Origin of the sequence: Streptococcus minor DSM 17118 (genome assembly GCF_000377005.1) — a bacterium.
Lineage (GTDB): Bacteria > Bacillota > Bacilli > Lactobacillales > Streptococcaceae > Streptococcus > Streptococcus minor.
Genome location: NZ_AQYB01000031.1, coordinates 115,343 through 171,411, shown reverse-complemented (window position 1 = coordinate 171,411; position 56,069 = coordinate 115,343). Strand labels below are relative to the sequence as shown.

Here is a 56,069-nt window from a genome sequence, read left to right as displayed (position 1 = left end):
CTGGGGTTCCCAATAAACGTCCCTTATAAGCTCAACCGATATCCAGTAGGATGTCGGTTCTTTTTATTTCTTTGGAAGAATAGCAAAAACAGCTTTTTCAAATTGAACTGATTATTTGAGTTTAGATAACTTTGGTTAGGGTTGACTATTCCAAGCTAGTCCTTCTTGAAGCCAGCCACGAGTTGCCAAAATATTATATTCATTTACATCCTTCGTATAGAGATGCTTTTTCAGCCCTGAATGGTAGAGACGATAGACTGGTACAGTCCCAAAGGAATGATAAGAAACTCCTTCTTGATTCCAACCACGAGTTGCAAGCACCTTGTACTCATGGCTATCTTTCGTATAAAGATGAACTTTGAGACCTGAATGGTACAGTCGATAGACTGCCTCACCTTCATCTCTTTCTGATTTCCAAGCAATGCCTTCATACAGCCATCCGCGACCTTGAAGAATTTTCGCTTCATGAGTATCCGTCGTATAAAGGTGGGTCTTGAGATGTGGATGGTAGAGACGATAGACATTGATATGACGAACAGAGTTTTGTCCGGGGATAGGTTTTATCCTGGCAATGGCCTCATCAGCTGCTGCGATAATGTCCCAAGAAAGTGTTTCAACATCAAATCGACTGGAGCCTGAATGATATTTGTTAAAATCTACGCGTATCTTGATAATGTAAGTCGTATCTGATGTACTAGGATTCACTGGAAGCAAATCTCCCTGATAGGTTTGTTGGCTCAGCATGTCTTCCATAGGTCCATCAAAAAATGATTTGGCTACCTCAAAGGTTGGAAACTCATTGGTTACAAACTCTATTTTTCCGTTGGACTCGTCTCCACTGATTTGTTTGACCGAACTGGCAAAAACCTTAGAATGAAGCAGCGTGCCCAAGATAATACACAAAGCTACCAATAAAAACTGTCTCTTTGAAGCCCTGATGAACATAATTTTTACTTTCCTTTCAATCTATTATCTATTTTTTTATCCAATCGAGGCTGTTGTGAAACCTCTTTCACTAGTCTTAGTTTATCAAAGTTTTTCTAAAAAAACTAGAATTTTGACCTTTTTTATTAGGTAAAAAAACAAATCAGTTGGTACTGATTTGTTTAGAAATCTATTTAGGCAAGAACCGCTTCCGGCAAGTGCTCGCCAATAGCTTCAAGGCGAGCTGCCCATTCTTCTCGGGTAAGGTTATTTTCAGATACATAGCGGTTGCGCTCATGTGCACGACAGTCTGCAGAACAGCCACGTACATAGTTCTTCTCAGTTTCTTCTGTCATGAAGATTTGTTTGTTACAGAAAGGATTGGCACAATTGACATAGCGCTCGCAAGGTTCGCCTGTAATCATGTCCTTACTGATAATGGTCGGGTTCACACGATTTACCGGGACAGAAATGCGCTCATCAAACACATACATAGCTCCATCCCAAAGCTCACCCATCACTTCAGGATCTTTTCCATAAGTTACGATACCACCATGTAGCTGACCGACATCCTTGAAACCTTCACGAACCATCCAGCCAGAGAATTTTTCGCAGCGAACACCACCAGTACAGTAAACTACCACGCGCTTCTCCATGAATTTTTCCTTGTTGTCACGAACCCATTGAGGCAACTCACGGAAATTACGGATGTCTGGACGGATAGCACCGCGGAAATGACCCAAGTCATATTCATAATCATTTCGGGTATCTAGTACAACTGTATTCTCATCCAAGAGTGCTTCTTTGAACTGTTTTGGACTAAGGTAAGCACCAGTTGTGACCAAAGGATCAATGTCATTGTCAAAGCCGTTATCCTCTAATCCAAGGTGAACAATTTCTTTTTTATATCGAACAAACATTTTCTTGAATGCGTCTTTCGGCTCATCATCAATCTTGAACCAAAGATCGCTAAGGAGAGGATTGGCATGGACATAATCCATGTATTTTTGGGTGGTCTCGTAGTCACCTGAAACCGTACCATTGATACCCTCATCGGCAATCAAAATCCGACCTTTTAGACCAATGGATTTACAGAAGGCTAAATGCTCCTTGGCATAGCTTTCCGCATTTTCGATAGGGACATATTTGTAATACAGCAACACACGAATATCATTTGACATAGCTTCTCTCATCCTTTATAAAATTTTAAGTTATTCCAATACTCTCTATTTTATCTTTTTCAAGAAAAGAATGGAAATGATTTGGCTGAAAAATGCTATGGTACCTATCATGTCAACTGTGTTACAGTTTCTTTAAATTTCAATTGAGTGTCTAGTAAGGAGCTGATTTCCATGGTAGAATATTGGTACTATATAATGATAATGAGAAATTAGGAAGAAGGATATGATAAATTTTAGGAAGTCACTTTGTTCGGCTTTGTTACTAGCTCTACTTTTGGAAACAAGCGCTTCTACACAGGTTTTAGCAACGACGGAAGCGACAACTAGTGAGCCTGTCCTTGTGACGGAAGCAACTACCACAGTTTCTGAAACCACAACCATAGCTGAAACCATTTTACCCAGCACCGAAGCCCTTCCCTCAAGTGAAGCAACAACAACGGAAGAAATTACTGAAACTAGAAAACCGATGGAAGATAGCGGCCTTCCTATTTTAGAGAGTAGCATCAGTATTGCACGTGGTGATGACTATCCAGTTGAACTAAAGAAGATCCCTTATACCCACTATACTGTTGACCCATGGAGTTACTTCCACCGCCAATGTACCTCCTTTGTAGCCTTTCGCCTGATGCATGCAAATGGTTTTAAGGATGTCAGAGGCTATGGAAATGCCCATGAGTGGGGAAGTCGTGCTAGGGCAAGGGGCTATACAGTCAATAAAACACCTGCACTTGGAAGCGTTGCTTGGTGGGATTCGAATGTAGCTGATGCTTCTAGTAGTGGACATGTCGCCTGGGTATCTGGCATCAGTGGGGATTACGTCGAAATCGAAGATTATAACTCATGGAGAGGTGGTCCTGGCTTATACAATAGACGTCTGGTTCATGTTAGCCGGGTGAGTGGATTTATCCATTTTAAGGATATCCAAAAGACTATCAGCTCCCAGAGTGTCAGCCTGAATAAAACAGCTCACACCCTAACAGTTGGAGATTCCTTTGCTCTACATGCGACTGTCCTCCCAAGCAATGCTAGTAATAAGTCAGTAAAATGGCACTCAACCAATCCTAAGGTAGCAACCGTCTCTAATGGAAAAGTCACAGCTTTGGCAGCTGGGCAGACCGACATTGTCGTAACAACCTTAGCAGGAGGAAAAACCGCTAGCGCTCGTATCACTGTCAAAAATAAACAAACTGCTAGTTCCACAGCTGTATACAGGCTCTATAATCCCTCTATCAAGCGTCATCTCTACACAAAAAATCTCAATGAAGCCAATGTTTTAAAGACTCGTGGTTGGAATTTCGAGGGACAGACCTTTGTTACTGCAACAACAGGGACACCTGTTTACCGGCTCTACAGCCCTATACTAAAAGAGCATCTTTACACAACAAACAAAAAAGAAAATGATATATTGGCTACCAGAGGCTGGCATGCTGAAGGAATCGCTTGGTATTCGTCCGGTAAAAAATCTGTCTACCGCTTATACCATCCTGGACTAAATGTTCATCTCTACTCCCCTGACAAATATGAGATGATCGTCCTAGTAACCCGAGGCTGGGTCAATGAGAATGTATCTTTTTATACCAATCAGTGACAACTATATTGTTTCACAGCAAAAACACCCCTTCCTCTGAAGTTAACATAGAGGAAGGGGTATTTCTTTTTATGCCACAATCGCCTTGGCTACTTCTTCTGTAGTCATACGCGAGAAGTAATGGGTTGTATCAACCATTTTGAGTTTTTCAAGGACATCTAAATACTCATAGCGAGTGCCAATAAGGAGTTGCTCGATGTCAGATACATCTCCAATACCAAAGAAATCTCCGTAAATCTTGATAGACTCGATAACTGATTTTTCAGTTTTGATGTAGGATGTAATCTTACCAGCTGGGTATCGGACGCTGCGCTCAACAGTATACTCAGGGGTCGCTCCAAATGTCCAATCCCAAGTCGCAAATTGGCTATCACGAATTTCCTGAATACGGGCCAATTCGTCTTCTGAAAGGACATACTCATCCATATCTGGGTATTCTTTTTTCATCTGGTTGAGTATCGCTTCCTTAAAGTCCAAGACGGTCATCTTCTCAGGCAATTCATTGTTAATATTGGTGACACGGGCCCGGACAGACTTGACGCCTTTTGATTCAATCTTGTCCTTAGAAACCTTCAGCGCTTGACCAAGGACTGTCATATCTACATCAAACAATAGACAACCATGGTGCATCATACGACCTTTGGCATAGGCTTGAGCATTGCCACAAATCTTCTTACCATCGATTTCTAGGTCGTTTCGGCCAGTAAAGTTGGCTTCAACTCCCAAAGTTGACAAGGTATCAATCACAGGCTTGGAGAAGGTTTTAAAATCAAAAGCACCTTCTTCTGATTTGTTGGAGATAATGGTGTAATTGAGGTTATTGAGGTCATGATACACTGCCCCTCCACCTGAAAGACGACGAACCACATGGATGCCATGCTCATCTGTGTATTCTTTGTTGATTTCTTGGATAGCATTTTGGTGTTTACCAATGATGATAGCTGGTTCATTGATCCAGAGGATAAAAATTTCATCAATATCCGTTAATTCTTTGAAGGCGTAAGCTTCAAGAGCGATATTATAGGCTGGATCGTTGGAATTGTTGACGATGTATTTCATCTTTTTCTACCTTGCGCGCCAAAAACTAGCTGCACATGATTCCTTTCTTATTTGACAGATACTCTTATTATAATGAAAAGGAAGATAATTGACAACGGGAAGAGCTCGCAAACGAACTTTTTCACAATAAAATTTTTGATATCCTAGTATACAAAACAAAAAACAGGTCTATTATGACCTGTTTTTTGTTTATTCAATATCACTGCCGTTTGTAGCGATGACTTTTTTATACCAATCAAAGGATTTTTTCTTTGAGCGTTTCAGTGTGCCATTGCCATCATTGTCACGGTCTACATAGATAAAGCCATAGCGTTTTTTCATCTCACCAGTACCGGCTGAAACGAGATCAATACAACCCCAAGTCGTGTAACCCCACAATACCACACCGTCTTCATTAACGGCGTCGTTCATAGTCTTGATGTGCTCCCGTAAGTAAGCGATACGGTAGTCATCTGCTACATAGCCATTTTCATCTGGTGTATCCACAGCACCTAGTCCATTTTCTACGACAAAGAGTGGTTTTTGGTAGCGATCCCAGATGGAATTGAGAGTAATACGGAAACCGAGTGGGTCAATCTGCCAGCCCCATTCTGAAGCATCCAGGTATGGATTTTTGATGGAGGCAAAGATATTTCCGGCTGTTTTTTCCTTGACAGTTGGGTCACCTGAAGCGACACGGCTAGAATAATAAGAGAAGGATATAAAGTCAACCGTATGCTCTTTGAGGAGTTCCAAATCTTCCTCATGGATATCTAATTCAATACCTTCACGTTCCCATTTTTTCTTGGCATAGTTTGGATAGTAACCGCGAGCCTGTACATCGATAAAGAAATAATTTTCACGGTCTTCCTGTAAGCCTTCCCAGACATCGCGTGGATGGCAGGTATGTGGGTAATATTGGCCTGCAGCTAGCATACAACCTACTTTGTTTTCTGGATCTACTTCATGAGCAATCTTAGTGGCAATAGCAGACGCAACTAATTCATGATGAGCTGCTTGGTATTTGACCTGCTCTACATCTTCTCCTTCTTCAAAGCAGAGACCTGCTCCCATAAACGGTGCATGGAGAATCATGTTGATTTCATTGAAAGTGAGCCAATACTTCACCAGTCCCTTATAACGATTAAAGAGGACCCGGCAAAGATTTTCATAAAAGCCTAGCATCTTACGATTACGCCAACCACCGTATTTTTCAATCAAATGCATCGGACAATCAAAGTGGGTAATAGTCACCAAAGGCTCGATACCATATTTATGGCACTCCTTAAAGAGATCTTCATAGAACTTTAGACCCGCTTCATTTGGTTGCTCTTCATCCCCCTTAGGGAAGATACGAGTCCAGGCAATGGAGAGACGGTAGGTCTTGAAGCCCATTTCGCCAAAAAGAGCAATATCCTCCTTGAAACGGTGGTACATGTCGATAGACTCCTTGGCTGGATAAAAATAACCATCCTCAAAATCGAACATCTTCTTGCGACCTGTGATGATGGCTTCGCGATCCTCACCGATAGGCACAACATCGACATTGGCTAGGCCACGACCATCGGCATCGTAGGCTCCTTCACATTGGTTGGCAGCTGTCGCACCGCCCCATAAAAATCCTTCTGGAAATGGTTTTAATTGTGTCATTTCTTTCTCCTTTTGTTATTGGTTTCTTTTTGATAGAGGACTTCCCTATTCACTGGGTCCATAATGGATAGAAGGTCGTATTGGCCATCTTGGTAATCAAATTCCAGAATGCTACAATTTCTCATCCGAACCCTTGGATAATCTGTCAAGACATGTCTAAAAAATTGGGCAATGGCAGCACCATGACTGACAACAAGCACCGTTTGATTGTCAGGGTTGTTCAAAATATCCCGCATGGTTGCTTCCATCCGCAGGCGAACCATCATATAATCTTCGCCCCCGTAGGTCACAAAATAATCTCCATAACCAATATCACCTTGCAGGGGCGGATTGAGATACTCCTGCTGGCCCTCAAAGGCACCGAAATCCTGCTCTTTCAAGCCTTTCAAGCGGATATAATCCGTTCGGCCGCTGACAAGCTCTGCTGTATCACAGGCTCTTTCCTGAGTTGAGGAGTAAATACGGTCAAACTGAACTCCCTGTTCCTTGAAATAATCATGAGCTGCCTGGGTCTGAGCAATGCCTTCATCTGTCAATGGAGAATCACAGGCGCCTTGAATTCGTTTTTGCAGATTGAAACGAGTCTGTCCATGGCGCATAAGATACAATTTCTTCATTGTTACCCCCTTTTTTTAGAAATCATAAGTGATGAAATCTTGATTTGGGTCAATCAATTGGTCAAATCTGATCTGACCATCTAGGTAAGTTAGCTTTAAAATAGCGCAATTGGGGAGAAACACTCCCGGTGGAAAATGAATGTCCAGAACTTGTACCAAGCCCCACATAGCTGCTCCATGACTGACCATAAGAATGGTCTCATCAAAGACAGTCTCCATAACGGAGATAATGGTCTCACGGACACGTTGACCAACCTCTCGGATATCTTCCCCACCAAACGGGACCAATAAGTCTTCAAAGGAACGAGAACCTGGTCTGTGCTTAGGCAGAAGTTCTTCTTCTCTGGCCTCAAAAATACCAAAATTCATTTCCTTGAGTCCCTTAAGCTGTTGATGAGGTGCAGTGGTAACTAACTTCAAGGTATCTGTAGCCCTCTCCTGAGTAGAGGAATAAGCTCTATCAAACTTCACACCCTGCTCAGTAAAATAGTGGCCCACTTTCCGAGCGAGTTCGATACCATTTTCTGTCAAGGGCGAATCGCACCAACCCTGAACCCGTTTTTGAGTGTTGAAAAGTGTTTCTCCGTGCCGCATTAAATAAAATGTTTTGCCCATTAGCGCTCCTTAATCATTCAAAATATTTGCCGCATTAGAGGCAATCAAGTCCTTGTAGTAGAAGAAAGAATCCTTACGAGAACGATCAAAGCTTCCTTGTCCATAATCATCAGCATCCACATAAACAAAGCCATAGCGTTTGGACATTTCAGAGGTAGAGGCTGATACAAGGTCCGTACAACCCCACCAAGTATACCCCATCAGCTCAACTCCATCTTGAATGGCTTCGTACATCTGCTCAACGTGCTTCTCCAAGTAATCAATGCGGTAGCTATCATGAATCGAACCGTCTGCTTCAACAGTATCCAGAGCCCCTAAACCATTTTCTACAATAAAGAGGGGAATCTGATAGCGGTCATAGAGTTTATTGAGAGTGGTGCGCAGACCAACAGGATCAATCTGCCAGCCCCAGTCTGAGGCTTCTAGATATGGATTGGATTCTCCCAAAAGCAGATTTCCTGCTGTCTCTTTTTGCTCTGGTGTTTGGTTGTTGGGATGACGTGTCACAGATGTCATGTAGTACGAAAAACTCATGAAGTCAACAGGGTACTGCTTGAGAATAGCTTCATCACCTGGCTCAAACTGAATCTGGATCCCATTTTCTTTGAAGAAGCGGTTCATGTAGCGTGGATACTCCCCACGAATCTGGACGTCTGAGTAGAAAAGATTGGATTGATCCTTTTGTAGTGCATGAAAGATATCATCCGGATGGCAAGTTGCTGGATAAGCTTCCATGCGGGCTAGCATACAGCCGACTTGATTGTTTGGGTCAATCTCATGAGCAGTCTTCGTTGCTAAACTGGACGCAATAAATTGGTGGTGCACCGCCTGATACATTTCATCCAAATGAAGCTTACCATCTTCAAACAGGAGACCACCAGACAAGTAGCCTGTCAGTCCAAGAATATTGATTTCATTGAAGGTCAACCAATACCTGACCTTTCCCTTGTAACGTTTGAAAACAGTCTTGGCATAGTGAACAAAGAAGTCTATCACTTTGCGATTTTTCCAGCCACCATATTCTGTTACTAGATAAATCGGAAATTCATAGTGAGACAAGGTCACTAGAGGCTCAATGCCATATTTATTGAGTTCATCAAATACCTTGTCATAAAAAGCTAAGCCCTCTTCATTTGGCTCCAATTCATCACCCTTGGGGAAAATCCTTGGCCAAGCAATGGAGAGACGGAAGGTCTTAAAGCCCATCTCTGCATAAAGGGCAATATCTTCCTTGTAGCGGTGATAAAAATCTGAACCCCAACGTTTCGGATAAAGACCCTCCGTATCTTGGAGAGCAAAATCTAATTTTTCACGATTCATAGGTGTCGTAAACTCACCAGTCATGAGTTTACGCTCTTCTGGACTAACTGCTCGGGCTGTATCAGAGGTTGCAAAACCACGACCTCCCTCACCAAATCCTCCCTCAAACTGATTTGCTGCAGTTGCCCCACCCCATAGGAAACCTTCTGGAAATTGTTTTATTGTTGACATATTTTACCTCATTTTTAAAGAAAGTTAAGTATGTGTAGAAAGTTAGTCCGCTACACTGTAGTCCTCTTGAGTTTATCAAAATATGTAAGCCTTTTCCTATCCTATATTATGAAAAACTGATACTATCCTCTGTTCTGCCAAATAGCATCTCTCTAGCAAAAAAGCCAGCTAAAGCTGACAAAGCATATCTTTATACAAAAATGACCACCAGAACTGTGTAAACCAGAATCGTAATAGCCATATAAAGAGAAATAAAGGTCGCCACATAGGTACGGTCTCCTTCATCCTTAAACGAATCCTGAATCAAGAGAGGCATAGCAAAACCAGTTGGGCACATAAAATACAATAGCACAGCAATAAGGAAAAACTTGTCTGCCATAAAACTTGGGAAAAGCAGGAAAAAACCTGCGATGACGAAAATATAGTAAACCAACCTCACCATCATCAAACGAAGCATGGACTTGAGCGTATGGAAGTCAAGATGAAAATCGTAGCCTAAGACAAAGAGAATCATACCCAAAATCGGTCCTGTTGCCTTATCTATAATCCCCGTATAAAGGGATGCGAAGGATGATTGCAATATCCATGATTGGAGTCCAGTAAGATTGAAGAAAAGTCCTAGCAAAATGGCGATTACAAAGGGATGAAAGAAGACTTCTTTAGCCAATTGACTCCATGATTTCTGCCCCTCAGATGTCTTTGCAATCATTATAGGAATAACCAAAAAAGCAATAATGGAGCCTGCCAAATCAAAGATGACTGTATTACTGGATTGCCCAACGATAGAGAGATAAAGAGGTAATGCTACTGCTCCACCTTCGACTGTTGTTAAAAGATAAGGTGAAAAATGAGCCTGCTTTATCCCGGTAAAAGTCCCTAATATCTTACCTAGTATCATGGCTAAAAAGAAGGCTACTGTCACATAGACTATTATCCCTGCTGTTTCCAGGCGCAACTGGGCAGACCCCAACAAACTAAAAATCATAATCGGAAATAATACTGTAAAGACAATCGTATTGGCACCAGCCTTTTGCTCTGGGCTAATCCATTTCTTAACACGAGATAGATAACCTAGACCCAGCATAAAAAATACAGGAACCAATGTCTGAAGTGCTGCCATAAAAACCTCTTTCTTTAAGTGATAATACATAGTATCTTACCATATTGTCTAGCAAGGAACTAGTCCTATCCACTGTTATGATGATACTTTCCTCTGCTATTGCATCTTTTGACTGCGGATAAAACTATATCAAACCTGCTCTGCTTTGAAACAACTATTTCGTCAATCATTCAAACAGCTATATCTTTCCTATCGTTATCGATTACTTGCCAGTCTTCGTTTCTCCTAAAAAAGAATGGCTACTAAATGCAGACCATTCTAAATAAATAAGAGGTGAGCCTTACTCCAAATCTTCACCGTTGCTAGCAATCACTTTTTTATACCAATAGAAGGAATCCTTTGGTGTCCTCTCCAGAGTACCATTTCCAGCATCGTCCATATCAACATAGATGAAGCCATAACGCTTGCGTATCTCACCTGTCATGGCTGACAATAGCGCAGTGGTAGTCCATACAGTCATCATGAGGAAACCTTTTGGAAATTATACCGTTGAAAAACTCCTTTTGGGTTTACTGGTATGTAATCTAATGATGAGTCCGCTAAATTGTCAATTCAATCGTATTTCCTTCAAAGCCAAGAAGACAGGATTCGTAATAACCGTCACCAGTTGTTCTGGGGCCAGAAACTACCTCGTAACCATCTTCTTTCAGACGCTCTGTTAGCTGGTCAACCTTTTCCTTAGAGCCCAAGGAAAAAGCTAGGTGAATAAAGCCCAGACGCTCGACAGGGAGCATGTCCTGACTAATGGTAGATTTCTGCATGATTTCCAACCTTGCTCCATCCATAAAACTCAGGAAGTAGGAGGAAAAATGAGTTTTTGGATTGTGATAAAGGTCATTGGATTGTGCTGCAAAATACTTTTCAAAAAAAGCCCTTGCTCCTTCTAAGTCCCTAACGTAAAGTGCCACATGTTCAATCTTCATAGCAGCATTTCCCCTTAACTTGAATTTTTTGTATAAATATAGTATAAATGGATTGTAACCCCTTTTCTAAGCTAATAATATGGCATACTGATATTATCATCCGATAAAGAGGCCCTTATGAAGCAACATTTAACAGATCAGTTTTTCCAGCATCAGATTGATTATGATAACCACTTGATGCCACTCAAATATTACCATACCCATGTCCAAAACGGGATTCCCGATGTGCTTTTTCATTGGCACAATGAATTTGAAATCAATTATGTCTATGAAGGTTCTGCCCGTTACCATATTGACTATCATTATTTTGATAGTCAGACTGGTGACATCATCCTGATTCGACCAAATGCCATGCACTCTATTCACCCTATCCAAGATTTGGAGCATGTAACTGACAGTCTGGTATACCACTTGGACTTCTTGGGAACGTCCAACCTGGATCAAACCTCCATGCTCTACCTACAGCCTTTGCAACATGACATTTTAAAAACTGTCCTTCGCATTCAGCCTCATCAGGAAGGTTATTCTGCTATCAAAGAAGTTCTCTTTACTATCTTTGACATCATCAAAAGGCAGGAACCTTATTATGAGCTTCTGCTCAAAAGTCAGCTTTTTCAATTTCTACATCTCCTCTATCAGCATGATTATATTATCAAGAAGAATACAGATAATCTTTACCGTAAGAATGAAAAACTACGGGGGTTGATTGATCATATCCATCACCACTATCAGGAAAATCTGACCATCGAGGAGATGGCCGATTACATGGGGTATAGCAAGACTCACTTTATGTCTGTTTTCAAGCAGCAGACAGGCACCTCCTGTATGGAGTTTGTCATCCAAGTCCGTCTTCGTGAAGCCTGTAGTCTACTGACATCCAGTCTCAAAACTGTATTGGAGATTTCCAATCAGGTTGGCTTCAATAACCTTTCCAACTTTAATCGTCAGTTCAAACGCTACTACCATATGACACCTAGCCGCTACCGGAAGCAATTCCGCAAGAAGCATAGTTATATTGGCACTCGACCTGAAAAATTGTAAACAGTCCAAAAATGGAAGGAAAAATCTATGACTATCACCATGCAACTCTACTATAGTGGACAAAATGGCTCCGCTAGTCTCTTTGTAACAGAAATGGAAGAAACCGGCATCGCGACAAAAATTCGCCAAGAGCCAGGCAATCTCGCCTATAACTACTACCAGTCCCTATCTGATCCCGAAACTATCCTCTTGGTGGATACTTGGAAAGACCAAGAAGCCCTAGATATTCACCATGCTTCTCCTATGATGCAAGACATCCTGGACCTCAGAGAAAAATATAGTTTAACTGTTCGGGCCGAGCGCTACCGCTCTGATCAAGAAAATATCCCTGAAAGAGATAAAAAGTACCATAATGAATAAAAAAAGCTGGGCTTTAGCTCAGCTGACAAAAAGCAGTTTAGTTATTATAGGCAATATCAGCGAGTCAGTCCGCCTGACTCGCTTTTTCGTTGTTTAGTTTTCCGATAAAGTTGTAGTGAATATCAACCTGAATGATTCGATTGCGCTTGGTGCCTGTTGGCTTGTGAATTACAATCTTGTCAATCAGTTCGTTCACTATTTCAACGGTTAATTCTGGTAGTTCTGTATATTTGGAAATTCTTGCCATAAACTTGGAGATGTTTTGGCTATCTTCTTGTTGTTTGGCGAGTTTTTCTGTTAAATCTAAGATTGAAGTTTGAAGCTGTTTCTGTTCGTCTTCATAGCTATGACTTAACTTTACGAAACGGTCATCAGAAATTTTCCCAAGTAGATTATCTTCATAGAGCTTTTGAATAATCGTGTCAATCTCTTTCGAACGAAGTTCATCTTTTTGGAGTTGTTGGCGCTGGCGTTGGTTATCTTTCGAAAATTTAACTTGACTTTGTTGCTCTAGCTTTTTCAAGAACTTATCTTTGTCTAGTTGAATTTCCTGAATGGTTTGCCGAAGTTTTACGCCTACAATCTCAATCAAAGCAGATTTTTGAATATAGTGCGGATTTTCACAACCGTCAATCGGCTTGCGATAGCCAGAACATTTGTAGTGGTCGTGATTCAGCCCGTTTTTCTCCTGTGGACAAAAATAGTGCTTGCGCCCACAAGTTCCACAAAAGACCAGCCCCGCAAACAGATTTTCATGACCAACACGGTTTTTGTAGCGCTGATTAGACCGCTTGTGATTGCGCATTTTCTGAACAATATCGAAAGTTTCTTGGTCTATAATTGCCTCGTGTGTATCTTTGAAAATTAGCCAATCTTCTTTGGGCTTATCGATTGACCGCTTGTCCTTGTAAGATTTGGTCTGCGTTCGAAGATTGACCGTATGCCCCAGATATTCTTCACGAGACAAAATTGCGCTTAAAGTCTCCCTAGTCCAATAATATGGCAAAGTTTCGACATTTGAACTAGAAGAAATCGGCTTCAATCCAATCTCTAAGCGATAACGGTCTGGTTTGAAGATTTTTTCGCTCTCTAAAAGTTTCGCAATCTCGGTCAGGCTTTTACCGTTTTTAGCTTCTTGAAAAATCCGCTTCACAACCTCGCTAGCTACGGGGTCAGCTATCCAGTTCTTGGGGTTTTCGGGGTCTTTTAGATAGCCATAAGGCGGATTTGTTGTCACTCGTTCGCCTGCTTTAGCTTTGGCTTGAATAACCGCCCGAATCTTCTTGCTGGTGTCCGCCGCATACATTTCATCCATGAGGCTCTTGATTGGTAAGAAAATCGAATTGGTTTCGTTGGGCTTGTTCGAATCAACACCGTCATTTAGGGCGATAAATCGAACATCAAAACTAGGAAAAGTAATTTCCGTTAGTTGTCCAACCTTGATATAAGACCGCCCTAAACGGCTTAAATCCTTAACAATGAAGTTTGAAACCTGTCCATTTTCCACCAACCGTAACGCTTCTGAAATAGCTGGTCGGTCAAAATTCGTTCCGCTATATCCGTCATCAACAAACAGAATCGGATTTTCTAAACGCTCACGCTGAACGGCTTCAGACAAAATCTTCTTCTGATTGATGATTGAATTGCTGTCTCCGTTTAGTCCGTCATCTTGACTCAAGCGACAATAAACGACCGTAATGCTCGAAAGTCTAGAAGTATCTACTTGGTTATAATATGGAATTGTCAAAGTTCTGTTCATGTGTTTTCTCCTTTTTGGAGTTCACACACCTATACTACTATTATACCATTTTTACTACTGTTAAAACAGTGATTTATCGCTTAAAATCAACCTTTCTAGCACTTTTTCAAGCGGTCTTTTTCCAGTAAAAGAATGGTAAATGTAGTAAGTCGTTCGACCAATTCGACGGTGTTCTGCTAAGGTGTGCGGGGCTTGGCTTGAATCTCGGTCTTTATTCTTCTGATTCATTTTCCAAACCTCCTTTGATATAACTTTGATATTCATCTAGCGTTATCACGGTAAACAATTCCCAAAAGTTATATAGTTCATTTTGAATTGCTTTGGAAATTGCCGTCTTGCGCTTGTCGTCTGGCACAATCCAAAGAACATACGGAAAAACTTCTTTTTGGCGCTGTTCGATTCCAGAACGATAGTATTCGATATACTTCTTGCACGTATTGACCACACGAGCGAGGCTTTCGGTGCTTCGGTCTATCTCTAAGAAGTAATGGTCTTCATATTCGCCATTTAATAACTCCAGATAAGCGTCGGGTTTGAGTGTCAAGCCAACACCAGAAAGTTTTTGATAATCACGCCATGAAGTCGGCTCAAAGGAAAAATCTTCAAGAGAAATCGCACCGGAATTTCTAGCAACTTCAATCGTTTCGACAAAAATTTCAGTTATTGCCAGAGTGTGTTCGACATGGTGTTGGGTTGGTTCGTAGCGATTTTTGTATCTGAGCGCAATCGTGTTATCTTTGCCTTTTAAGACTTTCAAGCCTTGAAAAGTTATTTGCCAAACATAAGACGCAGAGCCTTTTCGCGCGCCGCCAATTCGGCGGTCTAGGTGTGAGATTAAGCCTTCTTGCTTTAGTCTTTTCGTGGTAAAATTGGCGCGACGAATAGCAGTTTCTGGGCTGGGACTGTCTGAATAAAATAAGCGGGCGAGTTGGTGAGTGGTGGCAAGGCGTGCTTGATTCAGAAAATGCAGAATTGCTATATCGTTAGCCGTTAGTTGATTCCATTTCATCTGTTTTGTTCTCCTTAAAAAGTTGAGTTTGTGTTGCCGTAAAAATAGCCTAATTACGGAGTAAGTCGTGTGAAAACTTCTAGCTTTTAGCCCGATTTGTCGCTGTCGGCTGGGGTTTCTTCACCTACACGATTCGAAGACCGATTGGAACGCTTTTTTCGACCCAAATCCGCTAAATCGATATGACATTCACTAGGCTTCGAAGTTACTTTTTCTGTATTCCACTGCCGAAATTCTTGCTCTAATTCTGCTATATTTTGCCCGTATTTGGTCAAGTTATTCAGATATGGCGCTCGGCTATCTCGTATTTTTGGACTAGGCAGAAAAGTCTTGCCAATAATCCAGCGATAAGTGTTAGGTGAGACCTCGGTTCGAATATACGCCCAAAATGGTGGCAAGGAATAAAAGTCTTCTTTTTCGAGTTCGAGCGTGGATTTTGCCATTTCTTTGGCTTCGTTCAAGTTCAGGCCAAAGACAATTTTGTTGGCGACGTTGGATTCGATGCCTGCTTTGAGCTGAGGAGAAAGTTGCGCCAAATGTTGGAAACCGATATTCCAGCCAACATTAAACTGGCGAGATTGTGAAAGAGCTTCGTCCAGATTGGCGTTAGGAAGCCCCAAAAAGCTAGGCGTTTCATCAATATAAACAAAGACCGATTGGCGTTTGCTTGGTTCAACCGCAGATTGGCGCAAAATCAACATCCAGAGCATAGAAGTGATAAGGCTACCAATGAGTTTGGCAGATTCCGAGCCGATAACCGCCTTATTGAGCGGTATCAGAACAATTTTTCGAGATTTGAAAATTTCCGCCAGGCTGATTTTGGGCTGAGCTTGTCCAAGCATCGCCCTGAGTTGTGGGCGAAGCAAGAACTGACGAAATTTATTCAAAATTGGGTTTAACATCTGGTGGCGTTGAGCATCGCTTAATAGTTCAAACCAGTTCCAGAAACTTTCTAAGCCAATCGGGTCTTTCAAGTCTTTGAGGATTTTTTGCCTGAAGTGTTTGTTAGTCAATAAACTCGGCAACATGGCAAGTGTAGCGTTTGGCGTTCTGGCGAGCGTTAAAAAGCTATGCGACAGAATATCCAAAGAATAGATTCCGAAATGGTCTGGATACAACCCTTTGAACAATTCCAAGAGATAGTCGGCGATAACTTCTGGTTCAATACCTTGTTTGGTTAGTTCGAACGGGTTGATTCCGACCAGCCTTTTTGAGGTTGGCGAGATAACGACAATATCTTGGTCATGTTCTGGTGGCGTTCGCTCTAGAATTTCGTGTGTGAGTTGACCTTTGGCATCAATCACCACAATGCTATGATTTCTTGACCGAATATCCGACAGAATCAAGTGGCTCATTGCTGTAGTTTTTCCGCAACCCGTTGAACCCAACCACATACAATGTTTTTTGGCGGATTGGCTAGTGATTTGAATTGGTCTTGGTTGACTTTCTATGGTTTGGGCTAAACTTCTGGCAGTATTTTTCCCAAGATTGTAGCCAAGCGGTGGCGTTGTCAGTTTTGGGTGGATAGCAGGAACGCCAGATATTTTTTCTTCACCAATTGGCAAGAGTAAGAATGAAGCAAGGTCAGAAATTGCCAAACTATATGGATAAGACCACGGCGCTTGGGCGGTTTGAATCTTGCTCGCAGGTATTGACTTCAAATCAATCCGAGCAGTCGTCTCTAACATTCGAAAGCTACTTGTTAGGCTGGAGAAAAATTCTTTACTTCGTAAGATACTCCGAGACGATATACCAACATGAATCTCGCACCTGAAGGTAGCTTGCCTTAACTTTTGGCGCATGAGCTTTTTGGAGTTTTCCGATAGCTCTGGAATATTGTTAGTAATAACCTGATACCAACGCGCCGACAGATTGGGTAGTTGTTTCGGTTCTGGTTTTGGTGGCAACCCTTGACCAAGAATGAGCTGAATGACAATTTCTTCATTTGTTTGAACCGCTTTTGATAACGCTAAAACAGAACGAATCATGTCTTCCATTGACTGCGTTTGAAGAGCGTAGTGCGATTGCTTGATTTCGACCATGCGAGCAATTGAGACGGCTTCACGCTTGGGAGCTTTCGAAAATTGAATTTTTCGATGCAATTTAATCAGATTTTGAATGTGGATTTTGTCTGCTTCTTCTGTTCCGAGTAGATAGCGAACTTTGTTCTGCTTGATTCTGACTTCAAAAACAATTGCTTTGCGCCGGCTCAATCCAACCAACTGACCGAGAAGCGACCGAACATCTTCTTCTGAAAAAGGTCTTTGCCAAGTCCATTCACTCCACGACAAGGCTTCAAATTGACGCTTCATCTTTACCTCCAATCTTTATGTTTGATAATTCGAAAGGCGAACCAGCCAACTAGCATAGCAACTATTCCGAAGATTAACACTTGCCATACTTCTAGAATTAGCTTGACGGCGTAATTGACAAGCCAAGCGCAAGCGACAAATGCCAGAATGTAGGCGATGAGTTTCTTCATAGCTGGTCTCCTTTCTTGCTTTCAGTTATACACCAAGTTTGGGAAAATTCGAAATTGAGTTTTGGCAACTTTTCGAGCGATTGGAATAAATTTTGAATAGATAAACAGTAGTTTATTAGAACATATTTTGTCCTTTTGTCTAATCCAAGTTGGGCATTTTATCGCTTGTAAGACTTCAAGAGTTCGGCGTGTGCTTTGAGGTAAATCTCGTTAATCGCTTGTTTCTTTTCGAGATATTCCGCCAAGGCTTGTTCTTCTGGAGAATAATAGTTTGAAGAACGGTCGGAAGAATCTTCTTCTAAACAGTCCCACAAGAACAACAAGACGGCAAGAACTCCCCACGCCAAGGAAAACCAGAAATAGATATTCATAAGAGCCTCCTTATTTCAAATGTTGGGTCGTGTAATGTGTGAAAGCACGCAAGATATAATCGGTATAGTCACGGGCTTCGGGGTTGTTTTTCAAGATTTCAGCTTGAATCAGCGCCAGATTTCCTACCTTATACAGAATATCTGTCGCCAGAAGCTCTCGCGCCTGATTATCCGCCATAGACTGACTGAGCTTGCGAGCGACTTCCAATTGATATGGGCTGGCAACTTGCGCCAAGGGCTGAGAAGATTGTGAGCGTTTTGAGAGTGAATGAGTCATGTGATTTTCTCCTTTTGAAGTGATATAATTGAGATAAGTTAGCTAACTTATGGTTTTATTATAGCCATATCCGTTATCTCAATCATCATTCAAAAAATCTCAAAAATCTCAAGGAGTTTCTATGTCACGATTTAGACTTGGTTGGTTTTGTTATATACTACAAAAAAGCGAAAAGAAAAAACGAAACCAAGAAAGTTTCGTAAATTCAATATTGAGCAGACTAATTAGTGAGAATAACCCAAAAACTTTATTTATCCCAGAAATAAACAGAGTTTCTAGTAACCGCCTTTTTACTGGCGAGGAGAATGTGCCAGAGTTTTATATTGAAGCTCTCCCATTGAGCGATTATGATTTTCAGGTCAAAAGAATTTCTTCTGTTCTTGAGTCAATAAACGATAATGAAGATTTCAATTATAAGCAAGCAGTAGCCAAGGCGAAAAATGAACTTTCTTCATACAACAAAGAGGCTCTTGCGGTTTTTGGTTCTACTAAACTTGAAACTTTGAACAACGCTCAGACAGATGAGCTATTTATTGCAAGTCTACTTATATATTTAGTCAATGCGCCTAACATTCCGCAAAAAGATACCGATGAATTGAGGCACTTTAAAATCATTCAAGACAATATCTTGAAGTTTTTAGAGAACGAAATTTTGCTAACCCCCTTCTCACATAGAACTACATTTGAAAATATACTGACCAACCCTAAAATCAACCAAGGATATTTTATAGAATGTTACACGACAGAAGCGTTGAATAATCCAGAACTAACCAACACCCTAACAACTTCTTCTTCTCTTCGCCTGCTTGTCAGGGATTCAATCCTAAAAATGCCAATTATTCAAAATAGCTTTGTTATCCAAAACGGAAGCATCAATGAACGCACCCAGGAGTTTATCTCTGAAAAATTCCAAACAGCCTCAAAAGTTATTTTACTCATGGGGTTATATCAAAGTAAGGATGAAGCATTCAAGGCGATAGACCGCTATTTTCCTAAAGAAGCAATCGGAAAGATATTCATGATAGAAAGCATGGCGGTATCTATAAAATCTAGTTACGACTATACCACCCAAAAGATGAAAGATATGATACATCTGACAAATGACACAGTGGAATATCTTGAAGAGCGGAGTTTTGCGGATAAGGATAATATCGAGTTAACGGTTGGAGGTGCTAAGCAGTTGAATGATAGTGAAGTGTTGTTGTTTACTATATTGAACCTGAGAAAGAATTGAACCTATATTTTCTGTAAAAAAACAGAAAAGCCTAACAATTCTTTCTGAAATAAAACAAAACGGTTTCATCTCAGGTTATTTTTGACTACTTTTCGAAATATGTGATATAATTGAAGAGTAGAAGACGAACAATTGTCAACTACAAATTTAACAATCTTATTACACTTTCGAAAAATACAAAATACGTTTTCGATATTGCAATTATTTTCGAACTGTGATATAATGTTGCAAGTGTTTTATTTCGAGAGATATAGAATACGAAAAACGAGAAACATTTGTTCTTTATAGATAATAGTGAGACTGTGGTTATATCCACAGTTGTCTGAATATTCTCTATATTAAAAAATGTTTTAGTACATAATAAAAATCATCAAATCCCGCCAGATTTGATGATTGGGTAGATAGATGAAGTTATGTCGTCTATTTATATATTTTAAGTTTTAGTGCTATCTTCAATATGATAGCGCTAATTTTTTTCTCTTTTTTATTTGTTGTATCGTCAGGGCTCGCCTTGTTTGAATATTTCAGTATTGTAATAATCGCAAAAAGTATAAGTGCTACTATTGCGATAAGGGCAGTTAAGTAAAAGTGTTCGACTAACGCACTAGTTATCGGCTGTATAGTCTGCGCAAGATTTTCGCCAATTTCAATGAAGAATAGGTTGCTCTCAGCGCTTTGCTCTAGTCCGCCATCTCCAAAAAAGAGTAGCGTTTTTAAAGTTACCGCACAAAATAAGAACTTGATAATTCTTCTCATAGGTCTTTTCCTCCTTTAAAGTTCTAGTTTAAAGACGACCTATCCGCTTCATCTATCTATACAAGTTTAACACTCCAGACATCACCCCTTTTTTAATGAAAAAACGCGCTATATAAGATTAGTCTCCAGCCGTTTGAGTAGCCCTGAATATCCTATAAGTTGAATTGATTAGATTTTCATAACCCCGCAGAGCCATGAAGAAAGTAGTCATTTCAGCCTATAGAGACATTAGTACTCCTCAAACCTGCTGATTAACTAATCTTATACGCGCGCCCTCGATATTTTTATTCTTGAGTATATTCTAAACGAAATCTCAGCCAAAGTCAAGATACAATTTTCAATCAATATATCAAACGAAAATATAGTAATGTTTTTATTTAACAAGGTTTCTCTTTACCGCCTCTCGCACTACTTAACCAATCTCCATCCCCCTGCTACAATATCAAAGTTAAGCAAAGGAGAAATCGTGACAAAATACTATATCAATAAATTCAAAAACAAGACTTCGGTTCAGATTGGCTACGCTCGTGTTAGCTCTAGTGACAATAGACAAGAATTAGGCTTGGAAGTTCAAAAAGAAGCGCTCAAAGATTGCGATATTATCTTCATCGAGAAAGACTCTGGCGGAAAAACAGACAGGCCAAGACTTAATAAAGCGATGAAGGTAGCTAAAGCTCTTGCGGGTAATAATACTCAAGTAACATTTGTAGTATATAAACTAGACCGCTTAACTCGGAAAATGTTTCAGTTATCTGACATCATCCAAGAATTAACCACTCACTCAATTCAGTTAAAAAGCCTACAAGAAAATATTGAAACCAACTCTCTAACTGGAAAATTCTTCTGTCTCATTCTCGGCTATGTCGCTGAATGGGAATTGGAGTCAATCCGCAACAGAACTAAAGACGGGCTCAGAAAAGCACGAGAAAGAGGCGTGAAACTTGGCAATAAAGGAATCTCAAAAGAACTAGAGAATCAGATAATCCAAGATTACCTACTAACTGATATACCCATTCGCCAATTATCCAAACAATTCCACGTTTCCACCGCTACAATTTATAGCGTTCTCAATCGTAATAATATCCGAACGAACAGGATAAAAATTATAAAAAACAGTTGACGAATATATTGGAAAATGGTAAAGTAAGCATGTAAACGTTTTAGTAGACGGTCGTTTGTTAAAACAATCAAAGTTATCAATAAAAAATATTCAAAATGTTGATTTGACGGGGTTTCAAGGTATTCGTCAAGTTGGCATTTTTTGATTTTTCATTGTTTTAGTTAACGACCGTTAACTAAAACACGCTCAACCCTCTATTGTAGCAGGGGTTTTGGGGTGAAAATAAATAAGAAAGGCAGACTTCATGAAATATAAAAAACGTTTACACATACTGTTTTACCAAAAATTGTGAGGAGGAAAATATGGGAGCATTTATATTTTGGTTGGTAGTAATTGGCGGTGTATTTTGGTGGGTTAAAAGCAGTATGAATCAATCTGCGACCACTAAATATAATGAGATAGTGTCGTTAGCTAATGATATATTATCCAGAGCTAAGACATCTAGATTAGAATTATTAGCCGACCTAAATGAATTAGGAGAAAGATTTAATGGAGCTGACCGTGCTGAATACATGAACTTAGTTCAGGAAAAGGAAACTATTGAAGGGTTAGTTCAATTACTAACCAATAAAGTAATACCAAATTTGGAAGAAGTTACTCGCTGGAGAACAGACACGGCTGACGCACGAACCCTAATAGATTTAGCATTGTTAGAACTAAAATCACAAAGTGGTTACACATTAGAAGAACTGAACTCAATAGTTCCGAAATAAAATGGAGGTTTTTATTATGGGTAATCTTAACGAATGGTATTGTGCCTGTGAGAAAACTCGCGGCACTGGAAATAAATGCATAGAATGTAAAAATGCTATTTTATATAACCTTTCAAGTCATAGATGCACTTATGAATATAATCAATGCCGAAAGAAAAGCGGATGGTGATAAGTCATGATACACTCAAAAGAAATAATAACTAAAGCAACTATCGAATGTCCTATTTGCGGTAAAAAAACAAGCGACAGAGCGGAACGTTGCGGTAATTGCAATAATAAGATTTAGACAGGAGAATTTATATGACTCCAAAATGTTCCAAATGTGGCACTGTGCTTTCCTTTTATCGCGAAATATCAGAACGAGGAAAAGTAATAAAAGTTTGTAGAAACTCTAGTTGCACAATGTATAACTACGAAATCTCCTTTAGTGAAAGATAGTAAAAGGCAGTCAACTTGACTGCCTTTTTGTATAGATGCATGAACTCCGATTATTTAGACTGCTGAGTGTAATATTGTTATTGGCCCAGCTTTTTTGGGTACTATCACCAGTTATTGATGCTATTTCCCATACTTATCATCAATGACCGAACTAAACCAACGCCCCTTTAATACCGTTTTGTTGAGTTCATCCTTGATTTCTGTAAAAAGAGAAGCTACTGTGGACTTCCCTTTCTTCTGTAAAATATTAGTTTGACCAGACTGCTAATCCAACAATCCTAATTTTTCAAAAGCATTGTAAAGGCCATCGTGTTCCACATCATCTGTCACCATGTCGGCCATTGCCAAAATCTCAGGTCCACCATTCCCCATTGCAACTCCAATCGCACAGTATTCCAACATCGGAATGTCAATCTTGGCATCCCCAAATGCAATGGTAGCCTCTCGTTTGTCTCCAAGATGCTGTAAGAGCACATCCACTGCATGAGCCTTGTCAATATCCTTCACCCCTAAATCTCCAAAAAGAGCTGTTTCTCCACGACCACCCCAAGTATTTGCTTCTAGCTGAGGAAAGGCATCTTTTGAGTCTAAATGATCTTGGTAGGAATTAAGAACAAAGCTGATTTTATTGAGATCATTGCGGTATAGTTCTCCACCGTAGACGATACCATGTAAAACATCTTCTGTTTCCTGATGAGCTACCTCTTCTGCTGACTTGCCCTTGTTCATCGCATATATCTTCATGGTTTCACGAGCTCGATCTCGAAAACCTTCACTGGCAAAGAGTCCGTTATTACTTTCTAGGTAAAATTCCAAACCACGCTCATGAAGCCAATCAACAACTGCCTTGGCATCTTCCAAAGAAATAAGTTGGTGCATGATGACCTGATTTTGGTGTTCTACATAGGAGCCATTTCCTCCAATCATGCCATCTAGACCAATCTCACAAAGCTCTGGTTGCATCTCTGCCCTGCTACGGCCAGTACAGGCATAGACTAGATGACCATTTTTTCTCGCCTTTCGAATAGCCCTAATAGCTGATTCTGGTATTCTGTTGTGATAGTCCACTAGCGTTCCGTCTACATCCAAAAAAATAATGTTGCGCATGAGTTTACCTCGTTTCATTGATAATTCCATTATATACTATTCTTGATTTGCTTCCTAGCTAAAAAACGTGAAAAACTGATACTATACTCTGTGTTTTGTTAAATCTCACTCAGAACAAAAACCATAAAAAAACAGACACTATTCCAGAGAAATAGTGTCTGCGTGTTCAAGTAAGAGTTGCTAGGTAAACGATAGTAGTTGAGCTACTCGAGCCTAGATGTTAAGACATGATGCTTACTACTCTTATTTTCTTTTTGGTGGGTTGTGGATAGCCACTCCGAGTACATCCAGAAAGGCTTCATACATTACTTCTGAGAAGGTTGGGTGACCGTGGATAGATGCTGCTACATCGTCAACTGTCAATTCGGATTCCATAATTGTTGCCGCTTCATTAATCATTTCAGCCGCAACTGGACCGATAATATGAACACCAAGGATCTCATGGTATTTCTTATCTGCGATGACTTTTACGAAACCATGCGCTTCATTGGAGGCAATCGCACGACCGTTACCGGTAAAGCTGTTGCGACCAATCAGAATATTTTCCTTGCCATATTTCTCAATAGCTTGGTCTTCTGTCAAACCAACCATAGCAATTTCTGGATGGGTGTAAACTGCTGCTGGTGTGAAGTCCAATTTTGCCTTGTGGTGATTTCCATGGATAGCATTTTCAGCAGCCACTTCACCCATGCGGTAAGCAGCATGAGCCAACATCTTAGTACCATTGACATCACCCGGTGCATAGATACCTGGAATAGATGTTTCTTGGTACTCATTAACCTTGATACGACCGCGATCCAACTCAAGGTTCAGATTTTCAAGACCAGCCAACTGCGGTACACGTCCAATAGAAAGCAAAGCTTTTTCAGAAATGATTTCAGAACCATCATTGAGTTTGATAGTCAACTGGTTGTTGGCTTCAACGATTTCAGATACACCGACAGAGGTCAAGAATTTCATGCCTTTCTTAGAAAGGACTTTTTGTAGCTCGATAGACACTTCACGGTCCATACCTGGAATGATGCGATCAGCCATTTCGACAACTGTTACTTCCGTACCGTATGACGCATAGACTAGACCAAGTTCAACACCAACAACACCACCACCCATAACAGTAAGCGATTTTGGAATTTCACGAAGGTCTAGGATATCATCTGATGTCAAGACCAACTTAGAGTCAATACCTGGAATGTTGATACGAGACACCTTAGAACCAGTCGCAAGGATAATAGCACGACCTTTGATAACCTTATCACCAATCACAACTGTCTTGTCAGGATTTACTTGACCAAGACCGTTGAAAATTTCAACTTTGTTAGCCTTTAAGAGGCCTTGTACACCACCAGTCAAGGTCTTCACAACTGAGTTCTTGAAGTCAACTGTCTTATCCATATCAATAGTGTAATTAGTTGAAGCCAAGTTGATACCACGACCAGCCGCAATTTTCAAACCGTCAAGAATTTCAGCATTTTTAAGATAAGTCTTCGTTGGGATACAACCCTTGTTTAAGCAGGTACCACCAAATTCAGACTTCTCAACAATCGCAATTTTACCGCCTAATTGCGCACCACGGATAGCCGCATAATAACCAGCAGGACCACCGCCGACAACGACCATATCGTACTCATCAGCAGCCAGTTCAGCCTTAGGCGCTTGAGAAGCCGCTACCGTTGGAGCAGGAACTTCCAAACCAGCTGCCTTCAAATCAGCTGTTGCTTGTGCCACATCTGCTGAAGCAGCACCCACTTCAACCGTTTCACCTTCTGCACCAAGATAAGCGATAACTTCTGTTACAGGAACAGTTGCCCCGTTGCCATGAACAATTTTCAGGAGCACACCTGAGTCTTCTGCTTCTAGCTCCATGCTAGTCTTATCAGACATCATTTCTAGAATTACATCGCCTTCATTGACAAAATCACCTTCTTGTTTTTTCCACTCAATGATTTCACCCTCTTGCATATCCACACCGAGTTTCGGCATAATAATTTCTACAGCCATATTTAAGATACCAAGATCGAAGAGAGCAACTAAAAAGAAGCAATACAATCATAGAAAACTCTGATTTTCTACGTGATGTATCTTTTCTCCGGGCTTTGCGCGCGGCTTCAGTTGCATTGTCTCTCTTCGTTCTTATTCCCTTTCTTTTTTATGATTAAGCGAGTAAACTCACTTCACTTTACACTATATTTCTTATCAAATCAACAATTCCAATGGGTTTTCCAATAGATTTTTAAGGTCCACCATGAATTTAGCACCATTCATACCGTCAACGATACGGTGGTCAATCGTTAAGCATAGAGCCATGATTGGACGAATCTTAATTTCACCATCGATCACAACTGGTGTTTGAACAGTTGCTGATACACCAAGAATCGCTGAATTAGGTTGATTGATGATTGGGTTGAAACTTTTAGTACCAAACATACCCAGGTTGGTGATAGAGAAGGTTGAACCAGACATTTCCGCACCTTTGAGCTTCCCTGTCTGAGCCTTCTTGATGACATCTTTTGACGCCACGACAAAGTCTGACAAACTCATCTTGTCTACACCGTGCACAACAGGCACGACCAAACCTTCATCTAGACCGACTGCAATACCAATATTCACAAATTTATGCAATTCAATTTCTTGTGCATCGTTGATCAGAGAAGCATTGAGATAACGATGCTCTTCTTTCATCAAGGTACGCGCCACAGCCAAACCAATCAAATCTGTAAAGGTGACTTTAAGACCTGTCTTATTCATGATTGGCTCAAGCACTTGCTTACGGAGTGCCATGAGGTTGGTCATATCAATGTCATAGTTGAGCGTGAAGGTCGGTGCTGTCAGATAAGAGTTCACCATACCTTTGGAGATAGCTTTACGCATCGGGCTCATCTTGATGATTTCGACACCTTCTGGCAATTCCTTAACTGGCTTCACTTCAGCTTTTGGTGCTGTTTCTTCTGCAACTACGGCAGGAGCAATATGGGCCAGAACATCTTCTTTGACAATTTTGCCATTGACACCTGTACCAGTAACCGTTGCAAGGTCAACTCCCTTATCTGCTGCAATACGTGCTGCCAGTGGAGTGGCTTTTGGTGCTGCATCCTTGAAGTCCTCAACATCGGACTTATGAATGCGACCATTTGCTCCTGTACCTGGAACAACTCCAAGATCAATATGCAATTCACGCGCCAACTTACGTGCTGCTGGTGTAGCACGAATCTTATCACCTTCTTGAGGCTGTACAGGTGTGGATGGAGCAACAATCACTGGTTGACGTCCAGCTGGCACTTCTTCTATAGCTGCTGCCGGCTCAACTGTCGGAGTTGCACCTACTTCTACTGTTTCACCTTCTTCACCAAGATAAGCAATAATTTCTGTTACAGGAACAGTTGCTCCATTTCCATGAACGATTTTCAAGAGATAGCCTGACTCTTCCGCTTCCAATTCCATGCTGGTTTTGTCAGACATCATTTCCAAGATGACATCGCCTTCATTGACGAAATCGCCCTCTTGTTTTTTCCACTCGATGATTTCACCTTCTTGCATGTCCACACCGAGCTTAGGCATGATAATTTCTACTGCCATATTTAAGATACCTAGTCCAAACAGAAAAGAACTAGAAAAGGGGAGCAAGACTAGAATCTGTTATTTCGTAGATACACTTTTGTCGTGATGACAGAACTACGATAAGCAGAAATCTTTAAACTTTACTTCCTCATTTTCTAATATTTCTGAACGGACTCCATTCCTTTCTTCAGTTTTCTTACTGAAAGGAGAACTATCTGATTTTTTCAGATATACTTCATTCCTTTCTTACATTCTTTATCATACAAGATGATAGCCTGCTTACTTTTTAGAGGTAGTATGATATAGGCATTAGCCGATCCTGTCACAGTTCATAGTACGGAGTTAAAACAGTCCAAAGGACTGTTTTAATCAGGTAAATCAAACTAACAAAGTTATAAAAGTAGCAGGTAGCTATCAGCTTAACCCTTGTTTACTTGCTTATAGATTGCCGCTTTGATTTTTTCTACATTTGGCAATACAGCATTTTCAAGAATGTTTGCGTAAGGTACTGGTACATCATCTGATGCGATACGGATAATTGGGGCATCCAAGTAATCAAAGGCTTCGCTCTCTGTCACCATTGTTGCGATTTCACCAATGAAGCCACCTGTCTTATAAGCATCGTTGACCAAAATCAACTTACCAGTTTTCTTAACAGATTCGATAATCAATTCTTTATCCAACGGGATAAGAGTACGTGGGTCAACAACTTCTACGCTGATACCCTCTTCAGCTACTTCTTCAGCTGCTTTCAAAACACGTTCCAACATACGACCATAAGACACAATGGTCACATCTGTACCTTCGCGCTTGATATCCCCTTTACCAAGTGGGATATAGAAATCTGGATCTTGGCTGACTTCTTCTTTTTTACCATAAAGAGCTTTTGGCTCTAAGAAGATAACTGGGTTGTTGTCGAGGATAGAAGATTTCAAGAGTCCTTTTGCGTCGTTAGCAGTACCTGGAGCAACTACTTTAATCCCTGGAATGTGGGTCACCCATGCTTCAAGAGATTGGGAGTGTTGCGCAGCAGACCCGATACCAGAACCAGATGCCACACGGAAAGTGACAGGTGTTTTCAAGCCACCACCAAACATGTAGTTGGTTTTTGCTGCTTGGTTGACAATAGCATCCAGAGCGATGGTAATAAAGTCCATGAAGGTCAAATCAACGATAGGACGAAGGCCCGTTTGGGCTGCACCGACCGCTGAACCAGCAATCGCTGCTTCTGAAATAGGGGTATCGCGAACGCGTTTTGGTCCAAACTCGTCCAACATCCCAACAGAAGTACCAAAGTCTCCACCGTAGATACCTACATCTTCACCCATGAGAAAGACTTTGTCATCTTTGCGCATTTCCTCGCTTTGAGCCAAGTTAATCGCTTCACGCAAGGCCATTAATTTTGTTTCAGCCATGTATATGAATTCTCCTAGTTTATATCAATATTGTGTTACTATGTCATGCTTTTTGTATTCAGACTAAAACTGATTGATCAGTCTATCGTAGCTGTCTGAATTCTTTTTTGCTGTGTCCTTTGGACGCCCTCGTAGCGTGTATTAATCTACAAATACATCTTCATAGGCTACTGAGATGTCTGGATCTGGACTTTCTTGTGCAAATTTCACAGCTGCTTCTACTTGTTCTGCAACCTGTGCTTCAATGGCATCTAGTTCTTCATCCGTAGCAATCTTATTCTCTGTCAAATAAGTACGGTACTTCTTCAGTGGATCTTTGGCTTTCCACTCTGCTACTTCTTCTTTTGTACGGTACACACCAGCATCTGCTGTCGAATGACCAAACCAACGGTAAGATTCTACCTCTACTAATGCTGGACCATTTCCTGCACGTACATATTCAATGACTTCTTGCATTTTTTCGTAGACGGCAATGACATCATTTCCGTCTTCTACATAGTGACCTGGCATACCGTAAGCATCTGCACGAAGGTAAAGATGAGGAATCTTCGTAGAGTATGTGATATCTGTTGAAATACCATAACGGTTGTTGGTGATAAAGAAGATAACTGGCAAGTTCCAAACTGCTGCCAAGTTCATAGACTCATGGAAAGACCCTTCGTTAGTTGCAGAATCACCTGAGAAGGCAATAACAATATTATCTGTCCCAAGGTATTGCTGAGTCAATGCTGCTCCGACTGCTAGGGCATAGCCACCACCTACGATACCGTTTGAACCAAAGTTTCCTTTTTCGACATTGGCCAAGTGCATAGAGCCACCACGACCTTTTGAAGTACCAGTCGCTTTACCAGCAAGCTCCGCCATCATACCGTTGATGTCAATTCCCTTAGCAATAACATGTCCGTGTCCACGGTGATGTGAGAAGATAATATCTTGTTCAGTCAGACCAGCAATTGGTCCAACAGCGGCAGCCTCTTCTCCAACTGAGAAGTGGGTCATCCCTTGTACGAAACCACGACGCACCAATTTATTCAACTTCATGTCCACATCACGGATTTGTTGCATTTTCAAGAACATATCCAAATGCTGTTCTTTTGAGATAGATACCATAAGTCCTCCAAAAAAATAATTCTAATTCTCTACAATAATAGACCATAATTTCACAAATAGCAAATATTTGAACCGGTTTCTTAGTAGAAAAAACGCTAAAAAACCTATATTTCGTGCGTTTTTTCACAATCTACCCAAAAAAGAAAATTCGTGCTTATTTATTATTTCACAAAATAACGAAAACGTTGTCATCTCTTCTCTTTTATGCTAAGATGACATGGGAGGATATTATGGATTTTGATTTGTTCCTATTGATTTGTAACTATATCGGCACCATTGCTTTTTCAGTATCGGGTGTTGTAAAAGGATTCAAAAAGAATCTGGATATTTTCGGGATTACCCTACTAGGAATTTTAACTGCTGTAGGAGGAGGAATTATCCGCGATACTATGATTGGTCAAGTACCGACTGCGCTGACAGACCCAACTTCTATTTACCTATCTACAACAGTTGCTCTTATCATGTACACGATTGTTCGAATCAAGAAGAGTGATATGCCATTAGAAAAACAAATGTTACGCTTTTTGACAACTACGAACCTAGTCTTTGATTCTATAGGTTTGGCTATCTTCGCCTTGATTGGAGCCAGTGCTGGAACTGATTTGGAATTAAACGCAATGACTTCAGGCATACTCGCCACCCTAACCGGGGTCGGCGGAGGTATTTTACGAGATATCTTAGTGAATGAAACACCTATCGTTCTAAAAGAAGATGTCTATGCTGTCCTCGCCCTAGGTGCAGGTATTTCCTATCATCTCTTAGTTGTCAATCTACACCTACCCAAGGTTCCCGTTTATACGACCCTCTTTATCCTTTTCTTACTGATTCGCTTGACCGTGATTAAATACCACCTACGGTTGCCCAACATGGATAATATGGACAAAAAAATATCCCAGCATTGATTTATGCTGGGATATTTTATTACTCACAAGCTACACCATCTCCATCTCTATCGAGTTTTCGGCTATAGCCTGGCTGACCTACATATAGAGGAGCCGCACCAGCCGCCCGAACCGCTGAGCAGTTTGGATAATACGCACTCTGTCCTGGAACTTGTGCAAATTGTTGTGGCTGTTGCTGTTCAGCCTCTCTGACGTTGATAGCATGATTCACAGCATCTATCCGTTTTTGGTAGTGTTCCTTTTTCTCACTGTTAGGTAATTGCCCCAGTTTATCTGCAGCTGCTTGACTATTTTCCCTAGTCTGTTCCGCTTCCATTTTAGTAACCGCTGCTTCAATTTCCGTTAATAATCGTTCTTCTGCCTCTAACTTCTCTTTCTCCTGTAATTTGGTTTCAATCGTACTAATGCGAGCAGTCAACTTCTCCTTTTGTTCTTTATCATCTAGTAGTTCAACTGCTTTTTTAGCTTCATTGAGACTCTCACGAGAAACTGTCTTTTCCATTTTCCCAACAGCTTCTTCTGCATCTCTACTTAGTTTTTTACGCTTCTCAATAATGGCTTTTCCTTCTTCTATATACTCCTTGTTTTCCTTTTGATACATATCAAAGTCTTCTTGCAAAGAAGCTAGTTCCTCTTTGAGAAGGACATGTTCATTCTGCGAATTCGTCAGTTTTTTATTTAATTCTTTAATCTCACTTGACTGCCCTAGATTAGCCACCAGCAAACAGATAGTGGATAAGGTAGGAATAAGAATAAGAAACTTACTCTTGCCAGATATTCTTTCTAACTTTTGACGAAAAACTTTCATAATCAAACCTCAAAAAACTATGATTTTAAAATAGATATATTAACTTATTATATCACCTTTTACACCATTTATTCAATGTGTATAGATAAAATTTTATTACAAAAAACCACTGTACAACTAAATGCACAGTGGTGTATTTTTTATTTCATATCCAAATTCCGCAGCATTTCATCGATTTTATTTCCGTACTCGATGGACTGGTCCTTTTCAAAGACCAAATCAGGAATTTTATACATGGTCAGCTTGCGAGCTAGTTCACGTTTGATGGTTCCTGTCGCTTTTTCAAGACCAGTTTGGGCCTTCTGGTTGTCAGAAGCTAGGGTGCTATGAATGGTGTAGTAAATTTTTGCTAGGGAAAGATCACCTGTCATGTGAACATCTGTAATCGTCACATCTTGAACACGAGGGTCACGCACTTTTAACTTCAGGATTTCATTGACTTCGCGCTTGATTTCCATCCCTACACGATCACTACGAAAATGATTGGCCATATTCTCTTCCTTTCATTCTTTCAATACAATTCAAGCTGAGAATACTCTCAGCCTGACAATAGATGTTGTTTTTCCAAACGAGGACTTGTAGACACAAACACCTCAACGAAAACTGAAAGCCGTTTAGACAATGAAAGCACAGGGCAGATAGAACCTTCTGAGTTTCAAACAGTCTAACTGAACTTGGTCTTCGCAGAGATTATTTTTTGATTTCTTCCATGATGTAAGCTTCAATGTTGTCATCCACTTGGAGATCATTGTAGTTTTCAATCATGAGACCACCCTCTTGGGCATTTCCAACTTCCTTGACATCATCTTTGTAATGCTTCAAGCTGACCAACTTGCCATCATGAACAACAACTCCGTCACGAATGACACGGACACTTGAATCACGGGTAACTTTACCATTGATGACCATAAATCCACCAATCGTTCCGACCTTGGATACTTTGAAGGTTTCGCGGATAATAGCTTCCCCGATAACTTTCTCTTGGTATTCTGGATCCAATAGTCCCTTCATGGCATCTTCCATCTCTTCGATGACCTTGTAGATAATGCTATGAAGACGGATTTCAACATCGTCAGCATCTGCTTGCTGACGGGCAATAGGTGTCGGACGAACGTTGAAACCGATGATAAAGGCATTGGATGCTTCGGCTAGAGTCACATCTGATTCGTTAATGGCACCAACTGCAGCATGGACAATTGTCACTTTCACACCTTCCACTTCAATTTTTTGAAGAGAGGAGGCAAGAGCTTCAACAGATCCTTGTACATCGGCTTTGATGATAACGTTGACAGACTTAACTTCGCCAGCTTTAAGGGTATCAAAGAGGTTCTCTAGGCTAACACGTTGAGTGGCTTGACGTTGCTTCAGGAGGGCTCGTTTGGCACGCTCTTCACCTGCTGCGCGAGCAGATTTTTCATCTTCGTAGACTGCGAAATGATCTCCTGCCATTGGCGCTTCATTCAGACCTGTAATGGAAACTGGTGTAGATGGCCCCGCTACTTTTACACGGCGACCAAGATCATTGGTCATAGCGCGGACACGTCCAAAGGTATTTCCGACAACGATTGGGTCTTGTACATTCAGAGTTCCCTGCTGTACCAGAAGGGTTGCAACCGCTCCTTTTCCTTTATCCAAGTGCGCCTCAATAACCGTACCGATAGCACGAACCGTCGGATCTGCTTTGAGTTCTTGAATTTCAGCAACAAGTAGAACTGTTTCCAATAGTTCATCGATATTTTGGTTGAATTTAGCTGAGATTTCAACAAATTCGGAATCTCCGCCCCAAGCAGTTGAGATAACTCCGTGTTCTGCCAACTCACCAATCACACGCTCAGGGTTGGCACCTGGTTTATCAATCTTGTTTATAGCAACGATGATTGGTACTTCGGCAGCTTTTGAGTGATTAATGGCCTCAATCGTTTGTGGCATCACTCCATCATCGGCTGCTACGACAAGAATAGTCAAATCTGTGACGGAAGCCCCCCGCGCCCGCATGGAGGTGAAGGCCGCATGTCCAGGTGTATCCAGAAATGTGATTTTCTTGCCCTTTTCCTCGATTTGGTAGGCTCCAATATGCTGGGTAATTCCACCAGCTTCTCCTGTTGCTACACGAGAGTTCCGTAGTGTATCCAAGAGAGTTGTTTTACCATGGTCAACGTGGCCCATGATGGTCACAACTGGTGGACGCTCAATCATTTCATTCTCATTGAGATAATCTTCTGCGACAAAGAAACGCTCAATGTCAGCACTGTCCACTTCAACCTTCTCTTTGGCTTCGATGCCATAATCTACTAACAGCAGCTCGATAGTGTCCCCGTCCAAGGATTGGTTTTGGGTAACCATGACACCCATCATGAAAAGCTTTTTAATGATTTCGGCTGGTTCGCGTTTAATGCGTTTTGCAATTTCTGCCACACTCATGCCCGCTGTGTATTCAAACTCTGTTGGCAATTCATGGAATTTACGCTCCGTTACTGGTTTGGTAGCCTGATGATTCTTGCCTTTTTTATTTTTCTTACTGTTCCAGTTACTATTTCTTTGATTTCTCACTTGATTTTGGTTACTTCGATTCTTTTGTTGTTTGCGTGGACCATCTTCCACATCACTGCTAAAGTCGCGTTTTTTCTCAATCTTAGCAGCTTTCTTCCGACGAGTATCAACAGCCACTGGTGCAGGGGCTGGGGTAGGAGTGGGACCCAGAGGTTTTGTTTCAATAACTGGTTCCTCAAACTTGATCTCTTTGGCTTTTGGCGGATGCTTCTTTTTGGCTTCTTGTGCTTGACGGAAGCGTTCTTCACTGCTACGCGCATATTCAGCATTTTGCTCTGCCTTCAGGGCTGCAGCGCGCGCCTTAAAGTCAATCTTTGGTGCTGACGCTTGGGTGCGCTGTTGTTGGCGGTTGTCCTGTTGGTCAAAGCGACGGTTGTCATTGCGACGATTATTGCGGTTTTGCCCTTGGAAGTTGCGATCACGGTCACGGTTACCGCCAGAATGGCGATTGTCTGGACGGTTCTGACCACGATCCGGACGACCTTGATTGCGATCGTTGCGCTGGCGATTTTGATTCCCTTGTCCGCTAGCCTGAGCACGGCGCTCCGCTTCTGCTTTTGCACGAGCTTCGCGTTCTGCCTTAAAGTTTCGACTTTGTGGTCTAGACGGCATGGCTGGTTTAGTTGGAGTTGCTGGCTTGTCCCCAGTTCCTGCTTCAGACTTGGTTTTCTCCTTTGCAACTGCAGTAGTTTCAGTTGTGGCATCAGCCTTAGATGCTGGCGCTGTTGATAATTTTGCTTCTACTGGTTTAGTAGCTACTGAAAAGCTCTCTACAATGCGTTTGGCACTGGCATCATCAACACTTGAGGCATGACTTTTGACGTCAAAGCCGAGTTCTTGAGCTTTGGCTACTACTTCCTTACTTGTTTTACCCAATTCGCGGGCAATTTCATTCAATCTCATCTTAGACAATTCCTTGTCCTCCTGTTCTATTCCATAATAGACCTCATTTTCTTAGTAAATCCAGCATCCATAACAGCTAGAACCTTGCGACTCTTTCCCACTGCGATGCTTAATTCCAGCGTTGAAAACGCGGTAATAACTTCTACTTGATAGGTTTTGCTCTTGTCTGTGATTTTCTTGGTTAGGTTGGGACCAGCATCCTCTGCTAAGAAGACCATTGTAGCCTGACCTTTCCGAATGGCTTCTACTACCAGTTCTTCACCTGAAATCAGCCGACCAGCTCTTTGAGCTAAGCCGAGCAGACTCAAAACCTTTTGTTTTTTATTCGAGTCCAAGTTCTCTCCTTTTGACCTTGTGTTCAACATAGGCAATCAGCTCGTCATAAAATTCTGGAGCCACTTCCATGCTAAAAGCACGATTGAAAACTTGTTTTTTCTTGGCTTGGGTAGCCTCTTCATTATCCAACTTGATATAGGCACCACGGCCATTTGCTTTACCTGTTGGATCAATAAAAACTTGCCCCTCTTTATTTTTCACGATGCGCAATAAATCGCGTTTGTCAATAATCTCACCTGATACCACTGACTTGCGTAGAGGGATTTTCCTAGCTTTTGCCATCGAAACCTCCTGCTTACTCTTCTGTAAACTCTGGTAAAACTTCCTCAGCCAAATCTCCGTAGAGCTCTGCTTCTATAGCTTCATACTCAGATGCAGATTTGATATCAATGCGGAAACCTGTCAAATGAGCTGCCAACCGAACATTTTGTCCGCGGCGACCGATAGCCAGAGACAGCTTGTTATCTGGAACGACAACCGTCGCATGCTTGCCATCTTCTGTATCAAAGAGGACGAGGTCTACCTCAGCTGGTGCAATCGCATTGTAAATAAATTCAGCCGGATCCGCTACCCATTCGATGACATCGATATTTTCTTCTGTCGGAACCATCCGATCCAATTTAGCATCATAGCGAGCTGGATGGAATTTACTAGTAATCTTCTTGATATTAGCACCACCACGACCAACAATGGTACCGATAGCATCCACATTTGGATTGTGGCTACGAACAGCAACCTTTGTGCGATCACCAGCCTCACGGGAAACACTCATAATCTCCACAGTACCATCATAGACTTCTGGAATCTCCTGTTCCATGAGACGTTTAATCATTTCTGGATGACTGCGGCTAACGAAAACATTGACTCCGCGCCCATTGTCCTCCACTTTATACACATAAACCTCGATACGGTCATGAGATTGGAAAACTTCACCAGGAATTTGGTCTTGCTTGGACAACTGAGCTTCAATTGTTCCGAGGTTGACATAGATAAAACGATTGTCAAAACGCTCCACCGTACCGGTCATAATCTCCCCTTCGTGTTCCTTATAAGTATTATAAGTAATCGCACGAGTTTGCTTGCGCATTTTTTCCATGATGGTCTGCTTCGCAGACTGGGCTGCAACACGACCAAATTCACCAGGTGCTTCTTCAAACTTAATCTTATCACCTAGTTCATAGGCAGATGAGATTGCCAAGGCATCTTTCAAGGAAATTTCCAAACGGCTGTCAAAGACTTCATCGACCACTTCACGAACCGTATACACATGAAAATCTCCCTTCTTCTCATCAAATTCAATAGAAGCAGATTCAGCCTGTCCATATCGGCGTTTATAAGCAGAACGGAGCGATTCCGTTACTGCCTCGATAATGTCTTCTTTTTTAATACCCTTGTCTTCCTCCAAAATGCGGAAGGCTTCTAGCATTTCTTTACTCATGTTCTTTTCCTTTTTTGACAAAAGGTCCTTTCTTTTTTTCTTAAATCTTAACCGCCATGCGGGCCTTAGCCACTGTCTGATAAGGAATAGTCACTTGCTTTTTGCGAGTTTTATCCATATATTCCATAACCAAATTGTCTCCATCAAAGGAGCACAATGTCCCTTCGAAAACCTTGACCTTGTCAATAGCTTGGTACAGCTTGACATTGATATACTGACCAACTGCCTTTTCCACCGCCTCAGCTGTTTTCAAGGGGCGCTCCAAACCTGGACTAGTCACTTCTAGCATGTACTGTTCTGGAAAAGGATCTGGCTGAATCCCATCCAAGAGCGGACTGATGATTTCCGATAAATCAGCCGTATCATTGAGAGAAATACCTCCCTTTTTGTCCACAAAAATGGAGAGGACATAATCACCACCCATCTTGCCATATTCGACATCCACTAATTCATAGGGAGCCTGAATGACTGGAGCAATAACATCCGTTACTAATTCAACAATATTATTTGCCATCTCTACCTCCTTTAACTAAGATACTAAGGCGTAAGCGACACACAGCAAAACAGGAAAGCCGACGAAGAGGCTGTAGCATCAAGGAAAGCTTTATCTTTTTGCAAAGTGTTGTAGCCGTGTTCATTTTAACTAAGATACCAAGCCTTACATAACAGTCAATGTCTATCCTATGACCTAACCTATAGGGTATCTTAAAAACAAAGCAATACGGAAGGGGCTGGCATAAAGCCAAACCCCTTTCCAACTATTTTTCATTATTATAGCATATTTACAGAATCCTGTAAAGCAATATACCTGATAGAATGGGCTTTTTCGCCATTTTAATAGTCCATAATTGCTTTTTCAACCGATTTCTTATCCTTTTGGATCAATTCTAGACGGGCAGCAATACTCTTGATTCCAATAGAGATATTACGACTAAGTGCCATATCAGTCAACTGTGGCTCAAAGAAAGCCTTGTATTCATCCAACCGTTGCTGAGTTTTGAATATCTGTGCCGGAATATTGACAAAGGAATCAAAACTCATATCTCCTCCTAAAGCCTGCTTAATCCAATCCCAGTCTTCTCGAGCCCAATTCCACATTGCTTCTTGAGCAAAGGAACGACGCAAGAAAGTGGCATACCAAGCTGATAAATCCTGAGGTTTGACTACATCCTTGTCCTTTAAAACAGATAAAACTTTCTTGAGACCCTCGTCCATTTTAAGAAAAGACAGACCTTGAGCCAAATCAGCTTGGAAATTGCTGTCATTGGTTGCTGTATAGGCTGTCAAATAAGACTCTACCAATTCTAAACAACCTGCTTGTCTCATCTCATTTACTAGGATAAAAACCCTGATAGAAGCTGGGAGGTCTTCAATCTTATCAGCATACTGAGCATAGATTTCTCTAGCTTTTACGATAGCCTTGGCGTCATCTGCCCAGAGCATGTGACTAATGGTTACCTGACGGACCATCTCATCCTCATCGGCTTCTCCAGCTACTTTCTCAAAACCAAGTCGATCAAAATTGGTCTGAAAGACAGAACGAACAATTTGCTTCAATTTATCCTCAGTAGGGCTATCTTCGTCCACAAAGCGCTCAATACTGGAAATCAACTGAGCGGTTGCCGATGCCACCAAATAAGAAGTTTCCTTCTTGACTTGACCCAAAAGAGGCACTAAGTCTGCAAAAGAAATGTGACCACTTTCTGCCAACAGACGGCGCTCTTCTAGGACCTGCAACTTAGACTCTATATCCAACCCATAGAAGTCTGTCAAAATCTCTTCCAAAAGTTGACCCTGATAATCAGTGATATAGTGAGCGGTGTTGCCTGTATTGAGACGGAAGGCCCCCTTATCCTGATTGACAGTTGCTAACTGAGAAAAGTTCTCGATAATCAAACTTTCTTGAGTCAAGGTTTCAGGCAGACCTGTCCAGTTGGAATTAAGTGGGATTGGCCAGAGGCGCTCCTTATTCTCATGTTCTCCAATAAAGAATTGTTTTTGACTAAGAATGAGTTTATCCTCTTCTACTCTGGCTGTCACTCGTGGATAACCCGGTTGCTCCAACCAAGCATCCATAAAATCTGCTACATCTTTACCAGATGTTGCTGACAAGGCATCCCAAAGGTCTCGCCCGATTGTATTACCGTACTGATGCTTATCAAAATAAGCCTTGAGGCCCCTTGAAAAGGCCACATCCCCTAACCAGCGACGTAGCATGTGCATGAGGCGACTACCCTTGGCATAAACAATGGCTGGATCAAATAGTGTGTTGATTTCATCAGGGTGCTTGACCTCTACATGAACAGACTGTACACCATCTGTCGCATCACGGCGCAAAGCACTAGGAACGCCTGAAGTTTGGAAATCTTCAAAAATATTCCAAGATGGCTCAATAGCATCAATGGCTACATATTCCATCATATTGGCAAATGATTCATTGAGCCATAGATCATCCCACCATTTCATGGTCACAAGATTACCAAACCACTGATGGGCTACTTCGTGAGCGATAATTAAAGCTACCCGTTGGCGACTGACCACACTGGAATTTTCATCAACTAACAAAAAGATTTCCCGATAGGTGATGAGCCCCCAGTTTTCCATAGCACCAGCTGAAAAATCTGGCAGCGCGATATGAAGACACTGAGGAATGGGATAGTTGACTTGAAAATAATCTTCGTAAAATTCAATGACTCGAACAGCGATATCGAGTGAAAAATCTAAACTAGTCAATTTTTGAGCCTGACTAGCATAGGAGCCAACTATCGTTCCATTTTTAGTTCTCGCAGTCTTGCCATGAAGGGCACCAAGGGCAAAAGCCAAGAGATAAGAGGACATACGAGGGGTGGTATCAAAAGTCCAGACACCTGTTTTTTTACGCTCATCCACTTTGATTTCTGGCATATTGGACAAGGCAATATCTCCGTCCTCTTGGTCGAATTTCAAACTGAGGTCAAAAGTCGCCTTGGCTTCTGGCTCATCCACAGATGGAAACACCTCACGAGCAAAGTGACTTTCAAATTGTGTAGAAATCAATTCCTTCTTCTCCCCTTCAAAAGTATAGTAAGAGGGATACATGCCCGTCATATTATCTGTAATTTTACCAGTATACACTAGTTCAAGAACTACATCCCCAGTCTGCTGGAGGCTGATGTGGATAGCTTCGTTTTCATCATCCACTTGAAAGTCCATATCTTGACCAGCAACTTTTACACTAGTAATCGTCAAATTCTTTTGGTGTAGAGAAATGTGAGCTTTCTTAGCTAGACCAGCGATAGCGACTCTACCGGAAAAAGTTTTCTCTTTCCGACTAATATCCAAAAAAAGTTCATAATGTTCTGGAATGAAATGTTCTATATAGTGTGCAACAGTTTTCATAGTGTACCTCATATATATTATTTACTAGGATTTATTATATCACATTTCCATCAAAAAAAGACCCTGCTCCAGCAAGGTCGTTTTATTGATTAAATTTGGCTTCCACTCGGTAAATCACCTGTCCTAGACCTGAAAACTTTTGTTCATACTCTGTCATGACATTGCCTTCAAAGTCGCTGGCATGCAAATCCAACCAGACCTGCTGGAGGGTCATGCCATACTGTGAAAAGCTAGCTAGGCTGTATTCAAAGAGGCCACGATTATCCGTTTTAAAATGAATTTCGCCTCCTTCTGGCAAGATTTGCTTGAAGGTATCCAGGAAAGTTTTATAGGTTAAACGCCGCTTTTCATGGCGTTTCTTAGGCCAAGGATCGGAAAAATTTAGATAAAGCCTATCAACTTCTGCATCTGCAAAATAGTTGGTCAGGTTAGAGCCATCTACGCGCAAAAGCTTAATATTGGGCAGTCCGCTAGCTAGAACCTTGTCTAGAGCGTAGCTCAATACAGATAATTGAATATCAATTCCAATGTAGTTGATATATGGATTTTGGGCCGCCATTCCCGTCACGAAATTACCCTTTCCAGAACCCACTTCGATGTGGATAGGATGGTCATTACCAAAAATCTCAGACCATTTGCCTTTGCTGGCTTCTGGGTCTAGGATAACATACTGGGGATTGTTCTGGAGAAGCTCACTAGCTCCTTTACGGTTTCTAACTCTCATAGGTCCTTATTAAATTGCTGACGGAAGAGGCGCAGGGCATAGATTTCCTTATTGGCCGCTTCCATGTCATAACTTTCTACATGTTTGGTAATCTGGTTTAAATAGCCCAATTGACCATACCAATAGACCTTGGATAAGACAGTACGATTGTACTTATAGCCGTATTCCTTAAGCCACTCTTCCCAAGCAGAACGCGGGATGTAGTGAGTCAACAAGTAAGCCACATCCATCATCCGATCCGTGATACAAGCTGTTTCCCAATCGGTCAAATAGACCAGACCACTGTTGGTCTCCACCCAGTTCTTGTGATGCAAATCACCGTGAATAAAGGTCGCTACTTCCTGATGGAAACTTGGTAAATGGGCTAGTAAATCACTACAAACCGATTGTAGATAGGTATTTTGACGCAAACGATTAGGCGCATCTTCCTTCCACTTTTCGACCAAGGTTCTTGGTTCTTGATAGGTATAATTGAGTTGCAAAGCCTGATTGAGCAGGCGCTTGGAGAAATGCAATCGCACCAAAATCTGACGAACTTGCTTTTTTCCCATATCTGAGCGTGTCAGGGTCCGACCATCCAGCCACTCCTGCTCCACTCTCTGTCCAACACCCACCTCACGATTCGTCGCTAAAACTGGCGGGGTAAGCTGCTCTCTTGCTAAAGCTGGGATAATAGGAGGCGCTTCATACTTCACAAAAACAGGCGTTCCGTCTGACCGAAGACCTTTATATGCTTTGCCACTATTTCCTGCAATAGACTGTAGCTGCAGGCCATTTGAATCAAACTGCATGCCATTCCTCCTTACAAAAATTCCCTACTATTTTACTAGTTTTATCAGATTTAGTCAATCAATTTCTTCACTTTTATAGCCAAGTAAATATGGTTCAAAAGGAAGCCACCAACCAATAGAATAACCAGATATCTCTTATCCATCAAAACAAAGGAAGCTAAAAGGATTTGAAGACTTAAAACTCCGTACAAAATACCCCGCAAGAGGACAGAAAAACTCCGAATTTTCTGCTCAAGACCGATTGGATAAAGACGTGTCAAATATTGATAATCATACACATGGTAGAGGCTGAGGAGCTGAAACAGAAGTAAATAATCAAGTAATAGTACCAAACCAGCCGCCAACCAGGACACTTGGATAGTGAGAAGAGCTACGATAGAAAGCATGAACAAGCGAATGGTCAAACCAAGAAAATCACCCGATCGCAAAAAAGCTCGTAGATAAAGATATTGCCAAGTTTTCCTAGGCTGTTTCACCACTAGTTTCAAGAAAACATCCAAGTAGGGACGTCTTTTGACACTGGTTGTTATCCCTTTGACCCTAGTAAAGAGGGCAAAAAACTGCAAAATGGTCTGTTGGCGTTTTTTCTCCCTATTAACAGCCAAGTCCCACTGAAAAATTCCGTCTTTTTGGTAGCTAGCCAACTTACTTCGGATAAGGACAGATTTCCCAACTGTCAACACCAACATATAAAGAAGAAATCCCCAGAGTGGTAAGCCCAATTTGAGATACAAAGGAAAGAAAAGTAACTGTCCCAAAACCTGAACCAACCCCCAGATAATCAACTGGCGCTGACTAGCTGCTGCAACAGCCTCTACTACTTGTCTTTCTTTGGTGAGGAAAAAGTACTTATCCGCCTCCTCCAGATAGGTTGCCGTTGTGCCTGCAAAAAAGAGAAAAGCCGTCACTGCCAAAAGCAATATATAGACAGGCCAAACTTGAACTGGAAAATCATCTAATAACTGACGGTATTGGAGAGAGAGAAAACCCAATAGCACTAGTAAAACTAAGACAAAATGGTCATTTAGGACATAGCGACTATACTTAACACAATGTGCCAAGAAAGCCTGCCTACGTTCTTGAAAAATCCTCTTCATCTAGTCCACCTCTTGCTGTGTCAAGGTCAAATAGATATCATTGAGACTAGCCCTTTCCTGACCAAATTCCTTGCGCAATTGCTCTATCGTACCATCCGCCAAAACTTGTCCATGGTGTAAGATAACAAAACGATCGCACATCTTCTCTGCCGAATCTAAAACATGGGTAGACATTAAGATCGAGGTTCCCTTACTTCTCTGCTGGTTTATCAAATCAATCAAATCCTTGATAGCCACAGGATCCAGACCCAAGAAGGGTTCATCCACAATCAACAGGCTAGGATTGACCATCAACGCACAGACAATCATAACCTTTTGCTTCATACCCTTGGAAAAATGAACCGGAAACCAGTCCAACTTTTCCTCCAGACGAAAGATTTTAAGTAGTTTTTCCGCTTCTCCAAAAGCAAGTTCCCACTCCAAATCATAGGCCAAAGCTACTACTTCCAAATGTTCTTTAAGGGTCAATTCTTCATAAAGACTAGGTGTTTCAGGGATAAAGCCGATTTTTTTACGGTAGGCTTCTGATTGGCCTCTTGGAGTCTCACCATCAATGAAAATTTCTCCCTGATAGGGCGTCAATAGCCCAATGATTTCCTTAATGGTGGTAGATTTTCCAGCTCCATTCAGCCCAATCAAGCCAACCAACTCCCCATCTCCTACTTGAAAAGAGACATCCTTTAGAACAGGAATATTGGCATAACCTCCGCTGATTTTTTTGACTTCTAACATGCAATTCTCCATTATTATTGATATAATAATTATAACAAATTTTCCCCTATGAGGTGCGCTTTATGTCAGATTGTATTTTTTGTCAAATCGTAGCCGGTCAAATCCCTTCATCAACAGTGTACGAAGATGAGGAAGTCTTGGCCTTTTTGGATATTACCCAAGTCACCAAGGGACACACTCTTGTTATCCCAAAAAAGCATTACCGCAACATGCTTGAAATGGATAGCGAGGCTGCTAGTACTCTTTTTGCCCGCGTGCCCAAAATCGCTCAAAACTTACAGAAGAAACTGCAAGCCAAAGGCATCAATATCATCAACAACAACGAAGAAGCCGCTGGTCAAACTGTCTTCCATACCCATGTTCATCTACTACCACGCTTTGATGACGCAGATGGTTTAAAGCTGACCTTTGAAACCAAGGAACCTGATTTTGCTGCTCTGGCTCAACTAGCCCAAGAAGTCTTTTTAGGAGAATGATATGAAACTAGGAAACCTTTTGTTAACCGGTACTGCTGCTGCTATTTCCTACTGGCTTGTCAGCAATAAGGACAAGATTGCAGAAGAAATCCAAGAAACCTCTGGTCTCTGGGATGATGTTTCTGCCAGTTATGCCAAGATCCAGAAACAGGCAGACATCATCAAAAACTACAGTCAACCCTTGAAAGAAATGACTCAGGACTTGAATTACAAATTCCGCGTGTACCAACAAGAAGTTGATAGCCATCTACAAGAAATCCAAGCTATCCAAGAAAAATATACAAACAAGAAATAAGCCAAGCTGCAATATGCAGCTTGGCTTATTTCTGACAGATAAAGAACCAACGCTTGCTTTTCTCATCTGGCTCCTTATCCTCAAAATCAGCATAAACTTTGAAAGACTTGAAACCAGCTTGTTCTAGGAGAATATCGTAGGTTAAGATATCATAGGTCCTCTCCTCATGGATTTCATCAAAGCGAGTAAAACGACCATCCTCTTCTTGGATAAAAAAGGTCAATTCATGAACCACAGAATGAGGCGCTTCATCTGCATAACTATCCCAAACCATGGCAAAATCCTCTGCATTTTCATGATAAGAATAACCAGGAAAGACCTCATCAATTTGATAAGTTGAATGGACATCAAAGATGAAAATACCATCTTCATTGAGATGATCATAAACCTGTTTGAAAACATCACCCACTTCGACCTCATCCTGCATATAGCAAATCGAATCCGAGTAGCAGGTCACATAATCAAATTTTCCGACCGATGATAAATCGAGCATGTTTCCTTGCACAAAGGGAATGGCTAGCTGCGCTGCTTGAGCTCGTTTTTCAGCCAATTCCAGCATATCCTGACTTAAGTCAAGCCCAGTCACATCAAAGCCAGCCTGTTTAAAACGGATAGACTGGATACCCGTTCCACAAGCCAGCTCCAAAAGTTTGGCATGTTTCTTTTTGGGTAAATGGCGGAGCGAAAAATCCGTCCATAGATCATAAAGAGTATCATCCATAATACTATCATAGACCCTCGCAAAAGTTTCATAAGATGCCATATCATCTCCTTTTGTTTCTATTAAAAAACAGTCTTACGACTGTTGGTTAAGCTAAATAAGCGGAGACATCTACAAAACTTGCTTCGTGCCAGAGTTTTTCAAGGTTGTAGTGAGTTCTCTCTTCTTCTGAAAAAGCATGGACAATGACATCACCTAGATCAATCAAAATCCAACCACTATTTGCATCCCCTTCAATATGAGCAACACGTTGACCTGCTTCCGCTACTTTTTCACGAATACTTTCAGCAATCGCATCCAACTGTCGGATATTACCAGCACTCAAAATGACAAAGTAGTCTGTCAGGCTCGTCAAGCCATGCAAATCCAAAACAATAATATCTTCTGCCCTCTTATCATCTGCAGCTTTTACAACTAATTCTACTAATTCAAGTTCTTTCATTTGTTCCTCATAAAATATTTTCTAGTGTATCCACCTGGGCAAAACTCCAGGACCAGATGGTCTCATACTGATCAATCAAGTCTTTTGCTGGAAGGTCTGCCGTGTAAGGGGTGGTGGTTCCATCTTTGATGACCGCCACGGTATAGCCCAATTCAAAGGCCACCTTGATGGTCGTATCAATACAGAAATTGGTAGACATGCCCATCACCACCAAGCGCTCAATCCCTTGCTCATCAAGATAGGCTTTCAAGTCCGTACCCTTGAAGGCAGAACTGTACCGCTTATCAACAATCTTCTCGTCAGCCAAAGGAGCCACTGCTGGATGAATTTCCCAGCCAGGACTGCCTGGGGCAAATTCCTCGTCATTTTGACGGACATAGACAATCTCTATCCCTGCTTGACGAGCTTTAGTGATGCTATCTTGCCAGAGGGCTAAGCGCTCCTCGATGGCAAAAGGTTGTTCCTCCACGAGGAGGTTTTGCATATCAATGGCTAAAAGGGCTGTTTTCATTTGTTCTCCTTCAAAAATTGAACATAGCTATTATAGGTTTCCAGGGTTTGGGGATGAATGGGAATGCCCTTCTTGGCCAGGTGGGCAATGGTTTGGGCTGTTTCTAAGGCTACAGCCTGATCCAGCGACTCCATGGCTATCCTTCTTGCTTCTGCTACACCCGGGAAATCCCGACCAGGCTCGATATAATCAGCCACGTAGAGCACCTTGTCTAAGAGAGTCATCTCTGCACTCCCTACAGTATGGCGCTGGATAGCCTGCAAAATTTCTTGATCCACAAGCCCGAATGCAGCAGAAATCAGGTGGGCGCCCACTACTCCGTGCCAGATATTATTGCCCCATTTTTTCAAAGCTGGGTCTAACTGTTTCTGGTCAATAATATCTAGAAAGTCCTTATCTGCTACTTCTTTAGCATAGTCGTGGAGAAGAGCCGCTAGGCTGGCCTTGGTAATATCGCAACCATAGCGTTCCGCCAAGTCAAGAGCTGCTTGTTCCACTCCCAAAACATGGTCAAAGCGTTTTTTGGACATGGCAGCAGCCACTTTATCCAAAAGCTCCTCACGTGAAAAATCTAAGTAGTCATGGTAGTTCATAGATAGAGTCCTTTTTCTTCAATGTAGTCCAAGACCTCGTGAGGCAGCAGAAAGTTTGGCGTGCGTCCCTGCTTGATAAAGTCCCGCACCATGCTAGAAGAGATATCCATGAGTGGTACATCTACCCAAATCACTGGATAAGACGTTCCAGCCTTGTAACGAGGACGTTGCACCCCAACAAACTGAACCATCTGAACCAGTTCCTCAATCTTGTACCATTTTGGTAAATAGTCTACCATGTCAGCTCCGATGATAAAGAAGTAATCCGTATCAGGGTGCTGCTCAATCAACAATTTCATCGTGTCATAGGTATAACTGACACCCCGACGCTCCAATTCAATGGTCTCGATGCCTAAGCCTTCCACACCTGCAATGGCCATCTTGAGCATATTGAGACGGTGAAATTCATCAATCGTTTCCTTCTTATCTACATGGGGGGGTAAAAATTCCGGCATCAACAATACTTCATCCAAGTTGAGTTGTTGGCGAACCTGATCGGCCACGACTAGGTGAGCATTGTGAACAGGATTAAAATTTCCACCTAAAATCCCCACCTGCTTGCGGTCTGTTTTTTCTTCTATGGGTTCTAGTTCCACCTTGGTAAAAGGGGTTAAGAGTTCTATGGCCATTGGCATCTCCTCGTATAATCTTATCCTCCATTATAGCATAAATAAGAGGAAAGAGAAAGATTCGACTGACAAAAATAGAAAAGGCCATTCAGTAGAAAGGCCCTTTATTCTTTATTTCACCTCTTTGACTTTGGCAGAGAGTTCGCGATTTTCTTTCTTGCTAGAAACCTTATAAAGGATGAGAATACGTCCAATTTTTTGAACAGTATCCACACCAATTTCTTCTTCTAAAATCTCTGCAACTTCGTGAATATTTTCGTCCGTATTTTGTAAAAGGGTGACCTTGATCAGCTCACGCGCATCCAAGGCCTGACGAACACTGGTTTTGATTTGGTCGTTTAGACCATTTTTCCCAATTTGAATAATAGGCTTCAGAGAATGAGCCTGGCTATTCAAAAAGGCACGTTGTTTAGATGTTAAGGACATCATTTTTCCTTTCTTTTTGTAAAATAGCAGAGCTAATCTGCTAGTAAATGTTGAATCAACTGTGGGGCTTTCTGTAGCTGATAAATGCCAACGTAGGGCTGCTCGAGATAAGTAACACCGTACTTTCCCTTATAAGCATAAGCTATGGCTTTTCCATCAGTCATGACAAAAGTAATCTGCACATGTGGGGAAATTGTAGGAGTATCATGAATGCTTTCTTGTCGGATTTTATTGGATTTCCCAAGTTCTGTCACTAGTTTTTTTATAGCATCAGTCTGGTCTATCTTGACCTCTTCTTGGTCCTGAACCAGTTGGATTTCTAAGACCTCATTGGCTTGGGGAAGGCTAGGTGCCGCTCCTGGCCAAAAGAAATAGGTGAGCACCAGAATAGCAATAAAGCAAAGAGCACCAAACATTTTTTTCATGAGCTCTCCCTTTCTAAAAACTGGCTAGATGATGGCTTTACGCAGGACAACGGCTACTCCCTTTGGAGCCCAGGCGGCGATTTTGGCCTTTTCATTGACTCGAATCCATCCTAGACCTGAAAAGACTACATCCGTCTTTTCCTTAATCATAAATTCATGGCGGATTAGCTCTGGAAAATCTATCTTTTCCTTACTACTCGGTGGTACCAAGAGACTGCCTACATGTTTCTGGTAAAAAGTATTTGCACCAGCTAACTTCGTACGATGCAATTCCAAAGTGTTTTCAAAAAAAGCAGTAAAACCTTGGCGTTCTCCCTCTATAAAGTCAAAACGTCCCAAGCCAGCTAAAAAGAGAGTTTGCTCTGGATTGAGCTGATAGGTTTTGGGTTTGATTTCTTTTTTAGGGCTGATATACTTGAGGTCTTTTGCTGTTAAATAATGAGCCATCTGGTGGCGGTGGATAATTCCAGGTGTATCAAACAGATAAGAACCATCATCTAGAGGAATTTCAATCTTGTCCAAAGTCGTACCTGGAAAGCGAGAGGTCGTGATGATATCCTTGTCCCCTGTAATCTCTTGGATAATGGCGTTGATAAGGGTTGATTTACCCACATTGGTCACGCCGACAACATAGACATCGCGTCCTTTGCGGTGACTCTCGATCTTTTCCATCAAATTCTTGATAGTCAGCTTATTCTGAGCGGAGGTCAACACCACATCAACTGGTCTCAGCCCTACTTCATGAGCACGCTCCATCAGCCACTGTGTGACTTTGCCATCCTTAACAGATTTAGGCAAAATATCCTTTTTATTACCAACCAGTAGCACATCATTCCCTAAGACAAAACGAGAAAGACCTGGGATGACTGAGCCATTAAAATCAAAAATATCAATAACATTGACAACTAAAGCATCACTATCCCCAACTTCATGAAGAAGTTTGATAAAGTCGTCATCTGAAATATTGACATCTGAAATTTCATTGTAGTGGCGGAGTCTAAAACAGCGCTGGCAGTATACCTGGCCCATCTCCAAGCCTTTTTCTAGAGCGGATAGTGGGGTAAAACCAGGCTTCTTCTTATCCGTCGTTTGGATGGCTGCTCCACAGCCAATACAAAATAATTCTTCCATTATATTTCCTTTTGATAATTTATTGGACCGTATTTGGCCTCAATTTTTTTCAGCATACGGCGCTCTCTCCAGCGATTAAACTGAGTTTCCCATGCATCTGACTGCACCATGGGCTTGACCAAGACCGAACGAATACCCGCTCTGTGAGCTGCACGGATATCGGTCATGAGCTGGTCTCCAATCATGATGACTTCGTTTTTGTTGATACCAAGACGCTTCATCGCTCGATCAATACCCAGCGTAAAAGGCTTCATGGAGCGAGATTCATAGTCAACACCGAACTTTTCTACTGCTCGCTTGACCCGTTCATGACTATTATTGGATACAACCACAACTCGGATACCGGCATCTTGTAGTTCATGTAACCACTGACGCATCTCCGGAGTACCATCTGGATGATTCCAAGCAATCAGAGTGTTGTCCAAATCAACAAAAACAGCCTTAATCTTCTCTTTTTGTAGAGAAGCAAGGGTCACATCATAAGCTCTTTCTACCGCAAAATCCGGCATGTATTGTTCTATAGCCACAGTTTTCTCCAAGTCCAATGTAATCTTCTCATTTTATCACACTTTACGGCAAATAGCCACAAAGACGCTAAACCATTAGTGGCTTAGCGTCAGGCTGTATTAGTGTAAATCCAACAAATTCTTCATACGAGTATAGCTGGCTTCTTCGCCAACAAAATAAATCAAATCATTTGCTTCAAAGGTCTGATACGGACTAGGAGAAATTAGCAAATGTTCATCTCGCTCAATCCCCACAATGACAGCACCAGTATGATGCCATACCTTGGCTTCTGCCAAAGTCTTTCCTAGTAACTCAGAGTCCGCTGTCAACTTTAAAGCATAGGGCTCCAATGGGTATTTTTTTTGTACCCGCTTGGTTTGGTCCAAATAAACCGTCACCAAGCCTTTTAGCTCCCGCAATTCTTTTTCTTGGTCACTGATTTTCTGCAAAATTCGATCTTTCTGCGTATCCAAGGAATTGGTCATTTCGAAGTTTTCAAGAAAATCAATGGCCTTTTCTTTCGACAAGATAATGGCACCACTACCATGCTTAACAGACACAATATGCATATCCGCTAAAATGTTTAAAGCCTTACGGGTCGTTTCTGGTGATACCCCAAACATACTAGATAAGGTAGAACGAGACTTTATTCGCTCGCCTACTTCATAGTCACCACTTGCAATCCTTTGAGCTACTCCAACTGCAATCTGTTGGTATTTCGATGCCTTGATTATTTTTCGATTGGGCATAATTTTGTCCTCCCATTTCAAGTAGACAAAGTCAAAGGACTTAAAAGCCCTTTGACTTTATTTACATCATTTTGGTTACTATTATTCCACTCTCGAAGACTCTACTTGCTCTTTTACCTTTTCGGTGGTGTTGGAGATAGCTTCACCAACTTTTGAAGCTTGATTTGAGACAAATTCACCAGTTGCTTGACCAGCTTCTGTGACACGATCTTGAAGGGTAACAGAGTCAGCTTCAAATTCTTCTTTTGTCTTAATGTCTACTACTTCAACATTGACCTCAACAACCTCAAGATGGGTCATTGCTTCTACTTCACTGCTGATAACAGCTTTGATAGAATCAACAATAGCAGGAATATCCTTACCATATTCTACCACAATTTTTAAGTCTGTTGCAACTTGTTTTGTACCAACTTCTACGTTGACACCCTCAGCAACATTGTCACTATTAACAACTTTATTTTTAAAGTCTGAAAAGAAACCGCCACTAACTGCGAGGAGACCATCAACAGATTGCAAAGCTGTGCCGATAATTTTCTCAATAACTTTATCAGCATAAGTGATGGTTCCATTTAAATCTTTTGTATCATGATTTACTGTGTAATGTTCTGTCATTTTTTTCCTCTATTTTCTTTTTATATCATCTGTAACTTAAACTAGTTGCGAAGGCCTTTGATTGCGCCAGCAACAGCATCTTTAGCATCTTCAGCTACGGCTTTCACCTTACCTTTGATTTGATCAACTTTGCCTTCTGTTTCAACTTCTTTGTTACCAGTTACTTTTCCAACTGCTTCCTTTGCAGCTCCACCAAGTTCTTCCATTTTAGCATTCAATTTTTCTTTTGACATGTTTATTCCCCTGCTTTCTTTAGATAACACGTGGTTCTTTAGTTTCTGTCAAGTTGCTAATGCCTTTAGCTGCTTTGTCTGCTTGGTTCGATGTAAAATCTACCGCAGAACTAGTCACATCACTCACGCGGTCTTGAAGACTTACTGTGTCTGCTTCATGCTGAGCACGTGTTTTAATGTCTACGACATTGACATTGACTTCTACTACTTCCAAATCTGTCATTCGCTTAATTTCAGTTTCAATAACGGATTTGATGGATTGATAGATGGTTGGAACATGTTTTTGGTACTCTGCCACAATATCCAAATCCACTGCTACTTGCTTAGTACCAACTTCAACATTGACACCATCGCGTGTTGTATCTGTATTGATCAACTTTTCTTTCAAATCTGAAAAGAAACCACCACTAACTGCTAGAAGACCATCAACTGATTCAAGAGCCATACCGACGATTTTTTCAATAACCTTGTCTGTATATTTCAATTCACCCTTAATAGATGGCGTTTTTTTCATTTCAGTCATATTTTTTCCTCTTTATTATATTTCTAATTTCTAAAATTAATTATTTATGATTCAAAAACGAATCAAGTAAACCTGTTTTTTGTAAATACCAGCCTGCCACTACTCCTAAAACTACAAAAATAAGGAGCAATAGTGTTTTTAAAACACCAAACGTGAGAAGCAAAAGGGCTAAAGCTAATCCAAAAAGCCCGCCTAAAATAGGATATTTATATGTTTCAATTATACGCATACAATCCTCCTACTCTACACGACTAGACGTCGTGTGTTTCTTCTCTTCCAGATGCTTGATATCAACTGTAAAATCAACCTTTTTCGAAATACCAAAAAAAGCATTGAGACCTTGTTGGATGTCATGATGCAACTGTTTTGTTTTTTCTACAACAGCTACTCGAGGTACAATTTTACCAGTCACTTTTACCTTAAATTTTTTGCGATACAAACTAGCTTTAACACTAGGTGATTTCATATAACCACTTTCTTGAACTAGTGTTTTCACGTAGCCTTCAATAGCAGATTTTTGCAGTAAAAGTTCTCCTGTTTTAGTATCATCCAATTCCACTTCTGTATAGGTGCGTGGGTAGAAAACAATTCCAATAAGAAGCAATAGAATGAGAGCAGCAAAAAGAAGGGCAGACCAAAAAATGTAATTCGAACGAAGCTCTCCCCAAAAACCATCACGTGTAAACTGTGGTAAGTGCTGAGCAATATTGTTTGGGAGCATAACCTCTTTGGCAAACTCCAAGGCCGTTAGGCCAAGGAGAGCTACCAAGAGAATTCCCAACATACTATAAAGTATCTTTGAAAATTTAGACATTGATTCCCTTTCTAGGGTTTATTTTTTCCCAACGAAGAAGGAAACAACTGCTACAACGATAACAGCACCCAAGATAGATGGAATCAGTGCCATGCCTGCTAAGCTAGGACCCCAAGAACCAAATAGGCCTTGACCTACTGAAGAACCAACTAAACCTGCGATGATGTTCGCAATCCAACCCATTGAGCCACCTTTTTTAGTGATAGCTCCTGCAATAAGACCAATAAGGCCTCCGACGATTAATGACCAGATAAATCCCATGATATATCTCCTTTATGATATTATTTTTTGAAAATCGATTTCAACTATAAAGTAAATGACTTGTTTATATGTTACTTTTCGAAAAGTGACAACACGTTATTTAACTTTATGTTGTCATTATATATTTTTCATTTTCAAAAAGCAAGAGTTTTGACTCGAAAATATTTATTTTTTTCAAAAATTATTTAAAAATGTTGATTTAACAAGGTTTTAAGCATCATTTTATTTTTTTAAAAAAGTGACAACTTCTATTATAAATTAGGTTTTATTTTTAAATTTTTACATATCTTTATTTGTTTATTGCAAAATATAATCCAAAAATTCTATCATTCACGTTGCCTCTTTCAGAAATATTTCTCCACCAATGATCAACACTAACAAAAAAAGCACTCATCCATTTGTGATGAGTGCTCCCTGGAAATAATATGAAAAAGAATGTTACTAGTATATACAACCTAACTTAAAGAAAGCTTAAGAGGGTATTGGCATTAATCAATATTTTTAAAGGTTAAATTCTTTACATCGATTTTCACATCAATATTTTGTTCAGAACTTAGGTTTAGAAGGTTTTCAAGTGCTTCTTCTGCATATTTGGCTACTTTTTCTCGTCGCTCCTTATTATTCATTACATCTTCACTAGTTGCATAAATAGCATCTTGGCTTTTTTCCTCTAGAAATTCCATTGCTTTTTTACTTCCAGTTATCAGATCGACACCCTTATCAAGAAGGCCACTGGATGAGCTTTTAATGGTTGTTTCACCATTTTTTTGTGAATCAACATAAACTGTCAGAGGTTTTTTGAAGGTTAAAACATGATTTTCAATAAGGATGTCATCCTTATCAAGCCCTTCCAACTCTAGCTTAAATTCTGTCTTAACAGGAATTTCCATAACCACTTTTCGGCTAACAATGAGATCAGCAAGCCACTTCGTCCATTCAGGCCAATCTTTGGTCAAATTATCATCAAATTGTTTTTTAGACATTGTGGCCACATCAGCATCTGCAATTAATAGTTGATGTTTCTTGGAGAAGCGTTTAATTACAAAACTATACTCTGCGGAAGTGGTTCCACCTCCAACTCGACCTTTAAAATACCAAACAACTCCACCAAATAAGACTGCCAAGATGATGATTGTTGCAATTTTATTTGCAAGCGACTTACCTAAAGTTTTCATTTCCTTACCTCCGTTTCTTCAATAACCATTATATATATAATGTCAACACTTTTTACGTTAAAGTTTAACGATTTTTTGACGATATGATATAAAGTAGTTTTTATCATTATAGAGGCTGTAAAAAGTGTACCTAATCATTTTTAGGTACACAAATCATTATTTCTCTCCCAAATGAGCCTTCTGGCTTGCGACCAGATCTCTTAAGGAAATAAGAAGAACTCCTGCGATAATCAAGACCATACCGATAAAGTCTGTTAGATAAAACTGAGTTCCCATGACCAGAACGGTTAATAAAACGCTGGCAACCGGCTCAATAGAGGCAATCAAACTGCCTTTAATAGCACCGATGAGGCTGACACCTTGGAGAAAAACTGTGTAAGCAAAGATGGTGCCGACACCTACGATGCCAAAGAGAGCTAAGAGATTGAGTCCTGTTATCTCAAAGGTATATCGCCAACTCTGACTAAAGATTGGAAATACTAGACCACCCAATAACATACTCAAACTGATTACATGCAAACTGCCATGAGTTTGTATCAACTTAGTCGGAAGTAAGAGATAGACTGCATAGGTAAAGGCAGATACAATCCCCCAGAAAAGTCCAGCTGGCGTGATGGCTAACTCACTAAGATTGCCATGAGTGGCCATAAGGAAAACACCTCCAATAGCTAAGACAATCGCCACAAGTTCTGTCCAACTAGGTAACATCTTTTCCCGTAAACAAGTATAAACCAAGACCAAAACAGGAGTCGCATACTGCAATACTGTAGCCGTTCCAGCATTAGTATATTGGATGGCGCTCAGGTAGGCATATTGATTGAGCACAAGTCCAAAGATGGCAAAGCTTAGAATGACTATGACATTTTGCTTTGAGGTCAGTAAGATTTTCAAGGTCTGCTTATCCCGATAATAGGCTAAAACAGTCAAAAAAATTCCGGCAATCAGCAAGCGTAAGCTGGTCAGCAGGTTGACATGCATGCCGTTTGCTAGTAAATATTGACCAGAAATCCCTGAAATCCCCCACGAAAATCCGGCAATCAAGGTTAGTAAAGTTCCCTTTTTTGTTTGATTCATTTCATCTTCCATTTTCTTACAAATATAAATAAAATTTTCAGCGTTCATATTATATCAAAAAATGGTCAGCTTGTACCGACCATTTTTCTTTTTTTATCCCAAACTTTCAACAAATTGTAAAAATGCAGCTTGTCCTTGAGGAGTACGTTTATACACTCCCGCATCTTCTAATACTCGACTAAAGACCTTGCCGACAGCCTCTTGTACGACTTGACTGACATTGTCTGGGGAAATGCTATAATCAATCTTGAGTTGATTGGCCCATTCTTGATGGTAATCCGCTACCTTTTCTACCTTTCCTAGAAGAAAATCTTCTACAAGCTGGAGTTCATCTTTTAAGCGGGGTGGTAAGATGGCTAGCCCCATGACTTCAATCAAACCAATATTTTCCTTCTTAATATGTTGGACATCTGGATGAGGATGGTAGATACCATCTGGAAACTCTTCTGAAGTTTGGTTGTCTCTAAGCACCAAATCTAATTCAAAGAGGTCATCTTTTTTGCGAGCAATGGGCGTAATGGTGTGATGCAGCTCCCCGTTAGAAGAAGCCAAAATCCCCACTTCTGCATCCGAGTATTCCTGCCAATCGAGCAAAATCTTATCAGCCAAATCAACCAGACGTGATTTGTCAGGACCAGAAATACGGATGACAGACATAGGCCATTTGAGTAGACCAGCCTGTATGTCCTCAAATCCTGAAACAGTGAAACTCCGCTCTATAGGAGCCTTTTCCATAGCAAAGGTATGACGACCACCCTGATAGTGCTCATGGGTCAAAATAGAGCCCCCGACGATAGGCAAATCTGCATTAGAACCCGCAAAGTAACCGGGAAAAAGGTCTACGATGTTGAGGAGCCGCTCGAAGGTCAATCGACTAACCTTCATAGGCTCATGCTGACCATAGAAGAAAATACAATGT

General features: G+C 41.1%; 63 protein-coding genes and 2 pseudogenes (2 of these 65 running past the window's edge). 10 read left to right on the top strand and 55 right to left on the bottom strand.

The features are described from left to right. On the top strand, positions 1-29 hold the 3' portion of the coding sequence (rsmG, locus tag F602_RS0105080; RefSeq protein ID WP_018166884.1) for a 16S rRNA (guanine(527)-N(7))-methyltransferase RsmG. 685 nt of this gene lie to the left of the window's left edge; only the last 29 of its 714 coding nucleotides appear in the window; its start codon lies off the left edge, out of view; it ends in the stop codon at positions 27-29. A 106-nt stretch (positions 30-135) separates the two neighbouring features. Here rsmG and F602_RS10590 read toward each other — a convergent pair whose 3' ends face one another. Together F602_RS10590 and trhO are read right to left on the bottom strand one after the other, a co-directional pair. Next, a complete protein-coding gene (locus F602_RS10590; RefSeq protein WP_018166883.1) occupies positions 136-945 on the bottom strand; it encodes a hypothetical protein in 810 nt (269 codons plus the stop codon). 173 nt (positions 946-1,118) lie between these two features. Continuing rightward, a complete protein-coding gene (trhO, locus tag F602_RS0105070) occupies positions 1,119-2,105 on the bottom strand; it encodes an oxygen-dependent tRNA uridine(34) hydroxylase TrhO (RefSeq protein WP_018166882.1) in 987 nt (328 codons plus the stop codon). A gap of 223 nt (positions 2,106-2,328) precedes the next feature. Here trhO and F602_RS10585 point away from each other — a divergent pair, with 223 nt between their 5' ends. Next, positions 2,329-3,693 (top strand): CHAP domain-containing protein, encoded by a 1,365-nt coding sequence (locus tag F602_RS10585; RefSeq protein WP_018166881.1) that lies wholly within the window; start codon positions 2,329-2,331, stop codon positions 3,691-3,693. Between the two features lie 69 nt (positions 3,694-3,762). On the opposite strand, the gene lplA is transcribed toward F602_RS10585, so the two are convergent. The 8 genes from lplA to F602_RS0105020 form a co-directional block, all read right to left on the bottom strand. Further along, positions 3,763-4,752, bottom strand: coding sequence for a lipoate--protein ligase (gene lplA / locus F602_RS0105055; protein WP_018166880.1), 990 nt, complete (start codon positions 4,750-4,752; stop codon positions 3,763-3,765). Positions 4,753-4,941: 189 nt separating this feature from the next. Continuing rightward, on the bottom strand, positions 4,942-6,381 hold the full coding sequence (locus F602_RS0105050) for a 6-phospho-beta-glucosidase (protein ID WP_018166879.1): 1,440 nt from the start codon (positions 6,379-6,381) through the stop codon (positions 4,942-4,944). Then, positions 6,378-6,998 carry a histidine phosphatase family protein gene (locus tag F602_RS0105045; protein WP_018166878.1) on the bottom strand — a complete coding sequence of 207 codons (621 nt, stop codon included), beginning with the start codon at positions 6,996-6,998 and terminating at the stop codon, positions 6,378-6,380. Before F602_RS0105045 ends, F602_RS0105050 begins: the two co-directional genes overlap by 4 nt. A 15-nt stretch (positions 6,999-7,013) precedes the next feature. Then, positions 7,014-7,613, bottom strand: coding sequence for a histidine phosphatase family protein (locus tag F602_RS0105040; protein ID WP_018166877.1), 600 nt, complete (start codon positions 7,611-7,613; stop codon positions 7,014-7,016). A gap of 9 nt (positions 7,614-7,622) precedes the next feature. After that, positions 7,623-9,104: a 6-phospho-beta-glucosidase gene (locus F602_RS0105035; RefSeq protein WP_018166876.1), complete on the bottom strand. Its 1,482-nt coding sequence runs from the start codon at positions 9,102-9,104 to the stop codon at positions 7,623-7,625. A gap of 190 nt (positions 9,105-9,294) precedes the next feature. Beyond that, positions 9,295-10,224 (bottom strand): AEC family transporter, encoded by a 930-nt coding sequence (locus tag F602_RS0105030; protein WP_018166875.1) that lies wholly within the window; start codon positions 10,222-10,224, stop codon positions 9,295-9,297. 280 nt (positions 10,225-10,504) lie between these two features. After that, entirely contained in the window at positions 10,505-10,687 is a 183-nt protein-coding gene (locus F602_RS0105025) for a family 1 glycosylhydrolase (protein WP_018166874.1), read from the bottom strand. Positions 10,688-10,763: 76 nt separating this feature from the next. Next, positions 10,764-11,147 carry a VOC family protein gene (locus F602_RS0105020; protein WP_018166873.1) on the bottom strand — a complete coding sequence of 128 codons (384 nt, stop codon included), beginning with the start codon at positions 11,145-11,147 and terminating at the stop codon, positions 10,764-10,766. A gap of 117 nt (positions 11,148-11,264) precedes the next feature. Between F602_RS0105020 and F602_RS0105015 the strand changes: the two genes are divergently transcribed. Together F602_RS0105015 and F602_RS0105010 are read left to right on the top strand one after the other, a co-directional pair. Continuing rightward, positions 11,265-12,188, top strand: coding sequence for an AraC family transcriptional regulator (locus tag F602_RS0105015; RefSeq protein WP_018166872.1), 924 nt, complete (start codon positions 11,265-11,267; stop codon positions 12,186-12,188). Positions 12,189-12,215: 27 nt separating this feature from the next. Beyond that, on the top strand, positions 12,216-12,548 hold the full coding sequence (locus tag F602_RS0105010) for a putative quinol monooxygenase (RefSeq protein ID WP_018166871.1): 333 nt from the start codon (positions 12,216-12,218) through the stop codon (positions 12,546-12,548). Between the two features lie 64 nt (positions 12,549-12,612). On the opposite strand, the gene F602_RS0105005 is transcribed toward F602_RS0105010, so the two are convergent. From F602_RS0105005 to F602_RS0104975, 7 genes are all read right to left on the bottom strand, one after another. Next, positions 12,613-14,307, bottom strand: coding sequence for a recombinase family protein (locus tag F602_RS0105005; protein ID WP_018166870.1), 1,695 nt, complete (start codon positions 14,305-14,307; stop codon positions 12,613-12,615). A 60-nt stretch (positions 14,308-14,367) separates the two neighbouring features. Further along, positions 14,368-14,535 (bottom strand): hypothetical protein, encoded by a 168-nt coding sequence (locus F602_RS10995; protein WP_018166869.1) that lies wholly within the window; start codon positions 14,533-14,535, stop codon positions 14,368-14,370. Then, positions 14,519-15,316, bottom strand: a complete 798-nt coding sequence (locus F602_RS0104995) for a replication-relaxation family protein (RefSeq protein WP_018166868.1) — start codon at positions 15,314-15,316, stop codon at positions 14,519-14,521. The genes F602_RS10995 and F602_RS0104995 overlap by 17 nt, the downstream gene beginning before the upstream one ends. 86 nt (positions 15,317-15,402) lie before the next feature. Next, a complete protein-coding gene (locus F602_RS0104990) occupies positions 15,403-17,628 on the bottom strand; it encodes a type IV secretory system conjugative DNA transfer family protein (protein ID WP_018166867.1) in 2,226 nt (741 codons plus the stop codon). 2 nt (positions 17,629-17,630) lie between these two features. Further along, a complete protein-coding gene (locus F602_RS10990; RefSeq protein WP_018166866.1) occupies positions 17,631-17,798 on the bottom strand; it encodes a hypothetical protein in 168 nt (55 codons plus the stop codon). Between the two features lie 158 nt (positions 17,799-17,956). Beyond that, positions 17,957-18,169 (bottom strand): hypothetical protein, encoded by a 213-nt coding sequence (locus tag F602_RS0104980; RefSeq protein WP_018166865.1) that lies wholly within the window; start codon positions 18,167-18,169, stop codon positions 17,957-17,959. A gap of 10 nt (positions 18,170-18,179) precedes the next feature. Further along, on the bottom strand, positions 18,180-18,446 hold the full coding sequence (locus F602_RS0104975; protein ID WP_018166864.1) for a hypothetical protein: 267 nt from the start codon (positions 18,444-18,446) through the stop codon (positions 18,180-18,182). A 121-nt stretch (positions 18,447-18,567) separates the two neighbouring features. Here F602_RS0104975 and F602_RS0104970 point away from each other — a divergent pair, with 121 nt between their 5' ends. Further along, positions 18,568-19,680 (top strand): hypothetical protein, encoded by a 1,113-nt coding sequence (locus F602_RS0104970; RefSeq protein ID WP_018166863.1) that lies wholly within the window; start codon positions 18,568-18,570, stop codon positions 19,678-19,680. A gap of 420 nt (positions 19,681-20,100) precedes the next feature. Here F602_RS0104970 and F602_RS0104965 read toward each other — a convergent pair whose 3' ends face one another. After that, positions 20,101-20,436 carry a hypothetical protein gene (locus F602_RS0104965; protein WP_018166862.1) on the bottom strand — a complete coding sequence of 112 codons (336 nt, stop codon included), beginning with the start codon at positions 20,434-20,436 and terminating at the stop codon, positions 20,101-20,103. A 466-nt stretch (positions 20,437-20,902) separates the two neighbouring features. Here F602_RS0104965 and F602_RS0104960 point away from each other — a divergent pair, with 466 nt between their 5' ends. Further along, a complete protein-coding gene (locus F602_RS0104960) occupies positions 20,903-21,556 on the top strand; it encodes a recombinase family protein (protein ID WP_018166861.1) in 654 nt (217 codons plus the stop codon). A 302-nt stretch (positions 21,557-21,858) separates the two neighbouring features. After that, positions 21,859-22,269: a hypothetical protein gene (locus tag F602_RS0104955; RefSeq protein WP_018166860.1), complete on the top strand. Its 411-nt coding sequence runs from the start codon at positions 21,859-21,861 to the stop codon at positions 22,267-22,269. Positions 22,270-22,971: 702 nt separating this feature from the next. Here the strand turns inward: F602_RS0104955 and F602_RS0104950 are convergent. From F602_RS0104950 to F602_RS0104930, 5 genes are all read right to left on the bottom strand, one after another. Further along, positions 22,972-23,814 (bottom strand): Cof-type HAD-IIB family hydrolase, encoded by an 843-nt coding sequence (locus F602_RS0104950; protein WP_026183313.1) that lies wholly within the window; start codon positions 23,812-23,814, stop codon positions 22,972-22,974. Positions 23,815-24,057: 243 nt separating this feature from the next. After that, positions 24,058-25,812, bottom strand: coding sequence for a dihydrolipoyl dehydrogenase (gene lpdA / locus F602_RS0104945; RefSeq protein ID WP_026183312.1), 1,755 nt, complete (start codon positions 25,810-25,812; stop codon positions 24,058-24,060). Positions 25,813-26,007: 195 nt separating this feature from the next. Further along, positions 26,008-27,387 carry a dihydrolipoamide acetyltransferase gene (locus F602_RS0104940; RefSeq protein WP_018166857.1) on the bottom strand — a complete coding sequence of 460 codons (1,380 nt, stop codon included), beginning with the start codon at positions 27,385-27,387 and terminating at the stop codon, positions 26,008-26,010. 401 nt (positions 27,388-27,788) lie between these two features. Then, positions 27,789-28,784, bottom strand: coding sequence for an alpha-ketoacid dehydrogenase subunit beta (locus F602_RS0104935; RefSeq protein ID WP_018166856.1), 996 nt, complete (start codon positions 28,782-28,784; stop codon positions 27,789-27,791). A 141-nt stretch (positions 28,785-28,925) separates the two neighbouring features. Then, a complete protein-coding gene (locus F602_RS0104930; RefSeq protein ID WP_018166855.1) occupies positions 28,926-29,894 on the bottom strand; it encodes a thiamine pyrophosphate-dependent dehydrogenase E1 component subunit alpha in 969 nt (322 codons plus the stop codon). Between the two features lie 230 nt (positions 29,895-30,124). On the opposite strand from F602_RS0104930, the gene F602_RS0104925 reads away from it, so the two are divergent. Continuing rightward, a complete protein-coding gene (locus tag F602_RS0104925) occupies positions 30,125-30,796 on the top strand; it encodes a trimeric intracellular cation channel family protein (protein WP_018166854.1) in 672 nt (223 codons plus the stop codon). Positions 30,797-30,815: 19 nt separating this feature from the next. Here F602_RS0104925 and F602_RS11030 read toward each other — a convergent pair whose 3' ends face one another. From F602_RS11030 to F602_RS0104865, 13 genes and pseudogenes are all read right to left on the bottom strand, one after another. Then, the gene (locus F602_RS11030) at positions 30,816-31,604 is read right to left on the bottom strand and encodes an excalibur calcium-binding domain-containing protein (RefSeq protein ID WP_018166853.1); all 789 of its coding nucleotides are present in this window, start codon (positions 31,602-31,604) and stop codon (positions 30,816-30,818) included. A gap of 140 nt (positions 31,605-31,744) precedes the next feature. Continuing rightward, positions 31,745-32,095 (bottom strand): 30S ribosome-binding factor RbfA, encoded by a 351-nt coding sequence (gene rbfA / locus F602_RS0104915; RefSeq protein WP_018166852.1) that lies wholly within the window; start codon positions 32,093-32,095, stop codon positions 31,745-31,747. Positions 32,096-32,294: 199 nt separating this feature from the next. Next, a pseudogene (gene infB, locus F602_RS0104910) lies at positions 32,295-34,529 on the bottom strand (translation initiation factor IF-2); the annotation flags it as partial. Positions 34,530-34,906: 377 nt separating this feature from the next. Continuing rightward, a pseudogene (locus F602_RS11195) lies at positions 34,907-35,066 on the bottom strand (translation initiation factor IF-2 N-terminal domain-containing protein); the annotation flags it as partial. Positions 35,067-35,083: 17 nt separating this feature from the next. Next, on the bottom strand, positions 35,084-35,422 hold the full coding sequence (locus F602_RS0104905; protein ID WP_051070660.1) for a YlxQ-related RNA-binding protein: 339 nt from the start codon (positions 35,420-35,422) through the stop codon (positions 35,084-35,086). Further along, on the bottom strand, positions 35,379-35,675 hold the full coding sequence (gene rnpM, locus F602_RS0104900; RefSeq protein ID WP_018166849.1) for an RNase P modulator RnpM: 297 nt from the start codon (positions 35,673-35,675) through the stop codon (positions 35,379-35,381). Before rnpM ends, F602_RS0104905 begins: the two co-directional genes overlap by 44 nt. Positions 35,676-35,688: 13 nt before the next feature. Continuing rightward, a complete protein-coding gene (nusA, locus tag F602_RS0104895) occupies positions 35,689-36,831 on the bottom strand; it encodes a transcription termination factor NusA (protein WP_018166848.1) in 1,143 nt (380 codons plus the stop codon). A gap of 40 nt (positions 36,832-36,871) precedes the next feature. After that, on the bottom strand, positions 36,872-37,345 hold the full coding sequence (gene rimP, locus F602_RS0104890; protein ID WP_018166847.1) for a ribosome maturation factor RimP: 474 nt from the start codon (positions 37,343-37,345) through the stop codon (positions 36,872-36,874). A 320-nt stretch (positions 37,346-37,665) separates the two neighbouring features. Continuing rightward, positions 37,666-40,209 (bottom strand): M1 family metallopeptidase, encoded by a 2,544-nt coding sequence (locus tag F602_RS0104885; protein WP_018166846.1) that lies wholly within the window; start codon positions 40,207-40,209, stop codon positions 37,666-37,668. A gap of 82 nt (positions 40,210-40,291) precedes the next feature. After that, positions 40,292-40,933 carry a tRNA (guanosine(46)-N7)-methyltransferase TrmB gene (gene trmB, locus F602_RS0104880; protein ID WP_018166845.1) on the bottom strand — a complete coding sequence of 214 codons (642 nt, stop codon included), beginning with the start codon at positions 40,931-40,933 and terminating at the stop codon, positions 40,292-40,294. After that, entirely contained in the window at positions 40,930-41,724 is a 795-nt protein-coding gene (gene ccrZ / locus F602_RS0104875; RefSeq protein ID WP_018166844.1) for a cell cycle regulator CcrZ, read from the bottom strand. Before ccrZ ends, trmB begins: the two co-directional genes overlap by 4 nt. Positions 41,725-41,774: 50 nt before the next feature. Further along, positions 41,775-42,821 (bottom strand): ABC transporter permease, encoded by a 1,047-nt coding sequence (locus F602_RS0104870; RefSeq protein ID WP_018166843.1) that lies wholly within the window; start codon positions 42,819-42,821, stop codon positions 41,775-41,777. Beyond that, positions 42,822-43,553 carry an ABC transporter ATP-binding protein gene (locus F602_RS0104865; RefSeq protein WP_018166842.1) on the bottom strand — a complete coding sequence of 244 codons (732 nt, stop codon included), beginning with the start codon at positions 43,551-43,553 and terminating at the stop codon, positions 42,822-42,824. It abuts the gene before it with no gap. A 62-nt stretch (positions 43,554-43,615) separates the two neighbouring features. On the opposite strand from F602_RS0104865, the gene F602_RS0104860 reads away from it, so the two are divergent. Together F602_RS0104860 and F602_RS0104855 are read left to right on the top strand one after the other, a co-directional pair. Continuing rightward, entirely contained in the window at positions 43,616-44,029 is a 414-nt protein-coding gene (locus F602_RS0104860; RefSeq protein ID WP_018166841.1) for an HIT family protein, read from the top strand. Between the two features lies 1 nt (position 44,030). Beyond that, a complete protein-coding gene (locus tag F602_RS0104855) occupies positions 44,031-44,324 on the top strand; it encodes a hypothetical protein (protein WP_018166840.1) in 294 nt (97 codons plus the stop codon). Between the two features lie 25 nt (positions 44,325-44,349). On the opposite strand, the gene F602_RS0104850 is transcribed toward F602_RS0104855, so the two are convergent. From F602_RS0104850 to galT, 19 genes are all read right to left on the bottom strand, one after another. Further along, on the bottom strand, positions 44,350-45,087 hold the full coding sequence (locus F602_RS0104850; RefSeq protein ID WP_018166839.1) for a class I SAM-dependent DNA methyltransferase: 738 nt from the start codon (positions 45,085-45,087) through the stop codon (positions 44,350-44,352). A 46-nt stretch (positions 45,088-45,133) separates the two neighbouring features. Continuing rightward, positions 45,134-45,487 carry a ribosome silencing factor gene (gene rsfS, locus F602_RS0104845; protein WP_018166838.1) on the bottom strand — a complete coding sequence of 118 codons (354 nt, stop codon included), beginning with the start codon at positions 45,485-45,487 and terminating at the stop codon, positions 45,134-45,136. A 7-nt stretch (positions 45,488-45,494) separates the two neighbouring features. After that, complete coding sequence (locus tag F602_RS0104840; RefSeq protein ID WP_018166837.1) at positions 45,495-45,998, bottom strand: cysteine hydrolase family protein; 504 nt, start codon at positions 45,996-45,998, stop codon at positions 45,495-45,497. Then, positions 45,995-46,591, bottom strand: coding sequence for a bis(5'-nucleosyl)-tetraphosphatase (symmetrical) YqeK (gene yqeK / locus F602_RS0104835; RefSeq protein WP_018166836.1), 597 nt, complete (start codon positions 46,589-46,591; stop codon positions 45,995-45,997). Before yqeK ends, F602_RS0104840 begins: the two co-directional genes overlap by 4 nt. After that, complete coding sequence (locus F602_RS0104830) at positions 46,588-47,220, bottom strand: nicotinate-nucleotide adenylyltransferase (protein WP_018166835.1); 633 nt, start codon at positions 47,218-47,220, stop codon at positions 46,588-46,590. Before F602_RS0104830 ends, yqeK begins: the two co-directional genes overlap by 4 nt. Before the next feature lie 111 nt (positions 47,221-47,331). Beyond that, positions 47,332-47,646 carry a ribosome assembly RNA-binding protein YhbY gene (yhbY, locus tag F602_RS0104825; protein WP_018166834.1) on the bottom strand — a complete coding sequence of 105 codons (315 nt, stop codon included), beginning with the start codon at positions 47,644-47,646 and terminating at the stop codon, positions 47,332-47,334. Between the two features lie 32 nt (positions 47,647-47,678). Further along, positions 47,679-48,071 carry a DUF5301 domain-containing protein gene (locus F602_RS0104820; RefSeq protein ID WP_018166833.1) on the bottom strand — a complete coding sequence of 131 codons (393 nt, stop codon included), beginning with the start codon at positions 48,069-48,071 and terminating at the stop codon, positions 47,679-47,681. Between the two features lie 24 nt (positions 48,072-48,095). Further along, on the bottom strand, positions 48,096-49,202 hold the full coding sequence (gene yqeH / locus F602_RS0104815; RefSeq protein ID WP_018166832.1) for a ribosome biogenesis GTPase YqeH: 1,107 nt from the start codon (positions 49,200-49,202) through the stop codon (positions 48,096-48,098). Next, positions 49,202-49,729, bottom strand: a complete 528-nt coding sequence (locus tag F602_RS0104810) for a YqeG family HAD IIIA-type phosphatase (RefSeq protein ID WP_026183309.1) — start codon at positions 49,727-49,729, stop codon at positions 49,202-49,204. Before F602_RS0104810 ends, yqeH begins: the two co-directional genes overlap by 1 nt. Positions 49,730-49,828: 99 nt before the next feature. Continuing rightward, entirely contained in the window at positions 49,829-50,461 is a 633-nt protein-coding gene (locus tag F602_RS0104805) for a GntR family transcriptional regulator (RefSeq protein ID WP_026183308.1), read from the bottom strand. Positions 50,462-50,539: 78 nt separating this feature from the next. Continuing rightward, complete coding sequence (locus tag F602_RS0104800; RefSeq protein WP_018166829.1) at positions 50,540-51,070, bottom strand: Asp23/Gls24 family envelope stress response protein; 531 nt, start codon at positions 51,068-51,070, stop codon at positions 50,540-50,542. A 41-nt stretch (positions 51,071-51,111) separates the two neighbouring features. After that, positions 51,112-51,303, bottom strand: a complete 192-nt coding sequence (locus F602_RS0104795) for a CsbD family protein (protein ID WP_018166828.1) — start codon at positions 51,301-51,303, stop codon at positions 51,112-51,114. 19 nt (positions 51,304-51,322) lie between these two features. Then, the gene (locus F602_RS0104790) at positions 51,323-51,826 is read right to left on the bottom strand and encodes an Asp23/Gls24 family envelope stress response protein (protein ID WP_018166827.1); all 504 of its coding nucleotides are present in this window, start codon (positions 51,824-51,826) and stop codon (positions 51,323-51,325) included. A gap of 40 nt (positions 51,827-51,866) precedes the next feature. Beyond that, positions 51,867-52,055, bottom strand: coding sequence for a DUF2273 domain-containing protein (locus F602_RS0104785; RefSeq protein ID WP_018166826.1), 189 nt, complete (start codon positions 52,053-52,055; stop codon positions 51,867-51,869). Between the two features lie 9 nt (positions 52,056-52,064). Beyond that, positions 52,065-52,640, bottom strand: a complete 576-nt coding sequence (amaP, locus tag F602_RS0104780) for an alkaline shock response membrane anchor protein AmaP (RefSeq protein WP_018166825.1) — start codon at positions 52,638-52,640, stop codon at positions 52,065-52,067. Positions 52,641-52,658: 18 nt separating this feature from the next. Next, the gene (locus F602_RS0104775; protein WP_018166824.1) at positions 52,659-52,901 is read right to left on the bottom strand and encodes a GlsB/YeaQ/YmgE family stress response membrane protein; all 243 of its coding nucleotides are present in this window, start codon (positions 52,899-52,901) and stop codon (positions 52,659-52,661) included. 488 nt (positions 52,902-53,389) lie between these two features. Further along, the gene (locus F602_RS0104770) at positions 53,390-54,076 is read right to left on the bottom strand and encodes a hypothetical protein (RefSeq protein ID WP_018166823.1); all 687 of its coding nucleotides are present in this window, start codon (positions 54,074-54,076) and stop codon (positions 53,390-53,392) included. Positions 54,077-54,232: 156 nt separating this feature from the next. Next, on the bottom strand, positions 54,233-55,150 hold the full coding sequence (locus F602_RS0104765; protein ID WP_018166822.1) for a DMT family transporter: 918 nt from the start codon (positions 55,148-55,150) through the stop codon (positions 54,233-54,235). 93 nt (positions 55,151-55,243) lie between these two features. Continuing rightward, on the bottom strand, positions 55,244-56,069 hold the 3' portion of the coding sequence (gene galT / locus F602_RS0104760; protein ID WP_018166821.1) for a UDP-glucose--hexose-1-phosphate uridylyltransferase. The gene runs 644 nt beyond the window's last position; only the last 826 of its 1,470 coding nucleotides appear in the window; its start codon lies beyond the right edge, outside the window; the stop codon is at positions 55,244-55,246.

What these genes read in the sequence shown, in the direction of transcription:
- F602_RS0104785 (WP_018166826.1), bottom strand. Translation starts at nt 52,055, where the DNA reads ATGCGTATAATTGAAACATATAAATATCCTATTTTAGGCGGGCTTTTT.
- F602_RS0104765 (WP_018166822.1), bottom strand. Translation starts at nt 55,150, where the DNA reads ATGAATCAAACAAAAAAGGGAACTTTACTAACCTTGATTGCCGGATTT.
- F602_RS0104820 (WP_018166833.1), bottom strand. Translation starts at nt 48,071, where the DNA reads ATGAAAAAAATGTTTGGTGCTCTTTGCTTTATTGCTATTCTGGTGCTC.
- F602_RS0104850 (WP_018166839.1), bottom strand. Translation starts at nt 45,087, where the DNA reads ATGGCATCTTATGAAACTTTTGCGAGGGTCTATGATAGTATTATGGAT.
- F602_RS0104790 (WP_018166827.1), bottom strand. Translation starts at nt 51,826, where the DNA reads ATGACTGAAATGAAAAAAACGCCATCTATTAAGGGTGAATTGAAATAT.
- F602_RS0104955 (WP_018166860.1), top strand. Translation starts at nt 21,859, where the DNA reads ATGGGAGCATTTATATTTTGGTTGGTAGTAATTGGCGGTGTATTTTGG.
- F602_RS0104995 (WP_018166868.1), bottom strand. Translation starts at nt 15,316, where the DNA reads ATGAAATGGAATCAACTAACGGCTAACGATATAGCAATTCTGCATTTT.
- F602_RS0104830 (WP_018166835.1), bottom strand. Translation starts at nt 47,220, where the DNA reads ATGGCCATAGAACTCTTAACCCCTTTTACCAAGGTGGAACTAGAACCC.
- yhbY (WP_018166834.1), bottom strand. Translation starts at nt 47,646, where the DNA reads ATGTCCTTAACATCTAAACAACGTGCCTTTTTGAATAGCCAGGCTCAT.
- F602_RS0104855 (WP_018166840.1), top strand. Translation starts at nt 44,031, where the DNA reads ATGAAACTAGGAAACCTTTTGTTAACCGGTACTGCTGCTGCTATTTCC.
- F602_RS0104980 (WP_018166865.1), bottom strand. Translation starts at nt 18,169, where the DNA reads ATGAATATCTATTTCTGGTTTTCCTTGGCGTGGGGAGTTCTTGCCGTC.
- F602_RS0104870 (WP_018166843.1), bottom strand. Translation starts at nt 42,821, where the DNA reads ATGAAGAGGATTTTTCAAGAACGTAGGCAGGCTTTCTTGGCACATTGT.
- ccrZ (WP_018166844.1), bottom strand. Translation starts at nt 41,724, where the DNA reads ATGCAGTTTGATTCAAATGGCCTGCAGCTACAGTCTATTGCAGGAAAT.
- nusA (WP_018166848.1), bottom strand. Translation starts at nt 36,831, where the DNA reads ATGAGTAAAGAAATGCTAGAAGCCTTCCGCATTTTGGAGGAAGACAAG.
- F602_RS0105015 (WP_018166872.1), top strand. Translation starts at nt 11,265, where the DNA reads ATGAAGCAACATTTAACAGATCAGTTTTTCCAGCATCAGATTGATTAT.
- F602_RS0105030 (WP_018166875.1), bottom strand. Translation starts at nt 10,224, where the DNA reads ATGGCAGCACTTCAGACATTGGTTCCTGTATTTTTTATGCTGGGTCTA.
- F602_RS10995 (WP_018166869.1), bottom strand. Translation starts at nt 14,535, where the DNA reads ATGAATCAGAAGAATAAAGACCGAGATTCAAGCCAAGCCCCGCACACC.
- F602_RS0104950 (WP_026183313.1), bottom strand. Translation starts at nt 23,814, where the DNA reads ATGCGCAACATTATTTTTTTGGATGTAGACGGAACGCTAGTGGACTAT.
- F602_RS0104840 (WP_018166837.1), bottom strand. Translation starts at nt 45,998, where the DNA reads ATGAAAACAGCCCTTTTAGCCATTGATATGCAAAACCTCCTCGTGGAG.
- F602_RS0105035 (WP_018166876.1), bottom strand. Translation starts at nt 9,104, where the DNA reads ATGTCAACAATAAAACAATTTCCAGAAGGTTTCCTATGGGGTGGGGCA.
- F602_RS0105045 (WP_018166878.1), bottom strand. Translation starts at nt 6,998, where the DNA reads ATGAAGAAATTGTATCTTATGCGCCATGGACAGACTCGTTTCAATCTG.
- trmB (WP_018166845.1), bottom strand. Translation starts at nt 40,933, where the DNA reads ATGAGAGTTAGAAACCGTAAAGGAGCTAGTGAGCTTCTCCAGAACAAT.
- F602_RS10590 (WP_018166883.1), bottom strand. Translation starts at nt 945, where the DNA reads ATGTTCATCAGGGCTTCAAAGAGACAGTTTTTATTGGTAGCTTTGTGT.
- F602_RS0105040 (WP_018166877.1), bottom strand. Translation starts at nt 7,613, where the DNA reads ATGGGCAAAACATTTTATTTAATGCGGCACGGAGAAACACTTTTCAAC.
- F602_RS10990 (WP_018166866.1), bottom strand. Translation starts at nt 17,798, where the DNA reads ATGAAGAAACTCATCGCCTACATTCTGGCATTTGTCGCTTGCGCTTGG.
- F602_RS0104865 (WP_018166842.1), bottom strand. Translation starts at nt 43,553, where the DNA reads ATGTTAGAAGTCAAAAAAATCAGCGGAGGTTATGCCAATATTCCTGTT.
- F602_RS0104905 (WP_051070660.1), bottom strand. Translation starts at nt 35,422, where the DNA reads ATGTTGAACACAAGGTCAAAAGGAGAGAACTTGGACTCGAATAAAAAA.
- rnpM (WP_018166849.1), bottom strand. Translation starts at nt 35,675, where the DNA reads ATGGCAAAAGCTAGGAAAATCCCTCTACGCAAGTCAGTGGTATCAGGT.
- F602_RS0104925 (WP_018166854.1), top strand. Translation starts at nt 30,125, where the DNA reads ATGGATTTTGATTTGTTCCTATTGATTTGTAACTATATCGGCACCATT.
- F602_RS10585 (WP_018166881.1), top strand. Translation starts at nt 2,329, where the DNA reads ATGATAAATTTTAGGAAGTCACTTTGTTCGGCTTTGTTACTAGCTCTA.
- lplA (WP_018166880.1), bottom strand. Translation starts at nt 4,752, where the DNA reads ATGAAATACATCGTCAACAATTCCAACGATCCAGCCTATAATATCGCT.
- F602_RS0104885 (WP_018166846.1), bottom strand. Translation starts at nt 40,209, where the DNA reads ATGAAAACTGTTGCACACTATATAGAACATTTCATTCCAGAACATTAT.
- F602_RS0104970 (WP_018166863.1), top strand. Translation starts at nt 18,568, where the DNA reads ATGTCACGATTTAGACTTGGTTGGTTTTGTTATATACTACAAAAAAGC.
- F602_RS0104975 (WP_018166864.1), bottom strand. Translation starts at nt 18,446, where the DNA reads ATGACTCATTCACTCTCAAAACGCTCACAATCTTCTCAGCCCTTGGCG.
- F602_RS0105050 (WP_018166879.1), bottom strand. Translation starts at nt 6,381, where the DNA reads ATGACACAATTAAAACCATTTCCAGAAGGATTTTTATGGGGCGGTGCG.
- F602_RS0104940 (WP_018166857.1), bottom strand. Translation starts at nt 27,387, where the DNA reads ATGGCAGTAGAAATTATCATGCCTAAGCTCGGTGTGGACATGCAAGAA.
- F602_RS0104770 (WP_018166823.1), bottom strand. Translation starts at nt 54,076, where the DNA reads ATGAAAACTTTAGGTAAGTCGCTTGCAAATAAAATTGCAACAATCATC.
- F602_RS0104965 (WP_018166862.1), bottom strand. Translation starts at nt 20,436, where the DNA reads ATGAGAAGAATTATCAAGTTCTTATTTTGTGCGGTAACTTTAAAAACG.
- F602_RS0104990 (WP_018166867.1), bottom strand. Translation starts at nt 17,628, where the DNA reads ATGAAGCGTCAATTTGAAGCCTTGTCGTGGAGTGAATGGACTTGGCAA.
- yqeK (WP_018166836.1), bottom strand. Translation starts at nt 46,591, where the DNA reads ATGAACTACCATGACTACTTAGATTTTTCACGTGAGGAGCTTTTGGAT.
- F602_RS11030 (WP_018166853.1), bottom strand. Translation starts at nt 31,604, where the DNA reads ATGAAAGTTTTTCGTCAAAAGTTAGAAAGAATATCTGGCAAGAGTAAG.
- F602_RS0104775 (WP_018166824.1), bottom strand. Translation starts at nt 52,901, where the DNA reads ATGGGATTTATCTGGTCATTAATCGTCGGAGGCCTTATTGGTCTTATT.
- amaP (WP_018166825.1), bottom strand. Translation starts at nt 52,640, where the DNA reads ATGTCTAAATTTTCAAAGATACTTTATAGTATGTTGGGAATTCTCTTG.
- F602_RS0104800 (WP_018166829.1), bottom strand. Translation starts at nt 51,070, where the DNA reads ATGACAGAACATTACACAGTAAATCATGATACAAAAGATTTAAATGGA.
- rbfA (WP_018166852.1), bottom strand. Translation starts at nt 32,095, where the DNA reads ATGGCCAATCATTTTCGTAGTGATCGTGTAGGGATGGAAATCAAGCGC.
- rsfS (WP_018166838.1), bottom strand. Translation starts at nt 45,487, where the DNA reads ATGAAAGAACTTGAATTAGTAGAATTAGTTGTAAAAGCTGCAGATGAT.
- F602_RS0105005 (WP_018166870.1), bottom strand. Translation starts at nt 14,307, where the DNA reads ATGAACAGAACTTTGACAATTCCATATTATAACCAAGTAGATACTTCT.
- trhO (WP_018166882.1), bottom strand. Translation starts at nt 2,105, where the DNA reads ATGTCAAATGATATTCGTGTGTTGCTGTATTACAAATATGTCCCTATC.
- F602_RS0105010 (WP_018166871.1), top strand. Translation starts at nt 12,216, where the DNA reads ATGACTATCACCATGCAACTCTACTATAGTGGACAAAATGGCTCCGCT.
- lpdA (WP_026183312.1), bottom strand. Translation starts at nt 25,812, where the DNA reads ATGGCTGTAGAAATTATTATGCCGAAACTCGGTGTGGATATGCAAGAG.
- F602_RS0105025 (WP_018166874.1), bottom strand. Translation starts at nt 10,687, where the DNA reads ATGATGACTGTATGGACTACCACTGCGCTATTGTCAGCCATGACAGGT.
- F602_RS0104860 (WP_018166841.1), top strand. Translation starts at nt 43,616, where the DNA reads ATGTCAGATTGTATTTTTTGTCAAATCGTAGCCGGTCAAATCCCTTCA.
- F602_RS0105020 (WP_018166873.1), bottom strand. Translation starts at nt 11,147, where the DNA reads ATGAAGATTGAACATGTGGCACTTTACGTTAGGGACTTAGAAGGAGCA.
- rimP (WP_018166847.1), bottom strand. Translation starts at nt 37,345, where the DNA reads ATGGCAAATAATATTGTTGAATTAGTAACGGATGTTATTGCTCCAGTC.
- F602_RS0104795 (WP_018166828.1), bottom strand. Translation starts at nt 51,303, where the DNA reads ATGTCAAAAGAAAAATTGAATGCTAAAATGGAAGAACTTGGTGGAGCT.
- F602_RS0104935 (WP_018166856.1), bottom strand. Translation starts at nt 28,784, where the DNA reads ATGGCTGAAACAAAATTAATGGCCTTGCGTGAAGCGATTAACTTGGCT.
- yqeH (WP_018166832.1), bottom strand. Translation starts at nt 49,202, where the DNA reads ATGGAAGAATTATTTTGTATTGGCTGTGGAGCAGCCATCCAAACGACG.
- F602_RS0104930 (WP_018166855.1), bottom strand. Translation starts at nt 29,894, where the DNA reads ATGGTATCTATCTCAAAAGAACAGCATTTGGATATGTTCTTGAAAATG.